This is a genomic window from Kitasatospora sp. NPDC004289 (assembly GCF_053602875.1).
The window spans coordinates 1-56,526 of record NZ_JBSGEL010000036.1 but is presented as its reverse complement, the minus strand read 5'-3'; the positions used below and the strand labels follow the sequence as shown (position 1 = coordinate 56,526).

Here is a 56,526-nt window from a genome sequence, read left to right as displayed (position 1 = left end):
CCGCGGTCGGCCACCTCGGTCCGGACCTGCTCGGCCCCGACTGGGACGCGGCCGAGGCCGCCCACCGGATCCTCGCCGACCCCGAACGCCCGCTCGGGGAAGCCCTGTTGGACCAGCGCAACCTCGCCGGGATCGGCAACATCTACGCCAACGAGCTCTGCTACCTGGCCTCCCTCACCCCCTGGGCCCCGGTCGCCGACGCCGCCCCCGTGCTGGACCGCCTGCTGGCCCGTGCCCAGCGGCTCCTGGACGCCAACAAGGCCCGCTCCGGTCACCCGACCGTCCCCGACGCCCGCCCCGGCCGGATGCACTGGGTCTACGGCCGCGACCGCAGGCCCTGCCTGCGCTGCGCCACCCCCGTCCGGGCCGCCGCCCACGACCGCGACCGGCCGGCCTACTGGTGCCCCCGCTGTCAGCGGGGTCCTACCCCTGAGGCCCCGTCACCAGGGCCGGGTGGCGCGGGTCGTCGCAGCGGACGGTGAGGTCGGCCAGCCCGGCCGGGTCGGTCTCCTCGGCGTAGCGGGCGAAGGCCGGCAGGGTCCAGTGCTGCCCGGGTGCGGTGCGGCGGGCCAGGGCGGCGGGGGTGAGCGCCAGGTGGACCGTCAGGTCGAAGGGCAGCCAGCGGCCGAGCAGCAGCGGCCCGTCCAGCAGCAGCACCGCGTCCGGCGGCAGGGTGACGTACGCGGCCCGGGTGGAGCGGTCGGTGGTGGGATCGCGGAAGGTCGGCAGCACCCGGCCGCTGCCGCCGGGCTCCAGCGGGTCGAGCACCTCGCGCAGCAGGGTGCGCTCGTCCAGCCAGAGGTCGTGGAACGCGTCGGCGTCCTGGTGCCCGTACTCCAGCCGGATCGAGGCGGCCTGCAGGAAGTCCACCGCCGAGACCCGCTGCACCGGGCGGCCGCGCAGCCGCAGCGGCTCCACCAGCGCGTCGGCCAGCTCGCCGGGCCGGGCGGCGTCCGCGCCGTCCAGCGCGACCCGGATGCGGCGGCCGTCGTCGACGGGCAGTGCGGCGATCCGGTCGGCGAGCAGCTCGGCCAGCCGCTCGGGCGAGATGGGCTGCACCGGCACGGGTGCTCTCCTCTCCGTAGGGGATGTCCTCCGCTCTCAAGGCGCGGCGGTGCCGGTGTATGCCCGTGCGGCCGGTGGTGCCACCTGGTGCAGTGGTGGTGCCATGTGGTGCCACCGTGGCGCCGGTCGAGGTGCCGATAGGTCGGCGGCGCCACCGTGGATCGGCTCGGATTCGGGCATTCGAGCAGGTCGGGGCGGTGTGGCGCCATGCGGAGCCATTATGGCGCCAAGAGGGCTTGCGGGTGGTGCCATCGTGGTGCCATGATGGCGTCATGGACCTCACCCCGTATGTCGACAACCTCCGCCGCGAACTCGCGGTGGCCGCCGAGGCGGGGGGCGAGGACGCCCGCGAGCTCGCGGAGCGCCTCACCGCCCCCCTGGAGTCGGCGACCAGGCTGACCATGCTCAACGTGCTCTCGGCCGCGATGGACGAGATCACCCGCGAGCTGGCCCCGGGCTCGGTCGACGTGCGGCTGCGCGGGCTCGACCCGGACTTCGTGGTGACGCTGCCGCCCGCCGACCGCGGTGCGCCGGCGGAGCCGTACGCGCCCGCCGAGCCGTACCCGGCAGGGAGCGAGCTCGACGAGGGCGGCGCGACCGCCCGGGTCAACCTGCGGCTGCCCGCCCCGCTCAAGGCGCGGGCCGAGGAGGCCGCGAGCCGCGAGGGCCTGTCGGTCAACGCCTGGCTGGTGCGCGCCGTGTCCTCCGCCGTGGACGGCGGCTCCGCCGCCCGGCCGGGCCGCCCGGGCGGGCTGCACTCCGTCGGGCAGAGCATCACCGGCTGGGTCCGCTGACCGGGGCCCCGCCGCCCAGCACCTCCTGACGGCGCGTCATCCGCGCGCCGAAATCCACCGGACGTCTCCCGCCTGCGGAGATGCCATCGAGAGCCAAGAGGACGCCACCGCCATGCCTTCTTTCGACACCCCCGCGCCGATCTCCGTCACCGCCCACGTGGAGGCCGGCTCCATCCGCATCGCCGCCGCGGACCGCGCGGACACCGTGGTCGAGGTGCTGCCCCGCAACCCCAAGAAGGACGCCGACCGCCGGGCCGTCGAGCAGACCGAGGTGAGCTTCGCGAACGGCACGCTCAGCGTGAAGACCCCCAAGTTCCGCAACACGCTCCGCAAGCCCGGCACCGTGGACATCACGGTCGAGCTGCCCACCGGCTCGGCGGTCGACGTGACCGCTGCCTGGGCCCAGGTGCTCGGCGAGGGCCGGCTCGGCGAGGTCCGGGTGAAGACCTCGAGCGGTGACACCCGGCTGGACACCACCGGTCCGCTCCGGCTGACCGCCTCGCACGGCTCGATCACCGTCGAGCGGGTGGACGGCACGGCCGAGATCACCACCAGCACCGGCAGCCTCCGGGTCGGCAGCGTCAGCGGCTCCGCCGTCCTGAAGAACTCGCACGGCACCACCTCGGTGGACCTGGTCGGCGGCGACCTGCGGGTGAGCGGCGCCAACGGCGACATCGACGTGCGCCGGGCCGAGGGCTCGGTGACCGCCACCACCGCCCACGGCACCATTCGGGTCGGCGAAGTGACGCGCGGCACCACCCAGTTGGAGACCAGCTACGGCGCCATCGAGGTGGGCATCCGTCAGGGCACCGCGGCCTGGCTGGACGTCAACTCCGGTGCCGGCCAGGTGCGCAACATGCTCACCGGCTCGGACGCCCCGGCGGAGAACGAGGAGACCGTCAAGGTCCACGCCCGCACCCGCTACGGGAACATCGACGTCCTGCGCGCCCGGGGCTGACCCCTCCGGCGGAACCAACTCACCGACCAGGCAAGTCCGTTCACCGAAAGGGGAGGGCTCCGTGCCTTCATCTGTCATGCCCACGCCCAGGCACAACGGCGGGCCCTCGCAGGCACCCGCCGCCGTCACCGCCGTCGGCCTGCGCAAGTCCTACGGCGACAGGACCGTCCTCGACGGGGTCGACCTGCGCATCCCGGCCGGATCCGTCTTCGCCCTGCTGGGGCCGAACGGCGCCGGCAAGACCACCGCCGTCAAGATCCTCTCCACCCTGATCGGGGCCGACGGCGGCCAGGCCCAGGTGGCCGGCCACGACCTGGCCGCCCAGCCGCAGCAGGTCCGCGCCGCGATCGGCGTCACCGGCCAGTTCTCCGCCGTCGACGGGCTGATCACCGGCGAGGAGAACATGCTCCTGATGGCGGACCTGCACCACCTCCCGAAGGCCGAGGGCCGCCGCGTCGCCGCCGAACTCCTGCGCCGCTTCGACCTGGTGGAGGCCGCGAAGAAGCCCGCCTCCACCTACTCCGGCGGCATGAAGCGCCGCCTGGACATCGCGATGACCCTGGTCGGCAACCCGCGGATCATCTTCCTCGACGAGCCCACCACCGGCCTCGACCCCCGCTCCCGCCACGCCATGTGGCAGATCGTCCGCGAGCTGGTCGCCGACGGCACCACCGTCTTCCTCACCACCCAGTACCTCGAGGAGGCCGACGAACTCGCCGACCGCATCGCGGTGCTGAACGGCGGCCGGATCGTCGCCGAGGGCACCGCCGGCGAGCTCAAGCGCCTCGTTCCCGGCGGCCACGTCCGCCTGCGCTTCACCGACCCGTCCGCCTACCAGGCCGCCGCTGCCGCCCTCACCGACGCCGCCCGCGACGAGGAGGCGCTCGCCCTGCAACTCCCCAGTGACGGCAGCCAGCGCCAACTCCGGCGCATCCTCGACCACTTGGACAACCACGGGATCGAGGCCGACGAGCTCACCGTGCACACCCCCGACCTGGACGACGTCTTCTTCGCCCTCACCACCCACCCCGCGGAGGCCTCCCGATGAGCTCCCTGTCCCTGGCCGTGCGCGACTCCTCCACCATGCTGCGGCGCAACCTCCTGCACGCCCGCCGCTACCCGTCGCTGACCCTCAACCTCCTCCTCACGCCGATCGTCCTGCTGCTGCTCTTCGTCTACGTCTTCGGCGACGTGATGAGCGCGGGCATCGGCGGCGGCGGGGCCGACCGCTCCGAGTACATCGCCTACCTGGTCCCCGGCATCCTGCTGATGACCATCGGCGGCACCACCGTCGGCACCGCCGTCTCGGTCTCCAACGACATGACCGAGGGCATCATCGCCCGCTTCCGCACCATGGCCATCCACCGCGGCTCCGTCCTGATCGGCCACGTGATCGGCAGCGTGGTGCAGTCCGTCGCCGCCGTCGTCCTGGTCGGGGCCGTCGGCGTCGCCATCGGCTTCCGCTCCACCGACGCCACCGTCCTGGAGTGGCTCGCCGCCCTCGGCCTGCTCACCCTCTTCGCCCTCGCCCTCACCTGGATCGCCGTCGGGATGGGCATGGTCAGCCCCAGCGCCGAGGCCGCCAGCAACAACGCCCTCCCGCTGATCTTCCTCCCGCTGATCTCCAGCGCCTTCGTCCCCGTGACCGCCATGCCCGGCTGGTTCCAGCCCGTCGCCCAGTACCAGCCATTCACCCCCGCCATCGAGACCCTGCGCGGCCTGCTGCTCGGCACCGGGATCGGCCACAACTGGTGGATCGCCCTGCTCTGGTGCCTCGGCCTCACCGTCCTCGGCTACCGCTGGTCCAAGTCCGTCTACGACCGCGACCCCAAGTGACGGACCACCATCCCCCCGGAGCGGCCTCCCCTGACACCACGTCAGGGGAGGCCGCCCCGCAGGCGTTTCCCGGCCGACCCTAGGGTGGAGCGGGTGACGACCTCCCGACTCCCCGCCGCCGACCCGGTGGCCCTGCTCACCGCCGACCCGTACGCCGGCTACGCCGCCCTCCGCGAGGCCGGCCCCGTGCACCGGGTCACCGGCCCCGACGGGCTCCCGGTCTGGCTGGTGACCCGCTACGCCGACGTCCGCCGGGCCCTGGCCGACCCGCGCCTGGCCCTCGACAAGCGCCACGCCGCCCCCGGCAACTACCGCGGCTTCTCGCTGCCGCCCGCGCTCGACGCCAACCTGCTCAACATGGACCCGCCCGACCACACCCGGATCCGCCGCCTGGTCTCCCAGGCCTTCACCCCGCGCCGGATCGCCGCCCTGCGCCCCGCCGTCGAGCGGACCGCCGAGGAGCTGCTCGACGCCATCGCCCCGCTCGGCCGGGCCGAACTGATCTCCGCCTACGCCGCCCCGCTGCCGATCACCGTGATCTGCGACCTGCTCGGCGTCCCCGCCGACCACCGCCACGACTTCCGGGCCTGGACGGACACCCTGGTCGCCCCCGACCCGGCCCGCCCGCAGGACGCCAAGGCCGCCGTCGGCGCGATGCTCGGCTTCTTCACCGAGCTGATCGCCCGCAAGCGCACCGAGCCCGGCGAGGACCTGCTCTCCGCGCTGATCGCCGTCCGCGACGACGAGGGCGGCGAGGGCGGAGCGGGCGCCCAGGACCGGCTCGGCGAGGACGAGTTGACCTCGCTCGCCTTCCTGATCCTGTTCGCCGGCTACGAGAACACCGTCCACCTGATCGGCAACGCCGTGCTCGCCCTGCTCACCCACCCCGAGCAGCTCGCCGCCCTGCGCCGCGATCCGGCCCTGGCCGCCGGGGCCGTCGAGGAGTTCGCCCGCTACGACGGCCCCGCCCCGCTGGCCATCCGCCGCTTCGCCACCGAGGACCTCACCGTCGGCGGCGTCACCGTCCCGGCCGGGGAGACCGTCCTGCTCGCCCTGGCCTCCGCCAACCGCGACCCCCAGCAGTTCCCCGAGCCGGACCGCCTCGACCTGGCCCGCCCGGAGAACCAGCACCTGGCCCTCGGCCACGGCATCCACTACTGCCTCGGCGCCCCGCTGGCCCGGCTGGAGACCGAGGTCGCCCTCACCGCCCTGCTGCGCCGCCTCCCGTCCCTGACCCTCGGTCAGCCCGCCGGGGAGCTGCGCCACCGCCCCTCGCTGCGCGCCCGTGGCCTGCTGGAGCTGCCCGTACAGTGGGCCTCCACGACGACGGTGGAGGAGGGGGACGGATGCTGACCCTGGCAGAGGTGGACGCCCTGGCGGAGCAGGCGCACGCGGGGCAGGTGGACAAGCTCGGGGTGCCGTACATCGGCCACGTCCGGGCGGTGGCGGCCGGGCTGGCGCCGTTCGGCGACGGGCTGCGGATGGCCGGGCTGCTGCACGACGTCCTGGAGGACACCCCGCTGACGGCCGAGGACCTGCTCGCGGCCGGGGTGCCGTCCGCGGTGGTGGCGACGGTGCGGCGGGTCACCCGGGTGGCGGGGGTCGGGTACGAGGAGATGGTCCGTCAGGTGGCGGGGGACCAGGCCGCCGCCCTCGTGAAGATCGCCGACAACGCCCACAACTCCCACCCCGACCGGGTGGCCGCGCTGGACACGGCCTCCCGGGAGCGGCTGGCCCTCCGGTACCGGGGAGCACGTGCGGTGCTCTGGCGGGCGGTGCCCGAGGCCGACGTCCGCGCGGTGCTGGAGCTGGTCAACCCGGCGCTCCTGGCGGAGCTGGCCGCGGTCGGCGGATGAGCGCAGGCTGGGAGGTGGCCCCGCAGCAGTGGGCCCACGACCCAGGGAGCACCACCATGTCGGACATGCAGCAGCGGCTCGGCGAGAAGGACGCCACCGACCGGGAGGACGTCCGGTCGGCCGACCCGGAGGAGGGCATCACCTCGTACCAGATCATGCACGCCTGGGAGGAGTCGCAGGCCGAGGGCGACCGCGACGACGAGGACCGGGACGACCGCTAGGAACCGCCCTCGGAGCGCAGGTCGGCGATCCGCTGGATCTTCCCGACCGAGCGCTCCAGCGTGTAGGGGTCGACCACCTCCACCTCGGCGCTGACGCCGATGCCGTCCTTGACGTCCCGGACGATCGCCGCCCCGGCGTCGGCCCGCTGCCGCGGGTCGGCGTCGGGGCGGGCCTCCACCCGGACGGTGAGGTGGTCGAGGCGGCCGCGGCGGGTCAGGCGGAGCTGGAAGTGCGGGGCGACCGCGGGGGTGCGCAGCAGGATCTCCTCGATCTGGGTGGGGAAGAGGTTGACCCCGCGCAGGATGATCAGGTCGTCGCTGCGGCCGGTGACCTTCTCCATCCGGCGGAACGCGGGGCGGGCGGTGCCCGGCAGCAGCCGGGTCAGGTCCCGGGTGCGGTAGCGGATGACCGGCAGGGCCTCCTTGGTGAGCGAGGTGAAGACCAGCTCGCCGTGCCCGCCGTCGGGGAGCGGTTCGTCGGTGAAGGGGTCGACGACCTCGGGGAGGAAGTGGTCCTCCCAGATGTGCAGGCCGTCCTTGGTCTCGACGCACTCCTGCGCCACCCCCGGCCCCATCACCTCGGAGAGGCCGTAGATGTCGACCGCGTGGACGCCGGTGCGCTCCTCGATCTCGCGGCGCATCTCCTCCGTCCAGGGCTCGGCCCCGAGGATCGCGACCCGCAGTGCGGTGGAGCGCGGGTCGACCCCCTGCTTCTCGAACTCGTCCAGCAGGGTGAGCAGGTAGGAGGGGGTCACCATGACGATCTCCGGCTCCAGGTCCCGGATCAGCTGGACCTGACGGGCGGTCATGCCGCCGGAGGCCGGGATGACGGTGCAGCCGGCCCGGGTGGCGCCGTCGTGCGCGCCGAGGCCTCCGGTGAACAGCCCGTACCCGTAGGCCACGTGCACCCTGTGTCCGGCCCGGCCGCCGGCCGCCCGGATCGAGCGGGCCACCAGGTCGGCCCAGACGGAGAGGTCGCCCTCGGTGTAGCCGACCACGGTCGGGCGGCCGGTGGTGCCGCTGGAGGCGTGGATGCGGCGGACCCGCTCCATCGGCACGGCGAACATCCCGTAGGGGTAGGTCTCGCGCAGGTCCGCCTTGGTGGTGAAGGGGAAGCGGGCCAGGTCGGCGAGGGTGCGGCAGTCCTCGGGGCGCACCCCGGCGGCGTCGAACTTGCGCCGGTAGAGCTCGACGTTGTCGTAGGCGTGGCGCAGGGTGCCCTGGAGCAGGGTGAGCTGTCGCTCCCTCAGTTCCTCGGGCGTCAGTCGCTCGCCGGCGTCCAGCAGTTCCGCCGGAAGGGGCTCTCCGAGGCGCTTGCCCATCGCATCTCCTCCGCCACCCGGCCGTCCGACCGGTCATTCGGTTGGTGCGCGAAAACGGTGCCCAGTAATCCACCACCCGCCCCGGCTGTCAAGGCCGGGGCGGGTGGTGGGGGGAGGTCAGTTGGCGAGGCTGAAGTCACCTCCGACCGGGGCCGCCAGCTTGTCCACGCCGGTCAGCGCGGTGAGCGTGGTGACGGGGGTGGAGCTGTCGGTGGTGGTGCCGTTGCCCAGCTGGCCGGAGCCGTTGTTGCCCCAGGAGCGGACGGTGTTGTCGCCGAGCAGCACCACGGTGTGCTCGCGTCCTCCGGCCACCAGTTGGATGCCGGTCAGGGAGGGGACGGGCACGGGGGTGATCCGGTAGTCGGTGGTGCCGTCGCCGATCTGGCCGGAGGTGTTCTGACCCCAGGCCTTGAGGCGGTTGTCCGAGTCGGTCACGGCCATGCTGTGCTTGCAGCCCGCCGCGATCTGGGAGACGCCGCCGAGCCAGATGCCCTGGGTGTCCACCGGGCTGTAGCGGTTGATGGTGGAGTTGTCGCCGAGCTGGCCGGTGGCGTTGTAGCCCCAGGCCTTGATGGTGTTGCCGCTGGTGGGCTTGGTGGTGCTGCTCGGCGGGCCGACCAGGGCCAGGTTGTGGTCGCAGCCGGCCGCGATCTTGGTGACCCCGGTCAGCCCGGAGACCTGGTTGGGGACGGCGCGACTGGCCGAAGTGCCGTCCCCCAGTTGCCCGTTGATGTTGTAGCCCCAGGCCCAGACGGTGCCGTCCTCGCGCAGCGCGATGCTGTGGTTGAGCCCGGCGGCGATGGCCACCACCTTGTTGAGGCCCTCGACCCGGACCGGGACCGAGCTGTCGTTGTTGGTGCCGTTGCCGAGCTGCCCGTAGTTGTTGTGGCCCCAGGAGACCACCGTCCGGTCGGCCAGCAGGGCCAGGCTGTGCGTGCCGCCGGCCGCGATGTCGGTGGCGTTGGAGAGGTTGACCACCTGCCCGGGCGCGTTGTGGCTGAAGACCGAACCGTCGCCCAGCTGGCCGGAGTTGTTGGAACCCCAGGACTGCACGGTGCGGTCGGTGAGCAGTGCCAGACCGTGCCCGTTGTGGGCGCCCGAGCCGCCGGCCGCGATCTTCACCACCTCGGCGCTGGTGAGGCCGAGCACGGTGGTGGCGGTGGTGCGGAAGTCCGTCCAGGTGCCGTCGCCGAGCTGGCCCGAGCGGTTGTTGCCCCAGGACTTCAACCGCTTCTCCTGGGCGTGCGCGCTGCCGGCGGGCAGTGCCAGCGGGGCGGCTATGGCGACGGCGGCGAGGGTGGCGGCCAGCGTCCGGCGGGCCGTGCGCGAGTGGGTCATCTGCTGCCTTCCGAAAGGGAGTCGGGGAGGGTCAGCGCGCCAGGCTGAAGCTGCCGCTGGACGGCGCCGCGACCATGGACACGCTGCCGGACTTGGCCAGCACCTGCACCGGGGTGAGGCGCTGGGTGGTGGTGCCGTCGCCGAGCTGGCCCTTGTCGTTCAGGCCCCAGGCCTTGACGGTGCCGTCGGCCAGCACCGCCAGGTTGTGGGCCGAGCCGGCCGCGATGGCCAGCACGCCGGTCAGGTCGGAGACGGGGACGGAGGTGTTGCGCTGGGTCTGGGTGCTGTCGCCCACCTGGCCGTTGGTGTTCAGGCCCCAGGCCCGGACGGTGCGGTCCTCCAGCAGGGCCAGGCTGTGCGAGCCGCCGGCGGCCAGCGCGGAGACGCCCTTGAGCTCCAACACCGGTACGGGGTAGGGCTTGTTGGCCACGGTGTCGTCGCCGAGCTGCCCCTTGTCGTTCAGGCCCCAGGCGACGGCGGTGCCGTCGGCGAGCAGCGCCATGGCGTGCGAGGACCCGGTGGCGATGCTCTTGACGGTGGTCAGCTCCGGAATGACGGCGGCCGTGGTCCGGGTGGCCGGGGCCGGGGCGGGCACGGCGGCGCCGGTCGCGGGCACGGCGGCGCCGGTCGCGGGCTTGGCGGTGATGCCGAGCTGGCCCTTGTCGTTGTTCCCCCAGCTCTTCACCGTTCCGTCCTTGAGCAGGGCCAGGCTGAAGTTGTCACCGGCGGCGACGGCCTGCACGTCGTTGAGGCCGGCGACGGTGACCGGGAGCTTGGCGTCGGTGGTGGTGCCGTCGCCCAACTGCCCCTTGTCGTTGAGACCCCAGGCCCGTACGGTGCCGTCCTTGAGCAGGGCGAGCGCGTGCGAGCCGCCCGCCGCCACGGCCTCCACCTCGGTCAGCCCCGGCACCAGGCCGGGCACCGACCACTCGTCGGTGGTGCCGTTGGCCCCGTTGCCGAGCTGGCCCTTGTCGTTGCGGCCCCAGGCCTCCACGGTGCCGTTGCCCATCAGGGCGAGGGCGAAGCCGGCGGCGGCCGCCCCGGTGCCGCTGCCACCGGCGGCGATCCCGTTCACCTCCGCGCCGGACAGGCCGACCACCGAGATCGGGCTCAGCCGCTGGGTCTTGGCGGTGCCGTCGCCGAGCTGGCCGTTGGTGTTCTGGCCCCAGGCCCGCAGCCGCAGGTCGTAGGCGGAGGCGGCCGAGGTCGGCAGGGCGGTGGCGCCCAGCAGGGTCAGGCCGGCGATCACGGCGGGGACGGCGGTGGCGGGCATTCGGCGGAGCGTGCGGTGCGGGCGCATTTCTTCCTCTACGTCGGGGGTCACTGGAGCGGGGCGGAGCGGCGGACGGGGGCACCGTGGAGCGCGGCGTGGCCGGGCAGAGGTGCGAGTCTGTCCTGGGCGGTGGTGGTGCTGGCGGTCCTGGGCGCGGCGGGCTCGGTGAGCTGAGCGGCCGTCAGGGACGGGACGGCGGCCAGGGCGAGCAGGACGGCACCCGCCCGCAGGCAGCGGGCAGGGCGGAGCAAGGGGGTCATGGGGGATTCCTCGACGATCCGGGCCGCTCGGCGCGATGGGCGCGCGGCCACTGGGGGACAGGGGATCGGGATCGTTCGAACACCTACCCGGCTCGGCGGGCCGTCCTCACGGGCCGCGACGGCCTTCCACGCCAATGGCCCAGCGAGATAGTTCGTCTTCGCTCTATCGGCCCGTTCTGATTGCGGTGAGTAACCACGGCTTGAAGGATGGCGGGAGATCGTGGGCGTCCGTCAGCTGACCGGCGCTCAAAAGTCCGGCAAGACTGCCAAGTTCAGCGGAGCGAACCGTGCTGCGGAATCAACGCGCCAGACTCCTCGTCATCACCCTCAGTAGCGCACTCGCCCTGGCGGGCCCGGCCTCGGCGGAGGACACCGAGCCGGCCACGGTGGTGAACGGGACCTTCTCCTCGCCCACCGTGCCCGCCGGTCAGGACTGGGCCGGCGGCATCGACGCCTGGAAGGGCAGCGGCGTCGCCTCGGCCGGACGGGCGGATCACCCACGCGGCCTGCAGGCGGCCACCCTGACGTGGAGCAAGGTGGTGCCGGTCAGCAACCGGCTCCGCGGCATCCGGGCAGGGGCGACGGTCACGGTCAGCTGGGACGAGAGCCCCGGCAACTGCGCGAGCCAGGGCACTCGGCTGGGCTACACCGTGGCGGTGGCGGGCGGGATGAACAGCCAGGGGAGCTTCACCACCAACCCGGTCAACGGCAAGTCCAACTGGTACACCGGCCGGACGTACTCCTTCTCCGCGGCCGAGGACGCCCCCGAGATCACTTTCACGGCCACTGCCGACGCCAGCTGCGGACCGCTCGTCACCAACGTGGTGGCCAAGCAGACCTCGCCGCCGCTCACCGCGCCGTCCAGGCCCGAGGAGAACGACCCCTGTGCCGGCGAGAACGCGAGCAGCCCGGCGTGCAGGGACGTGGCCGGGAGCAAGGAGAAGATCGACGCGTGCCCGCCCACCAGCCGGGACTGCCTGGGCGGCGTGGCCGGGGACGGCAAGGCCGAGAAGGACGGGATCGCCCAACAGACCCAGGCCGTCGCCGACTTCGGGAAGGTGTCCAGGGACGAGCGACCGAACGCCGCCGCGAACGAGCTCTGCGCCCTGCCGAACGCGCTGACCGCCTCGGCCGGGCCCGGGGACGCGGTGGTCCCGCCGAGCGAGTGGTGGTTCTGCTGATGCGCCGTCAGCTCCTCGTCCGGCTGGGCTGCCCGGCGGCCGCGCTGGCCCTGGCCGTCACCGCGCCGCCGCCGGCCCACGCCGCCACCCCCGTCCCGGTCGCCGTGCCCAACGGCACCTTCGCAAGCCCGGCCGCCCCGGACAACGGGACCCAGGCCGGGCACACCGGGTGGTATCCCGAGACCAACGCGGTGGTCTTCGGCAAGGCCCTGGCCCAGCACCCGCAGGGCTACCAGGCGACCTCGCTCAACTGGAACGGCCTGCCGCGCTCGATGCGCACCCGGCTCTGGGGCGTCAGGAACGGCTCCCAGGTCACCCTGCGCTGGGACGACAGTCCGAGCACCCATCCCGGCTGCAAGCTCGACCAGGTGAAGGACGGTCAGACCTACAACGTCTCGCTGGTCGTCCCGACCGGCATCCCGCCGGACCCGCAGGTCACCACCGGCGGCACCGACACGGTCGGGAAGGCGAACTGGACCACCGGCCGGGTCTTCGGGTTCACCGCGACCGAGGACAACCCGATGGTCTCCTTCGACTCCGAGGAGACCGGCTCGCTCTCCTGCGGGCCGCTGATCACCAACGTGACGGCCGAGCAGGTGCCGGCGCCGGTGGACCAGAAGGTCGCCAAGGAGCGGCTGCCGGGCCCCGCGGCGTACAACGGGGTCTCGACGCTGGAGCCCGGCGTGGCGGTGGACGACTGCGAAGGCTCCACCACCGCCTGCCGGTTCACCGTCGACCGGCGCTACTCCTACCAGTACTACGGGAGGACCCGGATCGTCGGCGAGGTGTACGTGAACTGCACCCGCAACACGGTGGTGGACGACCACCCGATGACCAACACCGAGCCCCCGTACGACAACCTCACCCAGTACTACGCACTCAAGGGCGCCCCGCTCACCCCGGACCGCGCCGACATCTCCGTCAGCCGCCCCAACCTGGCCGCCCAGGTGGCGGCCGGCTTCGCGGCGGGCGGCGGGAATCCGGCGGCGGTCTCCACCAGCAACCCGCTCACCTGGAGCCGTACCACCACCAAGTCGCTCAACCCCACGATCCAGCCCGGCGAGGTGAGCTGGATCGAGGTTCAGCCGGCCCGGGAGCGGGTGGTGGGCACCTTCACCAACTCCCGCAACGGCTACCGCCTGGACGCCGCCTTCGACGTCCCGGCCACGTCCCTGCCCGACCGCTACTTCCAGCGCACCGGCCCGCTCAACGAGGTGGAGCTCCAGCGCTGCGGCACCGCCCGCCCGAGCGGCGGCACCCCGGACAACGCCCCGGGGGCCGACCAGCGGCTGCTCACCCTGGAGGCCCCGCCGGCCGGACTGCGGGCCGGGTCCGTGCCGCTCAACCCGTAGTCGGCGCACACGACGTGGCCGCCTGCCGGAGCTCCGGCAGGCGGCCACGTCGTGCCGGGCTCAGTCCTGGGGCGCCCAAGCCCCGTCCGCCGTCAGCCGGTACCGGGCGTCCGGGCGGGTGCCGTCGGTGCGCGGTGCGAGGTCGAGGACCTGGTCGGGCAGGGCACGCCCCGGCGGACGGAGCGTCAGGCAGCGGTCCGGGCTGGTGAAGGTCTGCGCCACCAGGGTGCTGACGTTGACGCTGGAGGGGCTGTCCACGGTGACGTTCTTGATGAGCTTCCCGGTGCCGTCCACGCTGAGCTCGCCCACCGTGCGGGTCATCGCGTTCAGCACCCCGAACTGGAGCTCGTCGCCGGGCCGCACGGTGAACTTCACCTGCGTGGTCTCGGTGTTGGTGCGCCGCCACTCCTTGGAGTAGGTCGCCTTGAAGGCCATCGAGAAGGTGGCCTTGGCACTCAGTTTGACCTGTCCGGAGGCACCGACCGACCCGCCCGCCGCCAGCGTCGCGCCGCTGGTGATCTCCGAGTTCGGCCCCTTGTCCTTGGGAGCGGTGTGGTCGGTGTGGGTGATCTCGTTCTTGTTGCTCACGCCCACGCTGCCGGCCACCGTCGTGGTGTTGTCGACGGTGCCCTCCAGCGTGGCGGTGCCGGAGATCTCGCCCGAGACGTTGTCGGTGGTGGTGGACTCCAGGATCACCGTGCGGTGCACGTCGATCGGCTTGTTGGTGCAGTTGATCGCCGCGTTGCCGAGCGACATCACCGCGGTGGTGAACTCACGGGAACCGGCGGGGAGGATCCGGAAGGAGCAGCCGTACTCCCCGCCGCAGCCGCGGGCCACCGCGGCGGCGTCGGGAAGCGGCGTGGCGCCCTCGAAGGCCTCGGCGGCCGCCATCTCCTCGATGCCGGCGCCCTCCGCGGCGGCGGGCCAGGGGGCGGCGGTCAGCACCGCCAGGGCGGTCAGCACTCCGGCCGCCCGCATCCGACGCGTCCTCATCGCTGCCTCCACTCACCCTGCGCGGTCCGCACGTACACGGCGCCCGGACGGCGGCCGTCCTGCTCCGGGGCCAGTTCGACCAGCCCCGCCGACCGGCCCTTCGGACGGAGCGTCAGGCACTTGTCCGGGCTGCTGAAGCTCTGCGCCACGATCGCGCTGACGTTGGCGGTGGAGGGGCTGTCCACCGCGATGTTCTTGATGAGCTTCCCGGTGCCGTCCACCGTCAGCGCACCGGCCGTGCGCACCATGGCGTTCAGCACCCCGAACTGGATCTCGTCCCCCGGGGCGACGGTGAACACCACCCTGGTCGACTCGGTGTTGACGGACTGCCAGCGGTGGGAGTACGTCGCCTTGAAGGCCGTCGCGAAGCTCGCCTTGGCGCCCACGTGCAGGCTGTTCGATCCGGAGACGGTGACCGGGACGTCCACCGAGGTCTTGGCCTGGTCCTGGGTGGTCGGGCCCTTGTCCTTGCTCGGTCCCCACTGGGTGGTGCCGCCCACGACGCCCGGCGCCACGCTGGCCGCCGCCGAGGCGCTCACGGTGCCGTCGATCGCGCCCTCGACCGCCGCGCTGCCGGAGATCTCGCCGCCGATGTTGTCGGTGCTGCTGGTCACGAAGGTGACGGTGCGGTCGATCTGCATCTCCCCGTCCGAGCAGTTGATCGCCGCGTTGCCCAGGGACATCACCGCGCTCAGGTACTCGCGGGAGATCGCCCGGTCCACCCGGAAGGTGCACGGGGCCCCCTGAGCGCAGAGGTCGGTCACCTCCTTCGTGGTGGCCAGGCGCTGCTCGCCGTCGAACGCCGTGGCCACCAGGGGCGGTGGCGGTCCGCTCTCGTCCTCGGCGCTGCTCGGCAGGGCGAAGGGGACGAGGACGGCGAGCGCGGCCACGGGGGCCAGCACGGCGGTCCGGGCACCGTGCCGCCTCCTCCCGGTCGGCGGGCATGCGGCATCAACCACGGGAACTCTCCTGAGTCGTGGGTCGGGTCGGTGCCTTCATCCTCCGGTCGGCCCCGGCGGCGGGCGACCGGTCGCCGGGACGCCTGCGCCATTCGATGGCGCGTCAACCTCCGTGTGGAGCAGCCGCCTTGAGGACGCCGGCCACGACCGGAGTAGTCCGCCGGGCGGTGCGCGGCCGCGGCGCGTTGAATGGGACTCAGCGCGGTGCGAGGCCGTCCAGCAGGGTGGTGAGCACGCCCCGCAGCCGGAGCGTCAGCAGGCCCTCCTCGGCCGGGGCCGGGTCCTGCACCCAGCGGAGCAGGGTGCCCAGGTAGAGGTCGTGGAGCAGGTCGCCGACCTGATGGGCGGGCAGCAGGGTGGCCAACTCGCCCCGGGCGGTGCCGGTTTCGACGATCCGGGTGAAGATCTCGGCCAGGTAGGGCCGCTCGGTGAGCGGCCGGCCCGCCCGGACCCAGGCGGTGAGCATGGCCACCGTGATCGCGCGCTCGCCCTCGTTGATCCGCCCGAGCACCGTCATGCAGTGCGTCAACCGGCCCACCGCGCCCGGCTGTTCCTCATCGGGCAGCTCCTCCAGCGAGGCGGCGAGCTCGGCCTGCCGGTGGCGGCCCCACTCGCTGATCAGGTCCTCCTTGCGCTGGAAGTGGTTGAAGAAGGTGGCCCTCGCCACGTCCGCGTCCTCGGCGATGTCGTCGATCGAGGTGCCGTCGTACCCCTGCTCGGCGAAGAGTCTCAGCGCGGAGTTGTAGAGGCCCTCCTTGACCCGCAGCTTGTTGCGCTCCCGGCGCCCGAGTGACGTTCCCGCTGCCCTGGTCATGCCCCATGCCCCCCGCTGCCGATCCCCCAGGCCAGCTTTATACCATGGTCGAAAGTTGACCGTGGGTAACGTTTTGACAGTCCGTCAGGTGGGTAGCCGGGGCCGTCCGACCGCCCCGGCGAGATCTTCGGTCGCTGTCCGCGACGGCCGGGCGGGCCGCAATTCGTCAATTCGACGGCGATGCGCCGCACGGAAATGCTCCGTGGGGAATCCGCCTACCTGACAAAGGGCCCCGGCAATTCATCGGTACGTCGTCAATTCGTTTCGCCGGGCGGCCGGGAGGCCTGACATAGGCCCGGCCGGAAAGTGCCGACAAACCGGGACGAACTCATCGACTCCCGAGGTCAGTTCGTCAGATCGCCGCTCACACCACGGACGTCGGTGATCTGCGTCACAGTCAAAACTGTACTTGCGTCCACCTTTGGACGCCCATTTACTTCAGTCATCGAACCGCAGACAGGGAAGGCACTCAGATGCAGGACTCCGCCCTGAACATCGCGATCATAGGAATGGGACCTCGGGGCCTTTCGGTCCTGGAGAGAATGGTCTCCCGGCTCTCCGCCGAGCCGCTTTCCCGGCCGGTCCGGATCTACACCGTCGATCCGGGCGAAATGGGCGCGGGCCGGGTCTGGCGCACCGACCAGTCCGAGTGGCTGCTGATGAACACCGCCGCCGGCGAGGTCAGCCTCTACTCCGGCGAGCCCGACGAAGGGCCGTGGCGCGCCGGGGCCGGCCCCTCGCTGCACGAGTGGCTCGCCGCCGACCCCGCGACGTACCCCGAGCTCGGATCGTCCAACACCTACGCCCCGCGCCGGGTCTACGGCCGCTACCTGCACGACGTGTACCGGCGGATCACCGCCCGGCTCCCCGAGGGCGTCGCCGTGGTCCCCGTCACCGCCCGGGCCCGCTGGGCCAAGCGCGGCGAGACCCGCGACTACCGCCTGACCACCAGCGACGGCCAGCAACTCGACGTCGACAAGGTGGTGCTGACCACCGGTCACCCGCACAACTTCGCCGGCGGCGCCGACCGCGACCTGCTGGACTTCGCCTCCCGCCACCGCGGCACCAGCTACCTGCGCGGCGACTCCGCCGCCGACATGGACCTGGAGGACATCCGCCCCGGCCGCCCCGTCGCGGTGATCGGCCTCGGCCTCACCTTCTACGACGTCACCACCGTGCTCACCTCCGGCCGCGGCGGCCGCTTCGTCGAGCGGGTCGACGGGCGCCTCAAGTACGAGCCCTCCGGCCACGAGCCGCACATCTACGCCGGATCCCGCAGCGGCCTGCCGCTGCTCGCCCGCGGCCGCAACCAGAAGGGCTCCGACTACCGCTACACCCCGGCGATCTTCACCCTGCAGGCGCTGGCCGAGGTCCGCCGCCGCGCGCTGGACGAGAGCGGCTCGGTCAAGCTCCGCTTCCGCGAGCACGTCCTGCCGCTGATCCTGCGCGAGGTGGACCACACCTACTACCGCACCACCGTGCTGCACCGCGACGGCGAGCAGGCCGCCGCCGAGTTCTCCGACGCCTACAAGCTCGCGGTCGGCTGCGACCAGGAGCAGGTCGCCAAGCTGCTGGCCGACACCGGCCTGGCCGGGCTGCCGCAGATCGACCTGGAGCGGATGGCCCGCCCCTTCGCCGGGGAGGCCTTCGCCTCGCCCGCCGCCTTCCACGCCCGGCTCACCGAGGTGCTCTGCTCCGACGCCGCCGAGGCCGAACGCGGCAACATCGACGGCCCGTTGAAGGCCGCGCTGGACACCCTGCGGGACATCCGCGGCTCCGTCCGGGAGGCGGTGGAGTTCGCCAGCCTGCACCCCGACTCCCAGCGCGACGAGTTCCTCACCTGGTTCAACCCGATCAACACCATGGTCTCGGCCGGCCCGCCGTCGCTGCGCATCCGCCAGGCCGTCGCCCTGATCGAGGCCGGCGTGCTCACCGTGGTCGGCCCCGACCTGGAGATCGGCCGCTGCGAGGACACCGGGCAGTTCTCGCTCGAATCCCGCTCCGTGCAGGGCTCGTTCGTCAACGCCACCACCCTGATCGACGCCCGCATCCCGCGCTCCGACATCCGGGTCGACGCCTCCCCGCTGATGCGCCAGCTGCTCGGCGACGGCTGCGCCTCCGCCCACACCAACGTCAGCGAGCAGGACGGCGCCAGCTTCACCACCGGCGCGCTCGCCGTCACCGAACGCCCCTACCGGGTGATCGACCGCGCCGGGACCCCGACCAAGGGCCTGTACGCGCTCGGCATTCCCACCGAGGAGCTCCGCTGGTTCACCCAGATCGGCAACGGCCGCCCCGGCCCGATGGTCGGCTTCCACGCCGACGCCGACGCCATCGCCCAGGACGTCCTCGCCAGCGCCTGAACGTCGTTCCCCCTACCAGGAGTTGACGCACCGTGACCGAACACCCCGACGCCTACCAGGAGTTCAGGGCAGCCCGGGACCTCCTGCTGGAGCTGCGCGAGGACCACGACGCCGCCGTCGCCAAGTTCAGCTGGCCCCGGCTGGAGAAGTTCAACTGGGCGCTCGACTGGTTCGACCGGATCGCCGAGGGCAACGAGCGCACCGCGATCCGGATCACCGACGGCACCGAGGCCGTCCAGCTCAGCTACGCCGAGCTCTCCGCCCGCTCCAACCAGGTCGCCAACTGGCTGCGCGCCCAGGGCGTCCGGCGCGGCGACCGGGTGCTGCTGATGCTCGACAACCAGCTCGCCGTCTGGGAGTCCATGCTCGCCGCCATCAAGCTCGGCGTCGTGGTCCTCCCCACCTACACCACCATCTCCGGCGACGACCTCGCCGACCGGATGGAGCGCGGCGAGGTGGCCCACGTCCTGACCGCCAGTCACCTCACCGGGCTGTTCGACCCGTTCACCGAGGTCACCCGGATCGCCGTCGGCGAGCCCGTCCCCGGCTGGCGGCCCTACGCCGAGGCGTACCGCGAGAGCACCTCCTACTGCCCGCAGCGCGAGACCCGCGCCGACGAGCTGCTCTTCCTCTACTTCACCTCCGGCACCACCTCCCGCCCCAAGATGGTCGCCCACACCCACGTCAGCTACCCCGTGGGCCACCTGACCGGCATGTACTGGAACGGCCTGCGCCCCGGAGACGTGCACTGCAACGTCTCCGCCCCCGGCTGGGCCAAGCACGCCTGGTCCTCCTTCTTCGGCCCGCTCAACGCCGAGGCCACCGTGCTCTCCGTCAACCTGCCGCCCGGCGCCTCGCCCCGGCTGCTGCTGGAGATCGCCGACCGCGAGCAGGCCACCAGCCTGTGCGCCCCGCCGACCGCCTGGCGCACCCTGCTGCAGACCGACCTCGGCCACAAGCCCGCCGCCCTGCGCGAGGCCTCCTCGGTCGGCGAGCCGCTCAACCCCGAGGTGATCGAGCAGGTCCGCACCGCCTGGGGCCTCACCGTCCGGGACGGCTTCGGCCAGACCGAGACCACCGCCCAGATCGGCAACACGGCCGGCCTGGCCGTCCGCCCCGGCTCCATGGGCAAGCCGCTGCCCGGCTACCCGATCCTGCTGGTCGACCCCAAGACCGGCCGGGCCGGCGACGAGGGCGAGATCTGCGTCGACCTGACGGACCGTCCGGTCGGCGTGATGACGGAGTACCTCGGCGACCCCGAGAAGACCGCCAAGACCCTCGCCGACGGGCTCTACCACACCGGCGACATCGCCCGGCGCGACGCCGACGGCTACCTGGTCTACATCGGCCGCAACGACGACGTCTTCAAGTCCTACGACCACCGCATCTCCCCGTTCGAGCTGGAGAGCGTGCTGCTGCGCCACGAGGCGGTGGCCGAGGCCGCCGTCGTCCCGGTGCCGCACCCGGTCGGCTACCGCGTCCCCAAGGCCTACGTCGCGCTCGCCGACGGGTACGCCGCCGACGCCGAGACCGCCCGCGCCGTCCTCGCCTTCTCGGCCGGGCAGCTGGCCCCGCACCAGCAGATCAGCGCGCTGGAGTTCGCCCACCTGCCGAAGACCACCTCCGGCAAGATCCGCCGCGCCGAACTGCGGGCCGGCGCCGCCGGGGTGGAGCACCGGGCCGAGGACCTGCTCGAGGAGCAGACCGTCCACGCCGCCCCGGGCCTCTGACCCCTCCTCACCTCCCGTCCCCTTCCTAGGAGTTCCACCATGTCCGAGTACATCGCCCAGCAGCGCAAGGTCGAGGTCTTCCCGGACCTGCTCGGCGCCGGTTCCAGCGGCGACAACCTCAACTGGCAGGCCTACGTCCAGCCCGGCCGCCAGGCGGTGGACGTGCACTGGCTCTACACCGGCGAGGAGACCGGCCCCGACGGCGCCGAGGCCTACATCGCGCACTTCGGCCCCGGCGCCCACGGCGACCTGCACCGCCACCTCGGCTTCGAGCTGCTCTTCATCCTGGAGGGCGAACTGGAGAACGACAACGGTGACCGCTACCTCCCCGGCACCCTGGTGGTCGAGGTGCCGAACAGCATCCACCGGGTCTCCAGCACCAAGGGTTGCAAGATGATGGTCATCCGGGAGAAGCGCACCCTCCCGATCCAGCCCGGCGAGATGCCCGACACCGGCCTCGCCCTGGACGGCGCCCCGCTGTCGTCGGACGCGCAGGGCTGACCCACCTGGTACCTGGCACACCCGGTACCTGACACACCTGGTACCTGGCACACCTGACATACCCGCTTGCCGTGCACCGGAGATCCCTTCCCGCTCCGGTGCACGGCTGCCACCGTTGCTGTACGCCCTTTCTGCGGTCCGCCCCGAACCACGACCAGGAGACCTCCCCATGGTCCAGTTAACGACCCCGCCCACACCGTCCACCCCGCCCACCCCGGCGGAGCCCACCGTCGGCCGGTCCGGCAAGGTCCACGGCACCCGCTACAAGTGGGGCATCCTCTGGATCGGCATCTTCGCCCAGGCCGCCTTCAGCGCCACCTTCCAGGGCATCCCCACCTCCGGCTCCATCCTGCAGACCGCCTACTCCCTGAGCACCGGTCAACTCGGCTTCGTGCTCGCCGCGGTGACCGCCGGCATCTTCGTCACCGACGTCTTCTGGGGCATCCTCTCCGACCGGATCGGCGAGCGGGTGGTGCTGATCACCGGCCTCTCCGGCACCACCGTGGCGCTCGCCCTGGTGACCGCCTTCCTGGTGCCCTCCGGCGGGGCCGTGCCCTCTTACGTCGCGCTGGCGGTGGTGCTCTTCTTCGCGGGCGCCCTCGGCGGCTGCGTCAACGGCGCCTCCGGCCGCGCGGTGATGGGCTGGTTCCCGCCCGCCAAGCGCGGATTCGCCATCTCCCTGCGGGTCGCGGCCGTCCCGGCCGGCGGAGCGATCGGCGCCGCGGTCCTCCCGCCGCTGGCCCTCGGCGCGGGCTTCCGCTGGGTGTTCGCCTTCCTCACCCTCTTCTGCCTGCTGGCCACCCTCGCGGTGGTGATCTGGCTGGACGAGCCCCCGCTGGCCCGCACCAAGCGCGACGGCTCCACCGCTGCCACCGAGGTCCCCGACCCGCTCAAGCGCTGGGACATCTGGCGGGTCGCCATCACCGCCTTCCTGCTCGACCTGCCCCAGTTCCTCGTCCTGACCTTCGGCTCGGTCTTCCTGCACACCGTCAAGGGCATGTCGATCGGCTCGATCGCCGTCCTGCTGGTGGTCGTCCAGATCCTCGGCGCCATCTCCCGGGTCTGGGGCGGCCGTTGGACCGACCGCCACGGCGGCCGCTACCGCCGCACCCTGGTCACCCTCTACTCCTGGGTCATCGCGGTCGCCTACACCGGCATCGCCGTCTTCGAGTCCTCCCCGACCTGGATCGTCGCCGGCCTCCTCATCCTGGCCGGCTTCCTCTCCTGCGGCTGGCACGGCGTCCACTACGCCGAGATCGCCACGATGGCCGGCGCCGAACGCTCCGGCACCGCCCTCGGCCTCGAGAACACCATGGTCTTCGCCGGCGCCTTCGCCACCCCCCTCCTCATCCCCCTCCTCCTCGACGTCTCCGACTGGTGGGCCGTCATGATCCTCATCGGCGCCGCCCCCGCCGTCCTCTCCGCCCTCCTCATGCCCCGCGAACTCCCGCGCACCGCATGACCTCATGACGAAGGGCGGCACGCCGTCGTGGCGTACCGCCCCAGAAGGTCGAACGTGCGGCCCGCCAATTCATTCGAATCGGCGGGCCGTGCTCACTCGGCTCGCGTCAGGGGTATGCAGATCCGGGCCTGGGCCGGAGCAGGGGAGAGCGCCAGGACAAAACCCATGGCCAGAGCCATGCCGAGGGCGAGACGAATCAAGGTCGTGCATCCATTTCGGTCTGAGGTTGCGCCGAGGGAACCTAATCCATTAGATTTGGTTCCGGGGAGTACTGATGATCGAAATTTATCCCACCAGCCCCACGCACCACAAATCCGAGTGGCACCCCCTTTTCGAAAACTCATTCCCCCTGGAGGCGGGTGCGGAGGTATTCGGAGGCGCTCAAATCAAGAGAGGCACCGAGTGCCACCGCCCGGTGCCAGACTTTCCGGGCCTCGTTGCTCTTGTCGAGGCGGACGAGAACTGCGGCGAGGGCGTCCGATGCCTCGGCCTCGTCGGCGGCGTGCGGGATGGACCGGGCGGTCAGGACCGCCTTCCGGAGGTGTTCCTCGGCGAGTGGGAGCAGGTCGAGCCGTGCGGCGGCCCGGCCTGCGCCCAGGAGAGCGGTGGCCCGTTCGTGCAGTGCTCCGATGTCGCGGGCGATTTCCTGGGCTTCGGTGAAACTGGCGAGGGCCGAGTGGGGGTGGCCGCTCCTGAGGTGGATGTCCCCGAGGGCGGTGAGGGCGTTGGCCTGGTTGCGACGGTCGCCGAGCTGTCGGTAGGTCTCCAGGCCCGTTTCGCAGAGGATCAGCGCGTGCGGAAGTTCTTCGGGACTGTCGATGGCGTCGGCGAGATTGATCCGGAGTGCGGCGCGGTCGACCTCCGAACCGATGATGGCATTAAGTGCCAGTGCCTCCTCGAAGCTTCTGCGTGCGGAGAGCCGGTCGTCCATGGCCAGGTGGACTTCTCCGATGTTGTTGAGGATGCCGATCTCCCTCTGGAGGTCGCCGATCTGGCGCACCTCCGTGAGGGAGTCGAAGAATGCCGCCAAGGCGGACGGATAATCGGACGAATAGAGCAGGATGATGCCCAAATTGTTCGAATACCGAACACGGTTGTGCCTGGTCACCGGGAGTGCCAGCCCCCGTCGCTGCAGCGTCAGTGCCACGTCGTACTCACTGACGTGCCAGTGCAGCAGCGCGAGCTGGGCGAGCGCCTCCGCCTCGCCCTCGAGGTCCTGGACGCCCCTGGTCAATCCCAGCGCGAGCTCCCCGGCCTCGGCGGCCTGGACGTAACGGGAGGAGCGGGCATGACTGGCACTCAGGTCGATCAGGGCCCGCGCCTCGGCCGTCCGGTCGTTGACTGACCGCCAGTGGTCGACGGCGGCGCCATGCATCTCCACGGCGTCCTGCCAGTGCCCCTCCTGGTTGAGGTGTTCGGCCAGTACGTGCGCCATCCGGGCCGCCTCGGACCTCAGGCCGTTCCGGCGCGCGTGCCGTTCGACGGAGAGCAGGGAGGCGCGGGTCTCGCTGAGCCACTTCCTGGCGTCCGCCTCGTCCTTCCAGTGCGGCTCCGGCGCGGGGCTGATGCCGGCGGGCAGCGGAAGACGGGGGCGGCCGGGATGGACGAGGCGGTCCGCCCGGTCGGCGAGCCGGATCTGGCAGTGGGCCAGGCGACGGTGGGCCGCCGCGCGTTCGTCGGGCGTCTCCTCGGTGTCGGCGAGCGTTCTGGAGTACTCCGCGAGCAGGTCGTGGAAGCGGTAGCGGTCGGGAGAGAGTTCGGTGATCAGGTGGTAGTCGAGGAGGTTCTCCAGGATGCGCTCCGCGGTGTCGAGCGACCTCCCCATCAGGGCGGAGCCCTCGTACAGGTCGAACTCGCCGGCGGGATGGAGCCCGAGCCGCCGGAACGCACTCTGCTGGTCCGGTGTCAGCAGCATGTAGGAGAGTTCGAAGACCCGCGCCACGTCCCGGAACTCGTCCCGGATCTCGCCCAACCGCCCCGGCATCCGGGAGAGGCGTCGGGAGAGGTGCTCGAGGGTCCAGGTGGGATGGTCCTTGAGCCGGCTCGCGGCGATCTCGATGGCCAGCGGCAGGTGCCCGAGCTGGGCGACCAACCTGGCGAGCACCTCGGTGTCGTCCACCCGCTCCGGGCCGACCAGGTGCTGGAACAGCGCCGCTGCCTCCTCCGGGGCGAGCAGGTCGACGAAGTAGGTGTGTACGCCGGGAAGCCCGCTCAGCCGGTGACGGCTGGTCAACAGGACGACGGAGGAGGCCGATTCGGGTAACAGCGCCCGGACCTGCTCGGGGTTCGCGACGTCGTCGAGCAGGACGAGCACCCTGCGCCGCGAGAGCTCGGAGCGCCACAGCGCGCTCAGTTCCGCGGTCTCGTGCGGCAGCGCGGCGGTCGGCGTGCCCAGTCTGCGGAGAAGGGTGACCAGAGCGCTGTGGACCGAGACGGGGGGCTGGCCGGGAGAGTGCGCCCGCATGTTCTGGTAGATCTGGGCGTCGGGGAAGCGGGGTCGGAGGCGGTCGGCGAGGTGGAGGGCGAGTTCGGTCTTCCCCACACCGGCCATGCCGGAGAGCGTCTGGAGCGCGAGATTTCCCCGGAGCCGTTCGGACAGCCGGTCCAGGTCACCGTCACGACCGATCAAGTGGCTCCGGCTGGGCAGGTTGGACGGGCCGGTGGCGGTCGGCGGCTGGGTGACCGGAGCGCCCTGTCCCCGGTCCGGCAGCAGGTCGCCGACCGGGACCTGCTGGAGGATGCGCTCGTGCACGAGGGTCAGGCGCGGGCCGGGGTCCACCCCGAGGTCCTCGCGCAGCCGTTGGCGCATCCGGTGGAAGAGGGTCAGCGCATCGGACTGGCGCCCGGAGCCGTAGAGGGCGACGAGCAGCTGTTCGGCGATGGTCTCGTGGGTCGGGTGCTGGTCGAGCTCGGCGGAGAGGTCGGGCACGAGGTCGGCGAACCGGCCGAGCGCGAGCTCCAGGGAGAAACGGCCGAGCCGGACCGAGAGCCGGCGGCGGAGCATGGTCGTGCGGGCGTTCTCCGCCCAGGCTCCGGGCAGGCCGGTCAGCGGCTCCCCGTGCCAGAGCTCCTCGGCGTCCTGGAAGGCCCGCAGGGCGCGGTCGCCGTCACCCGCCTCACTGAAGGTGCGGGCCCGTCCCGCCAGCCGGAGGTACTGCTGCCAGTCGACCTCGGCAGGGTCGGACTGCAGGGCGTAGGTCTGCGCGCCGGAGACGAGCGTCGCGCCGGTGGTGGGGCTCGCCAGTTCGGCGGCACGCCTGAGGGTGGAGCGGAGGCGGGAGGCGCAGCTGTAGAGGTTCGACGGAGTGGCTGTGGCGGGGTCGTCCCACATCCGGTCGGTGAGGGTCGTGTGGGAGAGCGGTCTGCCGAGTTCGTACGCGAGTGCGGCGAGGAGGGTCTTCTCCCGTGCCGAGCGGAGCGGAAGTACCTGACCAGCCGCTTTCACCTGCACCGGTCCGAGCAGACGGATCGTCAACACAGCCCCCCCCAGCGGACAGTTTGCGTGTTTTCGATTATGGGAGCATGGCAGGGGGGAGCATGGCCATAGCACCTCGGAGTGGAGAGCAACTGATTTACGTAGGGTTCAGTATCGGACCGCGACAGACCTGCTATGGGAGTTCGCCGCGGGCAACGGGGGTGCTGTGGAACTACTGACCAGCGTGGAGCTGAAGGCCGCCCTCCGGCGGGCGACCGGTCGGCAGTGGGAGCAACTGATGCTCCTGGTCGGCCCGTTGGCCATGCCGGAGAGCGAGGAGGAGTACGAGTCCCTGGTGGCCTCCCTGCTGGCCCACCCCGAACTGGTGCCGGGGCTGAGACTGTGGGTCGCGATCTCGGGGAGCGAGGCGGGCAACACGATTTCGGGGTCGGCGCAGTTCACCGGGACGACGGTGCAGGCCCGCGAGATCCACGGAGGTATTCACCTGGCTTCAAACCGCCCTGCGCACCCCGCACCCCGCCAGTTCCCGCGTTCCAGCGGCGAGTTGGTCGGACGGGCCGGAGCCGTTGCCCGCCTGGAGGAATTGCGGCGGGAGAGTGGCCGGGACGACCCGCTGCTCGTGGTCACCGGGCCTGCGGGGGTCGGCAAGACCACGCTCGTCCTGCACTGGCTGCGCGGTCTGGCGGACGAGTATCCGGACGGCCAGCTCTACGTGGACCTGCGCGGGCACGAGATGGAGTCCGCAGCCGGCGCCGGGGAAGTGCTCGGCGGCTTCCTGCGGGCACTGGGCATCACCGCGGTGCCGCCGGACCAGGCCGAACAGGCATCGCTCTGGCGCTCGTTGAGTGACGGAAAGCGCTTGATGGTGCTCTTCGACAACGCCCTGAGCGCGGCCCAGGTCCGGCCGCTGCTGCCGGCTTCGGGTCGCTCCTTGGTGGCGGTGACCAGCCGACTGCGGCTGTCCGGGCTCCAGCTGGACGGCGCCGGCCTGCTGCGCCTCGGCCTGCTCGGCCCGTCGGCCTCCGCCGCCCTGCTCCGCGACCGGATCGGGCCGGACCGGGTGGCGGCCGAACCGGGGCCCGCCCGCCAGGTGGTGGACCTGTGCGCGGGGCTGCCGCTCGCGCTGTGCGTCGCTGCGGCCCGGGTGGTCACCAGCCCGTCCCAGGCCATCGCCGACACGGCAGCAGCGCTGGACCGCGAGGCGGACCGGCTGACCGAGCTCCGGGTGGAGGGCGAGCGGGCGGTCCAGGGAGCGCTGGACGCCTCCTACCGGGTGCTCGCGGAGAGGGCGGCCGACCTCTACGGGCGACTGGGGCAGCTGCCCTTCGCCGATTTCCCCGCGGAGCTGGTCGCGGCGGTCGCGGGCGAGCCGTGGCGACGGACCGCGGAACTGGTCGAGATGCTGACGGGCATTCACCTCCTGGAGGAGTCGGGCACCGGTCGGTACCGCTTCCACGACCTGGTGCGCCTGCACGCCCGGAGCGTCGGGGCCGGCGGGCCCGAGGTACTGCGCCGCGCGGTCGAGTGGTACCTGGCGAGCGCGACGGAGACGGAGGCCCTGATCACACCGAGCCACCGGACGCTGGAGCGGACCTACCGGGAGCCGCCGGTCGAGCCGCGGCGCTTCGCCACCGAGTCGGAGGCCCTCCGGTGGCTCGGTGCGGAGCAGTACCAGCTGATGGCCGCACTGCGGGGCGCCGAGGAACGGGGCTGGCCCGAGTACGTCTGGCAGCTCGCCGACGCGATGTGGCCCTTGTTCCTCAGGCTGCGCCCGTACGGAATCTGGTTCGAGGCCTTCGAGCGGGGGCTCGCGGCGTCCCGGGCGGTGGGCGACCGCGCGGCGGAGGCCCGGATGCTCACCTCCGGCGGCGGGGCGCTGCGGGCGCTCGGGCGGCACACCGAGGCGGCGGAGTGGTACCGGGAGGCGTTGGTGCTGGCGTTGGCGGACGGGAACCGCCGGGACGAGGCGCAGGCGCGGCACGGGGCGGGGCAGTCCGAGTTCCTGGCGGGGCGTCACGAGGAGGCGGTGGCGGAGCTGGCGGTCGCGCTGGCCATCCGGGAGGAGATCGGGTACCCGCGCGGGGCGGCGCTGACCAGGGTGGTGCTGGGGGAGGTGCGGCAGGCCCTGGGGGAGCCGGAGGCGGCGGTGGACCTGTTCGGGTCGGCCAGGGCAGGGCTGTTGGCCGTCGGGGACCGCTACGACGCCGCGCGGGCGCTGGCGCTGCTGGGGCGTGCCAACGGAGCGGCCGGGGCCGAGGCGCTGGCGGGGGAGCAACTCTCGTCGGCGCTGGCGGAGTTCGAGGAGGCCGGATCCGTGCAGTGGCAGGCCAGGTGCCGGGAGTTCCTCGGTGAGCTGGCGGAGACGGCGGGCCGGCCGGGGACGGCCCGCCGCTGGTACGAGGAGGCGCTGGAGCTCTACCGGTCGCTGCACGCCCCGGACGTGTCGAGGCTGACCGAGAAGCTGGAGCAGCCGTCCGACTGAAGGCGCATCGGAGGGTGCCCGGGGAAGGTGAAGCCCATCGCCCTGGGCTTCCCGGCGAGCAGCCAGGAGTGCACCAAGGAGCCGGTGAGGGTGAGGGCCACCGGACCGGGCGCGATCACCACGGGCCCGGTCCGGGTGGCTGCCCGGACGGTGCCGTCGAGGGCTGCGAAGGCGGCCACCGTGCAGCCGGGGAGGAGGTCGAGGAGCCAGGCGGCGAGCCGGGCGGCCTCGACGGCGGACATCAGCTGGCGGCTGGTCAGGACGTCGGCCTGGCAGAGTTCGGCGGCGGGCGCGTCCGGATCGAGACCGACGGCGAGGTGCTCGTCCTGGCCGACCGGGTCCGAGAGGTGCAGGCGGACGAGGTTCACCGGAGCCTCCCCGGGTCGTGGCTGCCGAGTGCGGACGGCAGCGGCAGCGGGTCGTCGGAGGGTGCGTGGGCGGGTTCGCCGAGTCCGAGCAGGCGGTAGATCAGCGCCCGGACGTTGTGGTTGAAGCGGCCGGGTTCGGAGGAGATCCGTTCCGCGATGGCGGTGGACTCCTCGGGCCGCAGGCGCTGTTCGGCGTAGTCGAGCTGTTCGGCCAGCGAGTGGGTGAGGGAGAGCGCGGGGGCGGTCCGGGCCAGCAGGGCGCCGGGGGAGTGCGGGTTGAGGTCCTTGGCGGCCGGGAAGCGGGCGAGCAGGGTGGGGGTGCCGGTGAGGGCGCCGTAGAGCGAGACCGAGCCGTGGTCACCGATCAGGTAGTCGGCGGCGATCAGCAGCTGGCGCCAGTCGGTCTCCGGCGGCAGCAGGTGGACGCTCTCCCTGGCGCGTTCCGGGAGCCAGCCGTTGACCTGCCACCGGCCGTGCCCGGCCCAGACGTTGGGGTGTACCAGCAGTGCGGTGCGGTAGCGGTCGGCGGGCAGTTCGGCGAGCAGCCTCGGGAGCAGGGCGTCGATCCGGTTGAACGAGGAGGCCCGCCCCCAGGTCGAGGTCGTCAGGACCAGCCGCTCGCCCTCGCGCAGGCCGAGCGCCCGGCGGTACTGCTGACGCAGTGGCAGGCTGGCGGCGATCCGGTCGTAGCAGCCGTCGCCGATCACCTCGGCGATCGGCAGTGCCTCCGGGCACCAGCGGGCCAGCTCGTCCAGGTCGGCCCGGTGGGCGAGGGCGACGGCGGCCGGGACCACCCGGCCCTCCCAGGTGAGGTACGAGCGGCCGATGCCGCCGATGGTGCGGTCCGGGCCGAGGGCCGGGCGGTGGTTGAGCTTGACGTGCCCGGCGCCGTGCGGGAGCCGGAGCAGCGGTCCGCGGAGCTGCTCGACGCCCTTGGACCCGGCGGCGAGGGCGAGGTCGAATTCCGTGCGCAGTGCCTCCCGCCAGGGCATGACGGTGGCGCCGAGCGAGCGGAGGAAGTCGGCGGCCCCGGCGTTGAACTGGTGCGGAGCGACGGTGAAGACCACGTTGACCCGGAGGTCGGCGCGCAGCAGCGGGAACACGTCCTGGAGACGGAGTCCGTAGACGAGCGTGTGGACGACGACGAGGACGCGCTTGCAGTCGGGCAGCGTGAGCCACTGCCGGTGCTCGTCGGGGGCGGTGGCCCCGGGTGTCGTGATGGGCTCGGTCGAGGCGAGTGGCATGGTTGCGGTCCCCCTGGATCCGGTACGGCGGCCGCGGGTGTGCGGCCGCCGTTGGGAGGGTTGCCCGGCGGGTTTGGCGGAAGCCCTGCCACCTGCTTGCGGAAACCTTGCGAAGGAGGTGACCGGCTAGATGCGGTCGCCGAAGTCGGCTTGGAGGCGGTGGAGTTGGCGGGGGCCGGGGATGCCGTCGGCTTCGGGGCCGGTGTCGCCGATGTGGAGTTGGTAGGCGCGCATGGAGGCGGTGTCGGCGGGGCCCCAGTCGGGGCCGGGGCCGACGGTGTAGTGGGAGCAGCCGGCGGCGGTGAGGAGGCGGCCCATGGTGGTGATGTGGGGGCCGTGGGAGCCGGGGCCGTAGGGGTGGCCGTCGATGACGACCTGACGGGGGATCAGGGGGGTGGGGAGGTCGGACTCGTCGGCCTGCTGGCCGAACCAGGTGATGCCGGGGCGGCCGCGCCAGGCCGGGTCGGCGCAGACCAGGCCCTCGGGGAAGTCGGGGTAGCCGTAGGAGTCGACGTAGGCGGAGCGCCGCCGGTAGGTGCGCTGGTAGACGCCGTCGCCGTTGGCCGAGCCGTCGTCGTTGGTGTTGCCGGCGATGACGGTGATGGTGTCGGCGGTGTAGGCGGTGACCAGGCCGGTGTGTTCGCCGCCGGGGCCGTAGGGGCCGTCGGGGGCGCCGAAGAGGACCTGGGCGCCGACGGCGGGATAGACGGAGAGGCGGCTGCGGCGGGCGAACCAGTCGCGGGCGGTGGAGCAGGAGGCGGTGTCGGGGTAGAGCCCGGAGTTGCCGCTCTCGGCGGCGACGGCGGAGACGAAGTCGGCGCACCAGCTCTCGGCCGGACGGCCCATCGCGGTGGAGAAGCGGTTGCGGTTGCCCGCGCCCTCGCGGTAGCCGAGGTGGCTCCGGGCGGTGTGCAGTATGGCCCGTGCACCGGACATGGTCTGTCTCCTGACGAATAGGCGAGCGGGCCCTGCCAAACGAGGTTCGGCAGGGCCCGGTTACGGAGCGTCAGGCCCGGTCAGGGGCGCGGGTGGAGGCGCGACGGAGGCGCGGGAGGGGGTGCGGGGAGCGCTCAGCAGCGGCCGAGGGTCTCGCACTCCTCCCAACGGGTGGCCGGCACCAGGGCCGCCTCGGGCGAGGCGGAGGACGGCGCCTGGAAGGAGCGGGCGGCCGGGGCGTTCTGGCCGCTCTTGGCGGGGGCGTTCGAGCCGGCGGACGGGGCGGCGGGCGCCGGGCCGGTGGCCAGGCGGACGGCGATGGCGTCCAGGACGAAGCGCGGGCGGGCGCCCGGGAAGTTGTTCATCATCGCGCTGAAGGCCAGGCGGCGGCCGTCGGGGGCGGTGGCGTAGCCGATCAGGTTGTCGACGCCGCTCATCGAGCCGCTCTTGGCGTGCACGTTGTTCTCGGCGGCGGTGCCGCGCATCCGGGCGGCCAGGGTGCCGCCGACCATGCGCTCCGGGTTGCCGGCCACCGGGAGGGCGTCGTACCAGGTCTTGAACCACGGCTTGCGGGTGGCCAGGTCGAGCAGCGAGGCGAGCTTGCCCGGGGTGACCAGGTCGTAGCGGGAGAGGCCGGAGCCGTCCACCTGACGGCCCGTCGGGAGCTCCAGGCCGTTGGCCTTGAGGAAGCCGTTGACCTGGGCGGAGCCGGTGCCCCAGGTGCCCTGGCCGCCCTTGACCTTGCCGATCTCCTTGATCAGGTGCTCGGCGATGCCGTTGTTGCTGATCTTGAGCATCGGGACGATCAGCTTGCCGAGCGGCTCGGAGTCGTGCGAGGCCAGCGGCTGGGTGGTCTCGGTCCCGGTGGCGGCCTTGGCCGGACGGACCACGTCGACGCCGGCCCGCTCCAGGGCGCCGTTGAAGACCTCGCCGGTGTAGGCGGCCGGGCCCTCGACGGTGACCAGGGAGTCGACCGGGGCGGCGCCCGCGGCCAGGCTGCCGGTCAGGGCGATCTCGTTGACGCCGCGCTTGCGCTCGACGCCGCTGGAGTTGCCGGAGCCGGCCGCGCCGGTGGTGATCTGGCCGGTGAACTTCACCGGGGCCTCGGCCGGGAAGGTGGTGACCTTGGCGGGCTGGCCGGCCGTGGTCGGGGTGACGGTCACCTTGACGGTGTCCATCGAGTACTCGGAGTCCGGCGCGACGGTCAGCGCGGAGATCTGCGGGCTGTAGGAGTACGGCTCGTCGTCCCAGGCCCAGCCCGGGCCGAGCGGCACCGAGTCGTAGCGGGTGGCGTCGGTCAGCACCCGGCCGGTGACGGTGGTGATGCCGGCCGCGGACACCTGCTTGGCCAGCGCGTCCAGGTCCGCCGGGCGCAGGCTCGGGTCGCCGCCGCCGCGCAGCACGATGTCACCGACCAGGACGGATCCGTAGCGGGTGCCGGAGGTGAGGACCTGGGTGGTGAAGACGTGGTTCTCGCCCAGCAGGTCGAGGGCGGCCGCGGTGGTGACGGTCTTGAGGACCGAGGCCGGGGTGAGCAGCGCGTTCTGCCCGCGCTGGTAGACCACCTGGCCGGTGGTGGTGTCGATGACCTGGACGCCGGCCTGGGCGTTGGCCAGGGCCGGGGTGGACAGGATCGCGTCGATGTCGGCGATCAGCTTGGGGTCGGCCGGCGTGGAGGTGTCGGCCTGGGCGACGCCCGCCAGGAGCGAGGCGGCGACCGCGACGGCGGCGAAGGGCAGGACGTGGCGGCGGCTGGTGCGCAGCGACAAGGGAGCTCCCGAGCTCTCGGACGTGACGGGGGCGCGCGCAAGCGCGTCCGCGCCCGACAGATCGGTGCGGAACAGGCCAAAGCCCCCCGTTGGCGTGCACAGACTAGCAGTTGACGAACGATCTGATGATCGCCGGTGGGGGGCCTCGGCAGAAGGGTGGACGGGTGTGGTTCAGACCTGCGGGGCGCGGGCGTTGCCCGCCTTGGTGGCCTCGACCATGGCCTGGTGCAGATTGCGGGCGGTGGTCTCGTCGGCGGCGGGGAGCGGGCTGCCGAGCACGGTGAACCAGTCCTGCGCGCCGGTGTACTGGACGGTGATCTTCACCTGCCCCTCGACCCAGGTGGTGTGAAGCGTCAGATTGCCGGTGATCGCGCCGAGCTCCTCGGTGAGCACGCCGCCGTGCCCGGCATGGATGCCCTGAGTGGTCCAGGTGGCCCACGTCTCCACGGTTCCTCCTGCTGCTGTCCGGGGGGTGATCATGCGTCAAGAGTTACCCGGCCACGGTACCCCGGCTCGGCGGCCATCACCCCCTGTCACCTGTCAGGGGCGCGGCGCACACTGGGAGCATGTGCCGATCGATCAAGACCCTGCGCGCCCCGGTCACCCCCGAGGTCACCGAGGACGACATCCACGCCGCCGCCCTGCAGTACATCCGGAAGGTGTCCGGCTTCCGGGCGCCCGCCGCGCACAACCAGGAGGTGTTCGAGCGGGCGGTGGAGGCGGTCACCGAAGCCACCCGGGAGCTGCTCGACCATCTGGTGGTCAGGGGGCAGCAGCACCAGGCGGCCCACGAGCACTGAGGCGGCGTCCCGGGGAGGCGGCCGGGATCAGCCGAGGAAGCCCCGGAGCAGGGCCGCGGTGGCCTCCAGGTGCTCCTCGGTGGTGCGGCGGGCGGCGGCCACGTCCCCGTCGAGGATGGCCCGGACCATGGCGCGGTGCTGCTCCGAGGCGTGCTCGATGTTGCGGCCGAGCACCGGGATGGCGTTGAGCAGGTCGTTGAGCCGCATCCGGCCGACCGCCACCCCGGCGGCCAGCGAGGGCGAGCCGGTGAGCTCGGCGATGGCCAGGTGGAAGCGCGAGTCGAGCTGGCGGTAGTCGGCCGGGTCGCAGTCCTCCAGCTCGGCCAGCCGCTGCTCCAGGTGTTCGCGCTGGGCCGGGGTGAGGGTGCGGCGGGCGGCCTGTTCGGAGGCGCCGGTCTCCAGGACCAGACGGTACGTCAGGGCGTCCTCCAGCTCGGCCCCCATGTCCTGGACGGCGCGCCGGAGTTGACCGAGGTCGGGCGGGGGCAGGCGGTAGGTCACGAAGGTGCCGCCGTAGCGGCCGCGGCGCGGCTCCACGCAGCCGGCCTGCTGGAGCGAGCGGAGCGCCTCGCGCAGGGTCTCGCGGCTGACGTTCAGCCGGGCGGCGAGCTCGCGCTCCGGCGGGAGGCGGTCGCCGTGGGCGAAGACGCCGAGCTTGAGGGCGGCGAGGATGCGTTCGACGGTCTCCTCGAAGGCGTTCCCGGTCCGCACCGGACGCAGGACCGATGCGCCGCGCCAGTCCACGCCCTCGTCAGCCACGGCCGCATCGTACCCAGGGCGGGGGTGGGGGCGAAGGGGGTGACCGGTGGGTGAGAGGGGTGGTGGGGCGGGGATGGGAGCGGCATCGTACCCAGGGCGGGGGTGGGGGCGAAGGGGGTGACCGGTGGGTGAGAGGGGTGGTGGGGCGGGGATGGGAGCGGCACCGTGCCCAGGGTGGAGGTGGGAGCGAAGGGGGTGACCGGAGGGTGAGCGCGGTCGTGAGGCGGGGCGGGGGAGGGCGGGGCGTCCGGGTGGCGAAAAGGCGGGGCGGGGACAGGGGTGGTGCTGGCATGCTGCTCCCGTGGACAAGCCCGAGATCTCGATCGAATTCGCCCCCGAGCTGCACGTCTTCGTGAGCACCCCCCGTCGAGGCGGCTGGTCCGGGGTGAGGACCGACGGGACCTCGACCCTCGGGCACGTGGTGGAGTCGCTCGGCGTGCCGCTGACCGAGGTGGGCGCCTTCGAGACGGCGGCCGGCGAGGCGCTGGCCTCCTCGCACGTGCCGGTGGACGGCGAGCGGATCGCCGTGCGGGCGGTGGTCAGGCCGCAGGCGCTGCCGGGCGCGCCGCGCTTCCTGCTGGACGTGCACCTGGGCACGCTGGCCCGGCGGCTGCGGCTGCTCGGGGTGGACGCGGCGTACGAGAGCCTGGACATCGGGGACCCGGCGCTGGCGGCCCGTTCGGCGGCCGAGCAGCGGGTGATGCTCTCGCGGGACCGGGGGCTGCTGCACCGGCGCGAGCTCTGGGCGGGGGCGTACGTCTACAGCCACCGCCCCGCGGAGCAACTGCGCGACGTGCTCTCCCGGTTCGCGCCCCCGCTCGCGCCGTGGACGCGGTGCACCAACTGCAACGGGGTGCTCCGGCCGGCCGACAAGGCCGAGGTCCGCGAGCAGCTGCGGGACGGCACCGAGCGCTCCTACGACGTCTACGCCCAGTGCGGGGACTGCGAGCAGGTGTACTGGCGCGGCGCGCACCACGCGCAGCTGAGCGGGATCGTGGACGCGGCGGTGGCCGAGTTCGGCGGGGCGGTCGTCAACGGCTGAGGCCCGGCCGGCTGCCCGCCGAGGAACCACTGGGGCGCGTGGTCTTGACGGGGAATCAGGGGTAACGGGAACATGCTGCCCACGCCAAAGGTCTGAAACCGGTCCTTTGGCCGCCACGATGACGTGGGCGCACGTTTCGGCTCTCTCCCGAACCCCTCAACCCCCAAGGGGTGCGCATGCCTTCCGAGCAGCACACGAGCGACGACGAGCACCGGCTACGGCAGCTCGGCTACACCCAGGAGCTGGCCCGCTCGATGTCGGGCTTCGCCAACTTCGCCGTCTCCTTCTCGATCGTCTCCATCCTCTCCGGCTGCCTGACCCTCTACGGCTTCGGGCTGAACACCGGCGGCCCGGCCCTGATCACCTGGGGCTGGCCACTGGTCGGCCTGATGACGCTCTGCGTGGCGCTGTCGATGGCCGAGATCTGCTCCAGCTACCCGACCGCGGGCGGCCTGTACTACTGGGCCGCCAAGCTGGCCCGCCGCAACGGTGCGGCGGCCTCCTGGTTCACCGGGTACTTCAACTTCATGGGCCAGGTGGCCGTCACCGCCGGGGTCGACTTCGGCGCGGCGTTCTTCACCAACGCCTTCCTGGACCTCCAGTGGGGCTACGCCGCCACCACCGAGCACACCATGGTGCTGTTCGCGGTCATCCTGCTGCTGCACGGCCTGCTCAACACCCGGGGCGTGAAGCTGGTCGCGCTGCTCAACACGGTGAGCGTCTGGTGGCACGTGGCCGGAGTGACGGTGATCGTCGGCGCGCTGGTGCTGCTGCCGTCCGAACACGCCTCCGCCTCCTTCGTGTTCACGAAGTTCGTCAACAACACCGGCTTCTCCAGCGGTTTCTACGTCGCGATGCTCGGCCTGCTGCTGGCCCAGTACACCCTGACCGGCTACGACGCCTCCGCACACATGACCGAGGAGACCAGGGACGCCGCCCGCTCCGGGCCCAAGGGCATCGTCAACTCGGTGCTGGTCTCCCTGGTGGCCGGCTGGGTGCTGCTGCTCGGGCTGACCTTCGCGATCACGAACTACGAGGGCGTGACCGGCACGAGCACCGGGGTGCCGCCCGCGCAGATCTTCCTGGACGCGCTCGGCCCGACCGGCGCGAAGCTGCTGCTGCTGATCGTGATCGGCGCCCAGTTCTTCTGCGGGATGGCCTCGGTGACCGCCAACTCCCGCATGATCTACGCCTTCTCGCGCGACGGCGCGCTGCCCGGCTCGCGGATCTGGCACCGGATCAACCCACGCACCCAGACCCCGACCGCCGCCGTCTGGCTGGCCACCGGAGGGGCCTTCCTGCTGGGCGCGCAGAACCTCTGGAACGCCACCGCCTACGCGGCCGTCACCTCGATCTCCGTCATCGGGCTGTACATCGCCTACGTCGTCCCGGTGTTCCTGAGACTCCGTCAGGGTGACGCCTTCGAGCGCGGCCCGTGGCACCTGGGCCGGTGGAGCAAGCTGATCGGTAGCGTGGCGGTCGGCTGGACGGCGCTGATCTCGGTGCTGTTCATGCTGCCCACCGTCAGCCCGGTCACCGCCGCGAACTTCAACTACACCCCCGTCGCGGTGGCGGTCGTGCTCGGCTTCGCCGGGATCTGGTGGCTGGTGTCGGCCCGGCACTGGTTCACCGGCCCCAAGGTGACCGCCGAGGACGAACCGGCCGACCGCGCAAGCACCTTGGAGAAGCGATGAGCAGCCCCCGCCTCACCCTCGACCGCCTGCGCGCGCTGGTCGCCGACGGCTCCGTGGACACCGTGGTGCTCGCCCTCACCGACATGCAGGGCCGCCTCCAGGGCAAGCGGATCGCCGCCGGTCACTTCCTGGACGAGGTCGTCGGCCACGCCGCCGAGGGCTGCGGCTACCTGCTCGCGGTGGACGTCGACATGAACACCGTGGACGGCTACGAGGTCTCCTCCTGGGAGACCGGCTACGGCGACTTCGTGATGCGGCCCGACTTCGACACCCTGCGGATGGTGCCCTGGCACCCGGCCACCGCGATGGTCCAGTGCGACGTGCTCCAGCAGGACGGCACCCCCGTCCCGGTCTCCCCGCGCCAGGTGCTGCGGCGCCAGCTGGAGCGGCTGGCCGGCTACGGCTGGCAGGCCTACGCGGGCACCGAGCTGGAGTTCATCGTCTTCAAGGACAGTTACGAACAGGCCTGGGACAAGGGCTACTCCGGCCTCACCCCGGTCAACCAGTACAACGTCGACTACTCCATCCTCGGCACCTCCCGGATCGAGCCGCTGCTGCGCCGGCTGCGCAACGAGATGGCCGGGGCCGGGCTCACCGTGGAGTCCGCCAAGGGCGAGTGCAACCTCGGCCAGCACGAGATCGCCTTCAAGTACGGCCCCGCGCTGACCACCTGCGACGACCACGCGGTCTACAAGACCGGTGCCAAGGAGATCGCGGACCAGGCCGGCTACAGCCTCACCTTCATGGCCAAGTACGACCAGCGGGAGGGCAACTCCTGCCACGTCCACCTGAGCCTGCGCGACGAGCACGGCGCCCCGGTCTTCGCGGGCGACGGACCGTACGGCTTCTCCCGGACCATGGAGCACTTCCTGGCCGGACAGCTGGCCTGCCTGGGCGAGTTCGCCCTGCTGCTGGCGCCGACGGTCAACTCCTACAAGCGCTACGTCCCCGGCAGCTTCGCCCCCACCGCCATCGCCTGGGGCCGGGACAACCGGACCTGCGCGCTGCGGGTGGTCGGCCACGGCCCCTCGCTGCGGTTCGAGAACCGGGTGCCGGGCGGGGACGTCAACCCCTACCTGGCGCTGGCCGCGCTGATCGCCGCCGGCCTGCACGGGGTCGAGCACCAGCTGCCCCTGGAGGCGGAGTTCACCGGCAACGCGTACGCCTCCGACGCGCCCAGGGTGCCGTCCACACTGCGGGACGCGGTGGCCGCCTTCGAGGGCAGCGAGGCGGCGGCGCTGGCCTTCGGCAAGGACGTCGTGCGGCACTACGCCCACGCCGGGCGGGTCGAACTCACCGCCTACGACGCCGCGGTGACGGACTGGGAGCGCCGCCGGGGGTTCGAACGCCTGTGACCACCGCTTCGCCGACCGAGGAGAGTACGCAGTGACCGACAGCCCCGACCTCTACGAGGTGGTCAACCCCGCCACCGAGGAGGTGATCACCACCGTCCCGATGGCCACCCTGGCCGAGACCGACGCCGCCGTCGCGCGGGCCAAGGCCGCCTTCGAGGGCTGGCGCAAGGTCGCCCCCGCCGACCGGGCCCGGCTGCTGCGCGCCTTCGCCGCCGCCGTGGACGCCGACCGGGAGGAACTGGCCCGGCTGGAGGTGGCCAACGCCGGTCACACGGTGGGCAACGCCCGCTGGGAGGCGGGCAACGCCCGGGACGTGATCGAGTACTACGCGGCCGCCCCCGAGCGCCTGTTCGGCCGTCAGATCCCGGTGGCCGGCGGAGTGGACCTGACCTTCCAGGAGCCGCTCGGCGTGGTCGGGATCATCGTGCCGTGGAACTTCCCGATGCCGATCGCCGCCTGGGGCTTCGCCCCGGCCCTGGCGGCCGGCAACACGGTGGTCCTCAAGCCCGCCGAGCTCACCCCGCTCACCGCCCTGCGACTGGCCGAACTGGCGCTGCGGGCCGGGATCCCGGAGGGCGTGTTCCAGGTGCTGCCCGGGCGCGGTCCGGTGGTCGGCGAGCGGTTCGTCACCCATCCCGACGTGCGGAAGGTGGTCTTCACGGGTTCGACCGCGGTCGGCAAGCGGGTGGCCGCCGGGTGCGCCGAGCAGGTCAAGGCCGTGACCCTGGAGCTCGGCGGCAAGAGCGCGAACATCGTGTTCGCCGACGCCGACCTGGCGAAGGCGGCGGCCACCGCCCCGTACGCGGTCTTCGACAACGCCGGGCAGGACTGCTGCGCGCGGTCGCGGATCCTGGTGCAGGCCACCGTGCTGGACGAGTTCATGGCCGGCTTCGAGCGGGCCGTGCGCGCGGTGCGGGTCGGCGACCCGGCCGACGAGAAGAGCGAGATGGGCCCGCTGATCTCGGCCGCCCAGCGGGAGCGGGTCGCCTCCTACGTCAAGGACCCGGCCTTCACCGGGAGTTGCCCCGAGGGGCCGGGCTTCTGGTACCCGCCGACGGTGCTCGCGCCGGTGCGGCACGACGACCCGGCGTTCACCGAGGAGATCTTCGGGCCGGTGGTGACCGTGGTCCCGTTCCGCGACGAGGAGGACGCGGTGCGGATCGCCAACGCCACCGAGTACGGCCTCTCCGGCTCCATCTGGACCAGGGACGTCGGCCGCGCCCTGCGGGTCGCCCGCGCCGTCGAGGCCGGCAACCTCTCGGTCAACTCGCACTCCTCGGTGCGGTACTCGACCCCCTTCGGCGGCTTCAAGCAGTCCGGCCTCGGCCGGGAGCTCGGGCCGGACGCCCTGCACGCCTTCACCGAGACCAAGAACGTCTTCATCGCAACGGATCAGGAGTAGTCGGATGAGCAACCGTCTGGACGGCCGGGTGGCCGTCATCACCGGAGCCGGCAGCGGCATCGGCCTCGCCACCGCCCGGCGCTTCGCCGCCGAGGGAGCGAAGGTCGTCTGCGTGGACCTGGACGAGGAGAGCGGGGAGAAGGCGGCCAACGAGGTCGGCGGCCTGTTCATCCGCGCGGACGTGACGGACGAGGACGCCGTCCGCCAGATGTACCAGACCGCCGTCGACACCTACGGCAGCCTGGACATCGCCTTCAACAACGCCGGCATCTCGCCGCCGGACGACGACTCCATCCTGACCACCGGCCTGGAGGCCTGGCAGCGGGTGCAGGACGTCAACCTGAAGAGCGTCTACCTGTGCTGCAAGTACGCCATCCCGCACATGCAGCGGCAGGGCAAGGGCTCGATCATCAACACCGCCTCGTTCGTCGCGGTGATGGGCGCGGCCACCTCGCAGATCTCCTACAGCGCCTCCAAGGGCGGCGTGCTGGCGATGTCCCGCGAGCTGGGCGTGCAGTTCGCCCGCGAGGGCATCCGGATCAACGCGCTCTGCCCGGGCCCGGTCAACACGCCGCTGCTCCAGGAGCTCTTCGCCAAGGACCCGGAGCGGGCCGCCCGCCGCCTGGTGCACATCCCGCTGGGACGCTTCGCCGAGCCCTCCGAGATCGCGGCGGCGGTGGCCTTCCTGGCGAGCGACGACTCGTCGTTCATGACGGCGAACACGTTCCTGGTGGACGGCGGCATCTCCGGTGCGTACGTGACGCCTCAGTAGGGGGACGCCCCGCGGGTGGCTGACGACGGCTCAGCCGCCCGCAGGGGGTTCCAGTTCGTACCAGACGACCTTGCCGGTGTCGGTGACGCGGGTGCCCCAGCGGTGGGCGAGTTCGTTGACGAGGTACATGCCGCGGCCGCCCTCGTCGGCCTCCTCGGCGACCCGCAGGCGGGGCGGGCGGGCGTCGACGTCGGTGACCTCGACGGTCAGCAGCCGGTCGCGGAAGATCCGCATCTCGACCGGTCGGCCGGCGTGCACCAGGGCGTTGGTGATCAGTTCGCTGGTGAGCAGTTCCGCGTGGTCGGCCAGGACGTCGAGGCCCCAGGCGGCGAGCACCTCGCGGGTGAAGTGCCGGGCCCGGCCGACCACGGCGCGGTCCTCGGCCAGTGGCAGGACGGCGTAGCGGTCCGGGCCGACCGGGCGGGCCCGGGCCAGCAGGACGGCGACGTCGTCCTGGCCGGCGGGGGCCTCCAGTGCGGCGAGCAGCGCGTCGCAGGTGCGCTCCAGGCTGCCGCGGCGGCCGGTCACGGCGCGGCGCAGCAGCTCGATGCCGTGGTCGATGTCGTGGCCGCGCCGCTCCACCAGGCCGTCGGTGTAGAGCAGCAGCAGGCCGTCCTCGGGCAGGGTGAAGCTGCGGTTCTGGAACGGCACCCCGCCCACCCCCAGCGGCGCGCCGGCGGGCAGTTCGACGAGCTCGGCCTCGCCCGAGGGCGGCGCCAGCAGCGGGGGCAGGTGTCCGGCCGAGGCCGCGGTGCAGCTGCGGTCCAGCGGGTCGAACACCACGCAGACGCAGGTGGCGAACTGGCCCTCGCCGAGTGCCGAGGCGGCCTCGTCCAGGCGGCGCAGCAGCCGGGCCGGATCGAGGTTGAGGGTGGCCAGGGTCCTTGCCACGGTGCGGAGTTGTCCCATGGTGGCGGCGGCCCGGATGCCGTGGCCCATCACGTCGCCGACGATCAGCGCGACCCGGCCGCTGCCGATCGGCACCACGTCGAACCAGTCGCCGCCCACCTCGCTGACCACGCTGCTCGGTAGGTAGCGGTGGGCCAGGTCCAGCCCCAGCGAGTGGTGCACCTCCTGCGGCAGCAGGCTGCGCTGCAGCGTCAGCGCGGTCTCGCGCTCCCGCCGGTAGAGCCGGGCGTTGTCGATGCACACGGCGGCCCGGGCCGCCAACTCCTCGGCCAGCGCCACGTCGTCGGCGGTGAACGGCTCGGGGTTGACGGTCCGGATGAACTCGGCCCCGCCGAGCACCGTCCCGCGCGCGAGCAGCGGCACCATCACGTACGAGTGCACGCCCGCGGCCAGACCGGGCTCCACCCGGTCGGGTGCCGCGACGATCCGGTGCAGGGCCGCCTCGTCCACCTCGGCCACCAGGATCGAGCGGCGCGAACGCAGGCTCTCCGCATAGAGGTTGGCCGACCGGCTGGGTTCGCCGACGTCGTCGGCCGCTCCCATCAGCACCTCGGAGCCCTTCACCTCGCCGACCGCCACCGCCCGCAGCAGCGCCGGGCCCTCGTCCGGCGGGGCGGCCGGCTCCTCGCCCTCCAGGACCGACTCCAGCAGGTCCACGGTGACGAAGTCGGCGAAGCGCGGCAGCACCACCTCCACGAGCTCCTGGGCGGTGCGGGAGAGGTCGAGGGTGGTGCCGATCCGAGTGCTGGCCTCGTTGAGCAGGGCCAGCCGCTGCTGGGCGGTGTGCGCCTCCTCGAGGGCGAACTGCCGGGCCCGGGCGGCGTCCCGCTCCCGGGTGTAGAGCAGCGCGTTGTCCACCGCCACGGCCGCCCGGGCGGCCAGCTCGGCGGCCAGCGCCGCGTCCTGCGCGTCGTAGTGACGCTCCGTCACGTTCCGGTAGAAGACCGCGATCCCGACCGCCGCCCCGCGCGCGATCAACGGCACCACCATCGCCGTGTGCACCCCGTCGCCGCGCATCGCCGCGGCCTCGGCGGGCGCGTCCGCGAACCAGTGCGAGGCCCCGCCGTCCAGGGTCGGCAGCAGGACGGGACGGCGGTGCGCCAGCGCCCAGGCGTACGGCGTCGACGGGTGGTAGTGGTGCACCGCGCCGACCGGAGCCAGCGGCACCATGCCGGAGCCCGGCGCGGAGTGGAAGGCCATCCGGCGCAGCACCGCCGAGCGGTCGGCGGGGCTGGGCAGCTCGGCGGGCTGGCCCGCGGCGAGGGTGTCCAGCACCTCCACCGCCACCGTGTCGGCCAGCTCAGGGGTCGCCACCTCCGCCAACTCCTGGGCGGTGCGGGCGAGATCGAGGGTGGTGCCGATCCGGGTGCTGGCCTCGTTGAGCAGGGCCAGGCGCTGCTGGGCCCGGGCCGCCTGGGCCTCGGCCCGGAACCGCTCGGTGACGTCCACGATGGTGGAGCTCACCCCGAGCACCCCGCCCTCGGGCCGGTCCAGCCGGAAGTAGGAGGCGGACCAGGCGCGGTCGTGGCCCGGGTCGCCAGGGGTCCGGCCGTAGGAGCGGGCGTCCAGCACCGGCTCGCCGGTCGCCATCACGTGGCGCATCACCGCCTCGATCTCCTCGCCGTTGATCCCCGGCAGCACCTCGGTGACCCGGCGGCCGATCTGCTGCTCGGCGGGCAGGCCGTTGGCGCGGGCCAGCGCGTCGTTCAGCCGGACGAAGCGCAGGTCGGTGTCGTAGACCGCCATGCCGACCGGGGACTGGCTGAAGAAGCTGTCCAGCACCGCCAGGTCCGCGTGCAGCCGGTGCACCGTCGTCACGTCCGAGGCCACCGCGAGCACCAGCGGGCGGCCGTCCGGGCCGAGCACGGGGTGGGTGCGGAACTCCAGGTTCACGTGGTGGCCGTTGCGGTGCAGCACCGGGAAGACGCCGGACCAGCCCCGGCCGGTGAGGATGTGCCGGAACAGTTCGAGCACCTCGGGCCGCTGGTCCTCGGTGACCAGCAGCTGGGCCGCCCGGGCGCCGATGGCCTGCCGGGCGGGGTAGCCGAGCAGGGCCTCGGCGTCGGTGCTCCAGTGCAGGATGCGGCCGTCCTCGGCGATCAGCGCGGTCGCGATCGGGACCGTCAGGAGGCCGTCCTGCTCATCACTACGCATGTGTCGACCACCGCCCGGGGCTGGGGCTGCCGTCCTGTCATCCTCGCACGGGGTGCTGCGGGTGGCACGGCTCTGCGAGGGGCGGCGGTGGAGGGTTCCCGGCGGGCGGAGGGCCATACGGCGGGGCTCCGGGCGCGGGGGAGCGGATGGTCACGTTCCCGTAACGGCGGCGAAGCGAGGGCGACAAGCGAGGCTCCTAGGCTCGGCCGCAGCCGTCCGGTCAGGTCGAACGAGGAGGACCCTGGTGCACCGCCCGCCCGTCTGGCTCGCCCATCCGCTCCGGTGGCCCCGCGGCGGGCCGGTGCCCTGGCCGGCGGTGCTGCGCGGGGCGCTGGGCACCGGCCCCGCACTGGCGCTGGGCCTGGCGGCGGGCCGCCCGGCGGAGGCCATCGCCGCCGGGCTGGGTGCGTTCTTCGGCACGCTCAACGACCGGCCGGGCACGCGGCGGGTGGCGGCGGTACGGATCGCGCTGCCCGCGGCGGCCGGGGCGGCGGGGTTCTTCGGGGCGCTCGCCCCCGGGTGGTGGGCGCTCCCGCTGCTGACGGTGGTCGGGCTGGTCTCGGGTGCGGTCAGCGTGGCCGGGCCGGTGTGGTCCGCCGCCGCCGTGCAGCTGCTGGTCTTCACGGCGGTCGGCGCCGGGATGCCGGTCGCGGCCCCGCCGTGGGCGATGGCGGCGGCCTTCCTGGCGGGCGCGCTCTGGCAGCTGCTGCTGCGGCTGGTGGTCAGCCCCTCGGGCGCGGACGGCGAGCGCCACGCGGTGGCGGCCGTCTTCGACGCCCTGGCCGACGCCCTGGCCGCCGTCGGCACCCCGGGAGCGGAGGCCGCCCGGAGGCGGCTGACCGGCGCGCTGAACGAGGCGGACCTGGCGCTGCGCCTGCGGTGGCCCCGGGCGGGACGGGCGGACGGTCCGTCAGGGGACGACGGGCGGACGCGCACGTTCGGGGCGTCGGCGGTCGGGGCGTCGGCGTTCGGGGCGTCGGAGCCGGCCGGGGGCGGGGCGGGCGGCGGACCGTCGGGGCGTGGCATCGGTGGACCCTCGGCGGGGTCCGCTCGTCGGGCCGTGGGCGGCCACGGTGGGGAGGCGGGGCGCGGGGGCGGTGGGGCGGTGCGCCGCCTGTTCGGGCCCGCGCTGCCGCACGGCGGTGCTCCGAGGGCCGTGAGCGCAGAGGCCCGGCGGCTGTGGGAGCGGTTCGGGGCGGCGGCCGCGCTGTGCGAGGCGGGCGTGGCGCTGCTGTGGGAGGGGGAGCGGCTGCCGGAGCGGATCGTCGAGGGGCCGCGGCGGCTGGCGGAGGCGGTACGGGCGGGGGCGGAGCCCGGTGCGGTGCCGGCTCCGGTGTCGGACAGTCCGGCGAGGGCGGCGTTCGACCGGGCGGTGCTGGAGGTGACGCTGGCGTTCTCGGGGGCGGGTGACGAGCCGGTGGCCGCGCCTCCGCGGGTGCGCCCCGGAGCACTGCCGACCGGCCCGGCCGGGCGCGAGTACGGGCTGCGGGTGGCGGCCTGCGTGGCCGTCTCGACCACGCTCGCGCTGCTGCTCGGGGCCGCCTACTGGTACTGGCTGCCCGTCACCGCCGCGTTCCTGGTGAAGCCGGACATCGGGCCGCTGTTCTCGCGGGTGGTCAGCCGCTGCGCCGGGACGGCCGTCGGGGTGCTGTTCGCCGCCGTCCTGCTGCCGCACGGCACGGAGGTGGCCGCCGCGACCCTGGGCGGGGCACTGGTCCCGCTGGCGGCCCGTCACTTCGCCGCCCAGACGGCGGTGGTGACCGTCACCGTGCTCGCCTTCGTCTCGCTCGGCGGGGACACCAGCGCGGCCGGCACCCGGCTGGCGGACACGGTGCTGGCCTGCCTCGCCGTCCTGCTGGTCGGCCACCTGCCCCGGCTCAGCTCCACCCGGACCCGGGTCGGTCACCGGTACGCCGTCGCGCTGCGGCACGCCCAGTGCTACCTGGACCACGTGCTCGCCCCCGAGCGGTCCGTCCGCGCGGAGCGGGACGCCCTGCGCCGCACCGCCTACCGGGCGCTGGCAGAGGCGCGGGCCGCCGCCGAGACCGCCGCCGCCGAGCTGCGGGCGGACCGCGACTGGCTGCCGGTCGGTGCCGGGGCGGAGCGGATCGTCGACGCGACCACCGCCTGCGCCGTCCGGCTCGACCACGGCCGCCCGTACCCGCCGGAGCCGGCCGCCCGGCGGATCGTCGCTGAACTGGCCTCCCTGGCCGGGGAGTTGGACGGCGGAAGGGTGTCGGTCGGCCCGGCGGAGGGTATCGCTCCGGCCGACTGCCGCACGCTGGCCGAGATCCACGGCGAGCTCCGCCGGATCCGGACGCTGACCTCCGCTCGGTAAACTGCCCCGAACCCTCGCGCAGGTGGTCAGTGGCGACCGCCCCACGTCACCCCACCCCTGGAGTTGGTCCCGTCATGCCGCTGGCGCTCGTCGCCCTCGCCCTCACCGCCTTCGCGATCGGCACCACCGAGTTCGCCGCGATGGGCCTGCTCCCGCAGGTCGCCGACGACCTCGGCGTCCCGGTGCCGCAGGCCGGCTGGTTGATCTCGATGTACGCGATCGGGGTGGTCATCGGGGCCCCGCTGCTCACCGCGCTCTGCGCGAAGCTGCCCCGCAAGGCCGTGCTGATCGGCCTGTCCGCGCTGTTCACGGTCGGGAACCTGCTCTGCGCGCTGGCGCCGAACTTCGCCCTACTGGCCGGGGCCCGGCTGATCACCGGGCTGCCGCACGGCGCCTTCTTCGGGGCCGGTGCGGTGGCCGCCGCCGAGCTGGCGGCGCCGCACCTGCGGGCCCGGGCGGTCTCGGTGATGTTCTCCGGGCTGACCGTGGCCACCATCCTCGGCGTGCCGGCCGCCACCCTGCTGGGCCAGCACCTCGGATGGCGCTCGGCGATGCTCGTGGTGGTCGGCGCCGGCGCGGTCGGCACGCTCGCCCTGGCCCGGCTGCTGCCCGAACTGCCCAGCCGCCCCGGCGCCGGCCTGCGCACTGAGCTGGCCACCTTCCGCAGCGGCCAGCTCTGGCTGGCCCTCGGCACGGTGGTGACCGGCTGCGCCGGGCTTTTCGCCTGCTACACCTACATCACCCCGGTGCTCACCGAGGTGGCCGGCTTCTCCGGACAGGGCGTCACGGTCGTGCTCGCCCTGTTCGGCGTCGGGATGACGCTCGGGAACCTGATCGGCGGCTACGCGGCGGACCGCGCGCTGCGGCCCTCGATCAGCGCCGCCTTCCTGCTGATGGCCCTGGCGCTGGCCCTGTTCGCGGTGACCGCGGGCACCCCGTGGGCGGCGGCGCTCACCGTGGTGCTGATCGGCCTGTTCGGCTTCGCCACGGTGCCCACGGTGCAGACCCTGGTGATGCAGAAGGCGCGGACCGCGCCGACCCTGGCCTTGGCCACCGTGCAGGGCGCCTTCAACCTCGCCAACGCGCAGGGCGCCTACCTCGGCAGCCTGGCCCTGTCGGCCGGGCTCGGCTGGACCTCGCCCACCCTGGTCGGCTCCGGGCTGGCCCTCACCGGCTGCCTGGTGGCGACCGTGGCCTGGGCCCTGGACCGCCCCTCCCGGCGGCCCGCTCCGGTCGAGCCCGCCGCGAGCCCGGCCGTGGAGCCGGTCGGCTGACCCACCGTCAGGAGGGCCGGTCGGGCGCGGCGGGCATCCTTCCCCGGTGGCGCGGGCCCGCAGGGCGCGGACCTCGTGGGGGTTGCCGCAGTGCTCGATGGAGCACCAACGGCGGGCCGGGCGGCGGCGCTGCGCGAGCGCAGCGTCAGGCCTCTGGTTGCGGACGGATCCATCTCACCCATACAAGTGGTCACATGGCTCTGAACTGGAAACTCGTCATCGACTGCGCAGACCCCTCGGCCCTGGCGGACTTCTGGGCCGCCGCCCTGGAGTACGAGGTGGAGGACCCGAGCCCGCTGATCGACCAGCTGCTCGCCGCGGGCCACCTGCCCGAGGCGGCCGTCACCGAGCACCGCGGCCGCAAGGTCTTCCGCGGCTACGGCGCCGTCCGCCACCCCGAGGACCCCTACGACCCGGCGAGCGGGGTCGGCAAGGGCCGCCGCCTGCTCTTCCAGCAGGTCCCCGAGCCCAAGACCGTCAAGAACCGCCTGCACATCGACCTGCACGCCGGGCCGGAGGGCCTGGCCGGACTGGTCGCCCGGCTGGAGGGGCTCGGCGCGGTCAAGGTCCAGGAGGTGGACAAGGGCCCGGCCGGGCACTGGTGGGTGATGCGCGATCCCGAGGGCAACGAGTTCTGCGCGGCCTGACCGGCGGACCGGTGCGCCCACAACCCTTTCGCCTGACGGAACGTCTACAGTGTTGGCGGTCAGGGCGGCTTGAGGGGTGGGCGTGGCGGAGCGACCGGAGTCCGACGAGGTGGCACAGCGGGCGGCGGCCGGGGTGAACCGGGTGGACGGCGGCCGGGTGGACGGTCACCTCATCCAGGCCCAGGTGATCGAGCACCTGACGGTCAGCGGCCCGCAGCGGCCGGTGCCCGGCCAACTCCCGCTCACCAAGGGCAGGTTCTTCGACCGTCAGGCCGAACAGGCCGGTTGCACCGCGGAGCTCGGCCGCCCCCGCACCGGGCGCCCGGCGGTGCTGGTGCTCAGCGGCGTCGGCGGCGTGGGCAAGAGCGAGCTCGGGGCCCACTGGGGCCACCGGATGCGCGAGCGCTTCCCCGACGGCCAGCTCTACGCCGACCTCGGCCGGCTGCGCCAGGACGGCGCGGTGGACTTCGCCGCCGTGCTCGGCGGCTGGCTGGAGTCGCTCGGCGTGGACGCCGGCTGGCTGCCGCCCACCCTGGCGGAGCGTCAGGCGCTGTTCCGCTCCCGGACCACCGGCAGCCGGGTGCTGGTGCTGCTGGACGACGTGCACGACGAGGCCGAACTCGCCCTGCTGCTCCCGGCCGGGGAGCAGAGCGCGGCCGTGGTCACCAGCCAGGCCCGGCTGCCGGAGGCCGAGCAGAACGGCGCCCTCGCCGTCCCGCTCGGCATGCTCCCGCCGGGAGACGCCCGCCGCATGCTGGCCGAGCTGATCGGCCCCGAGCGGGCGGCCGCCGAAGAGGCGGCGGTGGCCGAACTCGCCGAGCTGTGCGGCGGGTTGCCGATCGCGCTGCGGGCGGCCGGCGGGCAGCTGCGCCGGATGCGGCGGGCCCGGGTGGCCGACCTGGTCGACCGGCTGAGAGCGGCCGAGGCGGCGGCGCGGACCGACGGTGGGGCGGGTACGGGTGGCGGGGTGATCGGAGGCACGGGCGTGGAGGCACTCTGGGACGCGAGCTACCAGGCCCTGCCCGAGGACGCCGCCCTGCTCTACCGCTCGCTCGCCGACCACCCGGGCGGCGGGTTCGCCTCCGGGGCGGCCGCGGCCGCCGCCGACCTGGACGCCTGGGCCGCCGAGGCCGGGCTCGCCGAGCTGGTGGACGCCGGGCTGCTCGAGGAGGACGCCGCCACCGGGCGGTTCGGCTACCACCGCCTGCTGCGCGAGCACGCCGCCCGCCGGGCCCGGGCCGCCGACCCGAGCGGCATCGGCCGCTCGGCGATCTGGCAGCGCACCGTCCACTGGTACGCCCGCCAGGCTGAACGCGCCGACCGTGCGATCGGCGAACGGCTGCGCTACCTCGCACCGCTGCCCCAAGGCCCCGGGCCCGACGTGGAGTTCGCCGACGACACGGCCGCCCTCCGGTGGTTCCGCGCCCAGCGGCACAACCTGCTGGCCTGCCTCCACACGGCCGCAGCCCTGGGCGACGACCCGATGGTCTGCCGGCTGGCCGAACCGCTCTGGAAGCTGGTCGAGGACCAGCGGCCGTACGACTACTGGATCGAGGCCTACACCCTCGCCGTCGCCTCCGCCGAACGCGAGGAGGAGCTGCTGCTCCTGGCCCGCTACCGGGCCCAACTCGCCCGGGCCCACTGGGAGCTGCGCGACTTCGACGCCGCCCACGCCCAGTTGCGCCCGGCCCTGGCCGCCACCCGGCTGGCCGGGGACCGGCGGGCCACCGCCATGGTGCTGGAGTTCTCCGGCAAGGCCTGGTTGGCCGAGGGGCGGCTGAACGAGGCCCAGGCCGCCTTCGAGGAGTCGCTCCAGATCAACGAGAACCTCCGTCAGGTCCGCGGCACCCGGCTCCAACTCCACCACCTCGGGCAGGTGTTGGACCGGCGCGGGCAGTGGGACGCGGCCGCGGAGGTGCTGCTGCGCGCGTACCGGCTCGGGGACGGCGCGGACCGCCGCACCACCGCCCGGATCGCCACCAGCCTCGGCGGGGTGCAGCTGCGGCTGGGGCGGCTCCAGCAGGCCACCGAACTGCTGGAGCAGGCCCTGCACGTCTTCACCGAACGGGACACCCCGGTCGACCGGGCGCCCGTGCTGGAACTGCTCGCCGAGACCGCACTGGCGGCCGGTGACCGGGCGGCCGCCCACCGGCACCTGGACGCCGCCTGGCGGATCCACCAGGCCACCGGCAGCCCCCGGGCCGCCGAACTCGGCGCCAAGGTCGAGGAGTTGGAGGCTTCCTCGGAGCCGGAGTGCTCCGAGGGCTGAACCCCTGACCCGCCACGCGCGCCGAGCCGCGGGTTCAGCGGAAGGCGGCGGCGTGGCGCCGGGCCCAGTCGGCGAAGGAGTGCGGGGCCCGGCCGAGCACCGTCTCCACGTCGGGGCTCAACCGCAGCTCCTCGGCGTTCGGCTCGCCGAGGATGTCGAGGGTGCCCTCCGCCACCACCTCCGGGAGGAAGCGGGTGAGGTGCCCGCGGGCCTCGGCCCGGCTCAGCTCCACGAACCGGACCGGCTCGCCGACCGCCGCGCCGAGCGCCTCGGCCTGCTCACGGGGCGAAACCCGCGCGGGGCCGGTCAGTTGGTAGGTCCGTCCGGCGTGGGCGCCCGTCCGGTCGCGGAGCGCCGCGGCCGCCACGGCGGCGATGTCCGCCGGGTCCACCAGCGGCAGGCCCACCTCGCCGAAGGGCGCCGCCACCGTCCGGTGGGCCTTCACCGACTCCAGCCAGAGGTAGGCGTTGGAGGCGAATCCGCCGGGGCGCAGCACGGTCCACTCCAGGCCCGAACCGCGCAACGCCGCCTCGAAGGCCCGCAGGCCGTCGTGCGAAGCCAGCCCGGGACGGGTACCCGCCGCCTGCGAGGACTGGAGTACCACCCGCCGCACCCCCGCCGCCTTCACCACCCCGAGCACCGCCTCCGGATCGAGCTCGGCGCCCGATCCCGCGATCAGCAGGTACAGCGCCTCCGCCCCCGCCAACACCGTCTCCAGGGACGCCGGTTCGGCCAGATCGGCCACCCGGTGCAACACCCCCACCGGGAGCCCCTCCGCCGCGTTCCGGGACACCGCCGTCACCCGCTCCCCGGCCTCGGCCAGGGCCTGCACCAGCGGCCGGCCGACGTTCCCGGTGGCTCCGGTCACCACGATCATCTTCTGCTCCACTCTCTTCACGGCCCGGTGCTTCCGGGGGCGATGAGCTCAGCCTTCCGCTCAAAGTGGCCACCTTCTGGCCAGTTTGACGAGCCGCCGGAAAACCGGTCGGAGTGGGGCGCGCGGAGCCAGCAGAATGGCGGTCCATGAGAGCCGATCGACTGGTCGCCACCCTGCTGCTGCTCCAGCGGCGGGGCCGCGTCACCGTGGCCGAGGTGGCCGCCGAGCTGGAGACCTCCGAACGGACCGCACGGCGTGACCTGGAGGCGCTGGCCGCCTCCGGCGTGCCGCTGTACTCCCAGCGCGGCCGGGGCGGCGGTTGGAACCTGGTCGGCGGGGCCCGCACCACGCTCAACGGCCTGACCACGGACGAGATCCGCTCGCTCTTCCTCACGGCCGGGCCCGCCGCCTCCTCGCCCGAGGCCCGCACCCTGCTGCGCAAGCTGGTCCAGGCCCTGCCCGCGCCCCAGCGGGCCGGGGCCGAGGCGGCCGCCCGCGGCGGTGTGGCCGACCCGACCGACTGGTCCCGGGCGCCCGTCACCGCCGCCGAACCGCACCTGGAGGTGCTCCAGCGGGCCGTGGTGGAGGGCGAACAGGTCCGGCTCGGCTACGCCACCCCAGGGCGGCCCGAGCGGGAGCGCACCGTCCACCCGCTCGGCCTGGCCACCAAGGCGGGTGTCGGCTACCTCGTCGCGGCCACCGAGGCGGGCCTGCGCTCCTACCGCCTCAGCCGCGTCACCGGGGCCACTCCGACCGGCCTGCCCGTCGACCGTCCGGAGGGCTTCGATCTGGCCGCCGTCTGGCGGGAGTTGGCCGCGGGGATGGAGGAGCGCCTGCACGCCGCCACCGTGCTGGTGCGGGTCGAGCCCGGCACCGAGGCCCTGCTGCACCGCCTGAGCTCCGGCCGGGTCCGGCCGCTGCGCGAACTCCCGGACGGGCGGCGGGAGCTGGAGGTCGACGGCCCGGCGCCCGAGGTCATCGCGGCCCGGCTCGCCGGGCTCGGGGCGCGGATCGAGATCCTGGAACCGCCGGAGGCCAGGGCCGAACTGGCCCGGATCGGGGCGGAGCTGACCGCCCGATACGGTGAGGACGCATGAGGACGAGTGGTGGGGGAGTGCAGTGGTCGAGGTGGACCGGCGCGGGGCGTTCGGCGTGAACTCCGTGGGCCTGGCGGGGGCGGCGTTCCCGCTGGCCTTCAGCGTCCGGGAGGACGAGGGGATCCGGACGGTCTCGGCCGCCGCCGCGCAGGGCAGCGAGCTCCTGGACCTGCTGCTGGGGTCCGCGCGGGAGGAGGTGGTGGTGGCCGGCCTGGCGACCAACAGCTTCCTGGACGAGGACTACCGGTCCTGGAGCCCCGGGGAGATCGCTGCGGACCAGGGCGCCGCCTGCCGGGTCCACCCGATCGGTGACTGGGCCGGTGGCTCGCTCGACCTGAGCGAGGAGCTGCTGGTGCTGGAGCGGGACGTCATGCCCCGTTTCCTGGACGGCAGTTGGTCACCCTACGAGCTGACCCTGGTGGACGTGGAGCCGGGCCGGACCGCGGAGCAGCTGGACGAGCTCGCGCTGGTGATCGGCACGGCCCGGGCCGGTGAGCTGGTGCTCACGCGCCTGCCGGGCTCGCGCTTCTACTTCTCCGGGCACGACGACTGCTACGTGCACCTGGAGACCAGGGACGCGGAGCTCCCGGTCCGGCTGTTCGCTCGGCTGCTGGCGCTGATGGCCGGCTCGGCCCTGCACGGCGTGCGGGGGACGCCGCCCGGCGCCGACGGACAGACCCTGGCGGTTCCGGAGCCCGACGGGGCGCTGGTGGAGCGGCTGATCGCCCGGAGCCCGCACTGGATCGGCGTCGTGGCGGAGACGTCCGAGGCCGGGGTGGGCATCGCGCTGGGCGTGCTGGAGCGGCCCTGGCGGCTGGGGGAGTGGCCGGAGCGGACCGACCGCACGGCCGTGCTCGACCTGGGCACGGGGACCTGGCGGATGGCCGACGGGGAGTCAGCCGGCCGAGGGTGACGCCGGTTCGACGGTGGCGGTGTGGCGGTGTCCGCCGATCTCGATGCGGACGGCGCCGGGCACGGGCTCGCCCAGGGACAGCAGGTGGTGCAGGGCGGAGGCGGCGAGCAGCGGGTCGGCGTCGGCGGGCAGGGTGGTGGTGAGCAGCTCGCCGGTGCGTAGCCGCAGCAGGCAGCGGTGCCGGTCCAGGACGACGGCCGCGATCCGGCAGGCGGGGTGGCGGGCGAGGGTGCGGTCGAGCCAGTCGGTGCCGAGGGTGGGCTCGTGGGTGGAGAGGACGGTCGCGCTCTGGGCCAGACGCCCGGCCTCGGGCGAGAGCTCGGCCAGCCGGTGGCGGTGGGCCGACTCGTCGTGGGGGTGGAGCTCGGACAGCCGGGAGGGGCAGCGCTCCAACCGGACCAGGGCGGGCTTGCCCTCCGTCGCGGGCTCCACCAGGGCGGTGTGAACGGTGAGTTGGCGGACGGGCGCGGTGTCGAGCCGGGGGAGCGGGACCGGCTCCGCGATCGGGGCGGTGGCGGGCGGGGTGAGGCCGAGGTGGCGGTGCACCAGCTCGGCGAGCAGGGCGAGCGAGGAGCCTTCGGCGGCGAACGCGCCCGGCGGCAGCACGGCCGGGGCGAGGTCACCGGAGAGCTGCGGGAGGAGTGGCGCGGTGAGGTCCAACCGGGGTGCGGTGGCCATGAGTTCGGCCATCGGTGAGTCCGGGTCGAGCTCGTCGTGGCCGGTGCCGTCCGTGCCGCCTGTGCCCTCCGTGCCCTCCGTGCTGGCGGTGCCGACCGAGCCGTCGGTGGCGAACAGGACCGGCAGCCCGGCTGCCGCCGCGTAGAGCGCCACCGAACCGTGGTCCCCGATCAGCACCCCGGCGGCAGCCAGCGCCGCTCGCCACCCCTCCTGCGGCGGCACGCAGATCAGCCCGGCGGCGCGGGCGCTCGTCTGCCGCAGGCGGAGGGCGAAGGCGCCGTGCTCGGCCCACTCGTTCGGGTGCAGCACCAGGGCAACCCGGTACTCGTCCACCGGCAGCTCGGCCAGCAGACGGGTGAGCAGCTCGGGGTGACGGTGGCTCAGCGAGGCGCGGCCCCAGGTGGAGGAGACCACGACCAGCTGCTGTCCCGCCCGCAGCCCGAAGGCGCGGCGGTACTCGTCCCGCCACTCCAGACTGGCCCGGAGACGGTCGTGGCAAGGGTCCCCGACCACGGTGGCCCGTTCGGCGGCGGGTGGGCAGGCCCGGGTCAGCCTGGTCAGCTGGGCGGGGTGGGCGAGGCCGATGGCGGCCGGGACCACCTCGCCGTCGTGGAGCAGCTGTTCGGGGGAGAGGCCGGAGGGTGCGGCGTCGCCGGCGCCGCCGAGGCGCTTGTTGAAGCCGGCGCCGTGCGGGACGAGGAGGAGCGGGGAGCGGAGACGGTACAGCTCACCGTTGGCGCTGGCGCCGATCGCCAGGCCGTAGCGGCGGTCGACGGCGTCCCGCCAGGGGGTGACCCGGATGTGGTGACGCTCCAGCAGTTCGGGGAGGCCGTCGTCGTAGGCGGAGCCGGGTGCGATCGTCCAGTGGAGGCGGACGCGGTGGTCGTCGGCGAAGAGCGGGACGACGTCGAGCAGGCGGTTCAGGGTCGTCGCGGTGCGGATGACCAGGAGCACGCTCGGCCCGCCGGCCGACTCCGCCACCGCATCCCCCGTAGCCCGTGCTTCACCCCGTGCCGCGCCCCCGTTCACGCCGCCACCCGCGAGACGCGCCGGCTCCCGGCTCCCGGCTCCCGGCTCCCGGCTCCCGGCTCCCGGCTCCCGGCTCCCGGCTCCCGGCTCCCGGCTCCCGGCATGATACCGCTCCGATCGTCAAAACCGCAGGTCAAGGGCGTTGTGGGCGCCGACCGGCCGGCGGGGCCGGTCGGCAGGGCGTGACCCCGAGACGATACCCCGTGGTCAGCTCCCGTTCCGGCTCCACTGGTGGACGACCTCCGGATAGCGCCCCGACGGCGCATCGAGCAGACCGCCGCCCGGCCGCTGGAGCAGGAAGCGCTCGAAGAAGGCCGCGACGTACGCGCGGACCACCTCGGTGCCCCGCCGCGCCGCGACGGTGCCGAGGAAGGTGCCGTAGGTCGCGGGGTCCCAGACCTGGTCCAGCCGCCCCGGCCCGGCCAGGTGCGGGATGTCGGTGGCGGTCAGGTGTCCGGATCCGGTGATCCTCAGTTGGCGGCCCCAGGCGTGGTGGTGTTCCCGGAAGAGGCGCCAGGTGTCGTGGTCCTCCAGGGAGTTGAGGAGGAGGAAGGGCCGGTCGAGGCCGGTCCGGGGGACGGTCGAGCCGAAGAGTCCGCCGTCCAGGTCGAGTCCGGCCGCGAAGCGGCGGTCCTGCCGCATCGCCTCGGCGGCGGCCGCCCCGCCCAGGGAGTGGCCGAGCACGCCGACCGGCCGTCCGGCCGTCCCGGGCAGCAGCCGGGCCAGCCGCTCCGCGACGAAGCGCAGGTCGGCCGCCCGGGCCGCGACCTCCTTGCGGTCCTGGGCGTCCCAGTCCTCCGGTTCGGCCGGGAGGTTGCAGGCCACCAGCCGGCCGCCCGGGAACTCCACCGCCGCCGCGTCGTAGGTGTGGTCCACCGCGGCCACCACGAAGCCGCGCGAGGCCAGTTCCTCGGCCAGTGCGGTGGCCCCGGCCCGGATGCCGGTCCGCCCGGGGCTGAAGAGCACCAGCGGGCCGCCGCCCGGCACCCCGCCCGGTGCTCCGGTGACGGCGTGGCCGCGCAGGCGGCCGACCAGACCGGCGGGCAGTCCGAGCCCGGCCTCGACCGCCGCCGCCACCCGGGGCGAGGTGTACACGGCCGCCGGGCCGCCGTCCACCGGCCGTGCCGGGTACCAGAGTTGGACCATCAGCTCGCGCGGCGCGGGCACCGGCGCGAACGGGTCCTGACGCTGACGGTCGATCAGATGGACCGCGCGGGTGGCGACTTGCCGGTGCCCGGTCGGCGCGGGGAGCCGCACGGTGCTCGGGGCGGCCGCGTGCGCGGCGGGGGCGGCGAGCAGCGCGGCCGCGCCGCCTCCCGCGATGGTCAGGACGGTGCGACGGGCTATCACGACTGCCTCCGTGGGGGTGGGAGTTCAGCGAACGGCACGGCGCGCACGAGGAATTGGTCTGTACCTCTGCGCCGATGCCCGCACTGTAGCGAACCGCCGCCGCACGTGCCGAGGGCCCGGGCGGTGGTGGCACCGCGCCGGGCCCTCCGGAGGCTGGGGCTCTGGGGATCAGTCCAGGTAGTCGCGCAGGACCTGCGAACGCGACGGGTGGCGCAGCTTGGACATGGTCTTGGACTCGATCTGGCGGATGCGCTCGCGCGTCACGCCGTAGACCTTGCCGATCTCGTCCAGGGTCTTCGGCTGGCCGTCGGTGAGGCCGAAGCGCATCGAGACCACACCCGCCTCGCGCTCCGCCAGGGTGTCGAGCACCGAGTGCAGCTGCTCCTGGAGGAGGGTGAAGGAGACCGCGTCGGCCGGGACGACCGCCTCGGAGTCCTCGATCAGGTCACCGAACTCGCTGTCGCCCTCGTCGCCGAGCGGGGTGTGCAGGGAGATCGGTTCGCGGCCGTACTTCTGGACCTCGACCACCTTCTCCGGGGTCATGTCCAGCTCCCGGCCGAGCTCCTCCGGGGTGGGCTCGCGGCCCAGGTCCTGGAGCATCTGGCGCTGGACGCGGGCCAGCTTGTTGATGACCTCGACCATGTGCACCGGGAT

The 56,526-nt window shown here is 73.5% G+C and carries 47 protein-coding genes and 1 pseudogene (1 of these 48 only partly in view); 27 read left to right on the top strand and 21 right to left on the bottom strand.

Translation table 11 applies throughout. The features are described 5' to 3' along the window. A protein-coding gene (locus tag ACWEPF_RS23900) for a DNA-formamidopyrimidine glycosylase family protein (protein WP_452174076.1) crosses the window boundary here: on the top strand, window positions 1-482 show its 3' portion. It extends 355 nt beyond the left edge of the window; only the last 482 of its 837 coding nucleotides appear in the window; its start codon lies beyond the left edge, outside the window; it ends in the stop codon at window positions 480-482. On the opposite strand, the gene ACWEPF_RS23895 is transcribed toward ACWEPF_RS23900, so the two are convergent. Continuing rightward, a complete protein-coding gene (locus ACWEPF_RS23895; protein ID WP_452174075.1) occupies window positions 424-1,065 on the bottom strand; it encodes a uridine kinase in 642 nt (213 codons plus the stop codon). The genes ACWEPF_RS23900 and ACWEPF_RS23895 overlap by 59 nt on opposite strands. Before the next feature lie 272 nt (window positions 1,066-1,337). On the opposite strand from ACWEPF_RS23895, the gene ACWEPF_RS23890 reads away from it, so the two are divergent. The 7 genes from ACWEPF_RS23890 to ACWEPF_RS23860 all read left to right on the top strand — a co-directional run bounded on the left by ACWEPF_RS23890 (window position 1,338) and on the right by ACWEPF_RS23860 (window position 6,730). Further along, window positions 1,338-1,859, top strand: a complete 522-nt coding sequence (locus ACWEPF_RS23890; protein ID WP_345283578.1) for a hypothetical protein — start codon at window positions 1,338-1,340, stop codon at window positions 1,857-1,859. Between the two features lie 112 nt (window positions 1,860-1,971). After that, entirely contained in the window at window positions 1,972-2,817 is an 846-nt protein-coding gene (locus ACWEPF_RS23885; protein WP_452174074.1) for a DUF4097 family beta strand repeat-containing protein, read from the top strand. A gap of 76 nt (window positions 2,818-2,893) precedes the next feature. Next, on the top strand, window positions 2,894-3,865 hold the full coding sequence (locus ACWEPF_RS23880; RefSeq protein ID WP_452174073.1) for an ATP-binding cassette domain-containing protein: 972 nt from the start codon (window positions 2,894-2,896) through the stop codon (window positions 3,863-3,865). Then, on the top strand, window positions 3,862-4,653 hold the full coding sequence (locus ACWEPF_RS23875; protein WP_345283572.1) for an ABC transporter permease: 792 nt from the start codon (window positions 3,862-3,864) through the stop codon (window positions 4,651-4,653). The genes ACWEPF_RS23880 and ACWEPF_RS23875 overlap by 4 nt, the downstream gene beginning before the upstream one ends. A gap of 93 nt (window positions 4,654-4,746) precedes the next feature. Beyond that, window positions 4,747-6,006, top strand: a complete 1,260-nt coding sequence (locus ACWEPF_RS23870; RefSeq protein ID WP_452174072.1) for a cytochrome P450 family protein — start codon at window positions 4,747-4,749, stop codon at window positions 6,004-6,006. Continuing rightward, the gene (locus ACWEPF_RS23865; RefSeq protein WP_449795245.1) at window positions 6,000-6,509 is read left to right on the top strand and encodes an HD domain-containing protein; all 510 of its coding nucleotides are present in this window, start codon (window positions 6,000-6,002) and stop codon (window positions 6,507-6,509) included. The genes ACWEPF_RS23870 and ACWEPF_RS23865 overlap by 7 nt, the downstream gene beginning before the upstream one ends. Further along, complete coding sequence (locus ACWEPF_RS23860; protein ID WP_345283566.1) at window positions 6,506-6,730, top strand: hypothetical protein; 225 nt, start codon at window positions 6,506-6,508, stop codon at window positions 6,728-6,730. The genes ACWEPF_RS23865 and ACWEPF_RS23860 overlap by 4 nt, the downstream gene beginning before the upstream one ends. Here the strand turns inward: ACWEPF_RS23860 and paaK are convergent. The 4 genes from paaK to ACWEPF_RS23840 form a co-directional block, all read right to left on the bottom strand. Beyond that, window positions 6,727-8,052: a phenylacetate--CoA ligase PaaK gene (gene paaK, locus ACWEPF_RS23855; RefSeq protein WP_452174071.1), complete on the bottom strand. Its 1,326-nt coding sequence runs from the start codon at window positions 8,050-8,052 to the stop codon at window positions 6,727-6,729. The two genes, ACWEPF_RS23860 and paaK, sit on opposite strands and share 4 nt — an antisense overlap. A gap of 117 nt (window positions 8,053-8,169) precedes the next feature. Beyond that, entirely contained in the window at window positions 8,170-9,390 is a 1,221-nt protein-coding gene (locus ACWEPF_RS23850) for an RCC1 domain-containing protein (protein WP_452174070.1), read from the bottom strand. 31 nt (window positions 9,391-9,421) lie between these two features. Further along, complete coding sequence (locus ACWEPF_RS23845; protein ID WP_452174069.1) at window positions 9,422-10,663, bottom strand: RCC1 domain-containing protein; 1,242 nt, start codon at window positions 10,661-10,663, stop codon at window positions 9,422-9,424. A gap of 47 nt (window positions 10,664-10,710) precedes the next feature. Then, window positions 10,711-10,923 carry a hypothetical protein gene (locus ACWEPF_RS23840; RefSeq protein WP_452174068.1) on the bottom strand — a complete coding sequence of 71 codons (213 nt, stop codon included), beginning with the start codon at window positions 10,921-10,923 and terminating at the stop codon, window positions 10,711-10,713. A gap of 287 nt (window positions 10,924-11,210) precedes the next feature. On the opposite strand from ACWEPF_RS23840, the gene ACWEPF_RS23835 reads away from it, so the two are divergent. Together ACWEPF_RS23835 and ACWEPF_RS23830 are read left to right on the top strand one after the other, a co-directional pair. Beyond that, window positions 11,211-12,104, top strand: coding sequence for a hypothetical protein (locus ACWEPF_RS23835; RefSeq protein ID WP_452174067.1), 894 nt, complete (start codon window positions 11,211-11,213; stop codon window positions 12,102-12,104). Next, entirely contained in the window at window positions 12,104-13,456 is a 1,353-nt protein-coding gene (locus tag ACWEPF_RS23830; RefSeq protein ID WP_452174066.1) for a hypothetical protein, read from the top strand. Before ACWEPF_RS23835 ends, ACWEPF_RS23830 begins: the two co-directional genes overlap by 1 nt. Window positions 13,457-13,516: 60 nt before the next feature. Here the strand turns inward: ACWEPF_RS23830 and ACWEPF_RS23825 are convergent, their stop codons facing one another. The 3 genes from ACWEPF_RS23825 to ACWEPF_RS23815 all read right to left on the bottom strand — a co-directional run bounded on the left by ACWEPF_RS23825 (window position 13,517) and on the right by ACWEPF_RS23815 (window position 16,222). Next, window positions 13,517-14,449 carry a hypothetical protein gene (locus ACWEPF_RS23825; protein WP_452174065.1) on the bottom strand — a complete coding sequence of 311 codons (933 nt, stop codon included), beginning with the start codon at window positions 14,447-14,449 and terminating at the stop codon, window positions 13,517-13,519. Then, window positions 14,446-15,408, bottom strand: a complete 963-nt coding sequence (locus tag ACWEPF_RS23820) for a hypothetical protein (protein WP_452174064.1) — start codon at window positions 15,406-15,408, stop codon at window positions 14,446-14,448. Before ACWEPF_RS23820 ends, ACWEPF_RS23825 begins: the two co-directional genes overlap by 4 nt. 196 nt (window positions 15,409-15,604) lie before the next feature. Beyond that, a complete protein-coding gene (locus ACWEPF_RS23815) occupies window positions 15,605-16,222 on the bottom strand; it encodes a TetR/AcrR family transcriptional regulator (protein WP_452174063.1) in 618 nt (205 codons plus the stop codon). A gap of 473 nt (window positions 16,223-16,695) precedes the next feature. Here ACWEPF_RS23815 and ACWEPF_RS23810 point away from each other — a divergent pair, with 473 nt between their 5' ends. The 4 genes from ACWEPF_RS23810 (at window position 16,696) to ACWEPF_RS23795 (ending at window position 22,278) form a co-directional block, all read left to right on the top strand. Next, entirely contained in the window at window positions 16,696-18,585 is a 1,890-nt protein-coding gene (locus tag ACWEPF_RS23810; RefSeq protein ID WP_452174062.1) for an FAD/NAD(P)-binding protein, read from the top strand. A gap of 32 nt (window positions 18,586-18,617) precedes the next feature. Beyond that, window positions 18,618-20,315, top strand: coding sequence for an AMP-binding protein (locus tag ACWEPF_RS23805; RefSeq protein WP_452174061.1), 1,698 nt, complete (start codon window positions 18,618-18,620; stop codon window positions 20,313-20,315). A gap of 39 nt (window positions 20,316-20,354) precedes the next feature. After that, window positions 20,355-20,816, top strand: coding sequence for a cupin domain-containing protein (locus ACWEPF_RS23800; protein WP_452174060.1), 462 nt, complete (start codon window positions 20,355-20,357; stop codon window positions 20,814-20,816). Between the two features lie 169 nt (window positions 20,817-20,985). Then, window positions 20,986-22,278, top strand: coding sequence for an MFS transporter (locus tag ACWEPF_RS23795; protein ID WP_449795253.1), 1,293 nt, complete (start codon window positions 20,986-20,988; stop codon window positions 22,276-22,278). A 340-nt stretch (window positions 22,279-22,618) separates the two neighbouring features. Here ACWEPF_RS23795 and ACWEPF_RS23790 read toward each other — a convergent pair whose 3' ends face one another. Further along, complete coding sequence (locus ACWEPF_RS23790; protein ID WP_452174059.1) at window positions 22,619-25,753, bottom strand: AfsR/SARP family transcriptional regulator; 3,135 nt, start codon at window positions 25,751-25,753, stop codon at window positions 22,619-22,621. Between the two features lie 166 nt (window positions 25,754-25,919). Between ACWEPF_RS23790 and ACWEPF_RS23785 the strand changes: the two genes are divergently transcribed. Further along, the gene (locus tag ACWEPF_RS23785) at window positions 25,920-28,196 is read left to right on the top strand and encodes an ATP-binding protein (protein WP_452174058.1); all 2,277 of its coding nucleotides are present in this window, start codon (window positions 25,920-25,922) and stop codon (window positions 28,194-28,196) included. Here the strand turns inward: ACWEPF_RS23785 and ACWEPF_RS23780 are convergent. The 5 genes from ACWEPF_RS23780 to ACWEPF_RS23760 form a co-directional block, all read right to left on the bottom strand. Then, a complete protein-coding gene (locus ACWEPF_RS23780) occupies window positions 28,130-28,564 on the bottom strand; it encodes a hypothetical protein (protein WP_452174057.1) in 435 nt (144 codons plus the stop codon). The genes ACWEPF_RS23785 and ACWEPF_RS23780 overlap by 67 nt on opposite strands. Then, on the bottom strand, window positions 28,561-29,808 hold the full coding sequence (locus tag ACWEPF_RS23775; RefSeq protein ID WP_452174056.1) for a hypothetical protein: 1,248 nt from the start codon (window positions 29,806-29,808) through the stop codon (window positions 28,561-28,563). Before ACWEPF_RS23775 ends, ACWEPF_RS23780 begins: the two co-directional genes overlap by 4 nt. A 126-nt stretch (window positions 29,809-29,934) precedes the next feature. Next, complete coding sequence (locus ACWEPF_RS23770) at window positions 29,935-30,744, bottom strand: peptidoglycan-binding protein (RefSeq protein ID WP_452174055.1); 810 nt, start codon at window positions 30,742-30,744, stop codon at window positions 29,935-29,937. 134 nt (window positions 30,745-30,878) lie between these two features. Beyond that, on the bottom strand, window positions 30,879-32,513 hold the full coding sequence (dacB, locus tag ACWEPF_RS23765) for a D-alanyl-D-alanine carboxypeptidase/D-alanyl-D-alanine endopeptidase (RefSeq protein ID WP_452174054.1): 1,635 nt from the start codon (window positions 32,511-32,513) through the stop codon (window positions 30,879-30,881). Between the two features lie 171 nt (window positions 32,514-32,684). Then, window positions 32,685-32,960, bottom strand: coding sequence for a hypothetical protein (locus tag ACWEPF_RS23760; RefSeq protein WP_396291589.1), 276 nt, complete (start codon window positions 32,958-32,960; stop codon window positions 32,685-32,687). Window positions 32,961-33,079: 119 nt separating this feature from the next. On the opposite strand from ACWEPF_RS23760, the gene ACWEPF_RS23755 reads away from it, so the two are divergent. Further along, window positions 33,080-33,313 carry a DUF2277 domain-containing protein gene (locus ACWEPF_RS23755; RefSeq protein WP_345283524.1) on the top strand — a complete coding sequence of 78 codons (234 nt, stop codon included), beginning with the start codon at window positions 33,080-33,082 and terminating at the stop codon, window positions 33,311-33,313. 27 nt (window positions 33,314-33,340) lie between these two features. On the opposite strand, the gene ACWEPF_RS23750 is transcribed toward ACWEPF_RS23755, so the two are convergent. Continuing rightward, window positions 33,341-34,072 carry a FadR/GntR family transcriptional regulator gene (locus ACWEPF_RS23750; protein ID WP_345283522.1) on the bottom strand — a complete coding sequence of 244 codons (732 nt, stop codon included), beginning with the start codon at window positions 34,070-34,072 and terminating at the stop codon, window positions 33,341-33,343. A 301-nt stretch (window positions 34,073-34,373) separates the two neighbouring features. On the opposite strand from ACWEPF_RS23750, the gene ACWEPF_RS23745 reads away from it, so the two are divergent. The 5 genes from ACWEPF_RS23745 (at window position 34,374) to ACWEPF_RS23725 (ending at window position 40,337) form a co-directional block, all read left to right on the top strand. Beyond that, the gene (locus tag ACWEPF_RS23745) at window positions 34,374-35,114 is read left to right on the top strand and encodes a Mut7-C RNAse domain-containing protein (protein ID WP_452174053.1); all 741 of its coding nucleotides are present in this window, start codon (window positions 34,374-34,376) and stop codon (window positions 35,112-35,114) included. A 176-nt stretch (window positions 35,115-35,290) separates the two neighbouring features. Next, on the top strand, window positions 35,291-36,808 hold the full coding sequence (locus ACWEPF_RS23740; protein ID WP_452174052.1) for an amino acid permease: 1,518 nt from the start codon (window positions 35,291-35,293) through the stop codon (window positions 36,806-36,808). Next, window positions 36,805-38,163, top strand: coding sequence for a glutamine synthetase family protein (locus tag ACWEPF_RS23735; RefSeq protein WP_452174051.1), 1,359 nt, complete (start codon window positions 36,805-36,807; stop codon window positions 38,161-38,163). Before ACWEPF_RS23740 ends, ACWEPF_RS23735 begins: the two co-directional genes overlap by 4 nt. A gap of 100 nt (window positions 38,164-38,263) precedes the next feature. Continuing rightward, a complete protein-coding gene (locus tag ACWEPF_RS23730) occupies window positions 38,264-39,565 on the top strand; it encodes an aldehyde dehydrogenase family protein (protein WP_345283599.1) in 1,302 nt (433 codons plus the stop codon). A gap of 4 nt (window positions 39,566-39,569) precedes the next feature. After that, window positions 39,570-40,337, top strand: a complete 768-nt coding sequence (locus tag ACWEPF_RS23725; RefSeq protein ID WP_449795261.1) for a 3-oxoacyl-ACP reductase — start codon at window positions 39,570-39,572, stop codon at window positions 40,335-40,337. Between the two features lie 30 nt (window positions 40,338-40,367). Here ACWEPF_RS23725 and ACWEPF_RS23720 read toward each other — a convergent pair whose 3' ends face one another. Next, window positions 40,368-43,400: a SpoIIE family protein phosphatase gene (locus tag ACWEPF_RS23720; protein ID WP_452174050.1), complete on the bottom strand. Its 3,033-nt coding sequence runs from the start codon at window positions 43,398-43,400 to the stop codon at window positions 40,368-40,370. Window positions 43,401-43,644: 244 nt separating this feature from the next. On the opposite strand from ACWEPF_RS23720, the gene ACWEPF_RS23715 reads away from it, so the two are divergent. Next, window positions 43,645-45,738 (top strand): FUSC family protein, encoded by a 2,094-nt coding sequence (locus ACWEPF_RS23715; protein ID WP_452174049.1) that lies wholly within the window; start codon window positions 43,645-43,647, stop codon window positions 45,736-45,738. 74 nt (window positions 45,739-45,812) lie between these two features. Beyond that, complete coding sequence (locus tag ACWEPF_RS23710; protein WP_452174048.1) at window positions 45,813-47,012, top strand: MFS transporter; 1,200 nt, start codon at window positions 45,813-45,815, stop codon at window positions 47,010-47,012. Between the two features lie 60 nt (window positions 47,013-47,072). Here ACWEPF_RS23710 and ACWEPF_RS23705 read toward each other — a convergent pair. Continuing rightward, a pseudogene (locus tag ACWEPF_RS23705) lies at window positions 47,073-47,129 on the bottom strand (CGNR zinc finger domain-containing protein); the annotation flags it as partial. Between the two features lie 77 nt (window positions 47,130-47,206). Here ACWEPF_RS23705 and ACWEPF_RS23700 point away from each other — a divergent pair. Continuing rightward, window positions 47,207-47,659: a VOC family protein gene (locus ACWEPF_RS23700; RefSeq protein WP_449795265.1), complete on the top strand. Its 453-nt coding sequence runs from the start codon at window positions 47,207-47,209 to the stop codon at window positions 47,657-47,659. 82 nt (window positions 47,660-47,741) lie between these two features. Continuing rightward, window positions 47,742-49,928: an NB-ARC domain-containing protein gene (locus ACWEPF_RS23695; protein ID WP_452174047.1), complete on the top strand. Its 2,187-nt coding sequence runs from the start codon at window positions 47,742-47,744 to the stop codon at window positions 49,926-49,928. Between the two features lie 34 nt (window positions 49,929-49,962). On the opposite strand, the gene ACWEPF_RS23690 is transcribed toward ACWEPF_RS23695, so the two are convergent. Next, on the bottom strand, window positions 49,963-50,805 hold the full coding sequence (locus ACWEPF_RS23690; protein WP_452174092.1) for an NAD(P)H-binding protein: 843 nt from the start codon (window positions 50,803-50,805) through the stop codon (window positions 49,963-49,965). A 146-nt stretch (window positions 50,806-50,951) separates the two neighbouring features. Between ACWEPF_RS23690 and ACWEPF_RS23685 the strand changes: the two genes are divergently transcribed. Both ACWEPF_RS23685 and ACWEPF_RS23680 read left to right on the top strand, forming a co-directional pair. Then, window positions 50,952-51,902, top strand: a complete 951-nt coding sequence (locus ACWEPF_RS23685; RefSeq protein ID WP_452174046.1) for a helix-turn-helix transcriptional regulator — start codon at window positions 50,952-50,954, stop codon at window positions 51,900-51,902. After that, window positions 51,889-52,815: a hypothetical protein gene (locus ACWEPF_RS23680; RefSeq protein ID WP_452174045.1), complete on the top strand. Its 927-nt coding sequence runs from the start codon at window positions 51,889-51,891 to the stop codon at window positions 52,813-52,815. Before ACWEPF_RS23685 ends, ACWEPF_RS23680 begins: the two co-directional genes overlap by 14 nt. Here ACWEPF_RS23680 and ACWEPF_RS23675 read toward each other — a convergent pair. The 3 genes from ACWEPF_RS23675 to ACWEPF_RS23665 form a co-directional block, all read right to left on the bottom strand. Next, on the bottom strand, window positions 52,798-54,474 hold the full coding sequence (locus tag ACWEPF_RS23675; protein WP_452174044.1) for a translation initiation factor 2: 1,677 nt from the start codon (window positions 54,472-54,474) through the stop codon (window positions 52,798-52,800). The two genes, ACWEPF_RS23680 and ACWEPF_RS23675, sit on opposite strands and share 18 nt — an antisense overlap. Window positions 54,475-54,729: 255 nt before the next feature. Then, window positions 54,730-55,872 (bottom strand): alpha/beta hydrolase, encoded by a 1,143-nt coding sequence (locus ACWEPF_RS23670; RefSeq protein ID WP_452174043.1) that lies wholly within the window; start codon window positions 55,870-55,872, stop codon window positions 54,730-54,732. A 168-nt stretch (window positions 55,873-56,040) separates the two neighbouring features. Then, window positions 56,041-56,526 (bottom strand): sigma-70 domain-containing protein (locus ACWEPF_RS23665; protein ID WP_452174042.1); only part of this gene is annotated, 486 nt, incomplete at its 5' end.

What these genes read in the sequence shown, in the direction of transcription:
- ACWEPF_RS23890 (WP_345283578.1), top strand. Translation starts at nt 1,338, where the DNA reads ATGGACCTCACCCCGTATGTCGACAACCTCCGCCGCGAACTCGCGGTG.
- ACWEPF_RS23885 (WP_452174074.1), top strand. Translation starts at nt 1,972, where the DNA reads ATGCCTTCTTTCGACACCCCCGCGCCGATCTCCGTCACCGCCCACGTG.
- ACWEPF_RS23880 (WP_452174073.1), top strand. Translation starts at nt 2,894, where the DNA reads ATGCCCACGCCCAGGCACAACGGCGGGCCCTCGCAGGCACCCGCCGCC.
- ACWEPF_RS23875 (WP_345283572.1), top strand. Translation starts at nt 3,862, where the DNA reads ATGAGCTCCCTGTCCCTGGCCGTGCGCGACTCCTCCACCATGCTGCGG.
- ACWEPF_RS23865 (WP_449795245.1), top strand. Translation starts at nt 6,000, where the DNA reads ATGCTGACCCTGGCAGAGGTGGACGCCCTGGCGGAGCAGGCGCACGCG.
- ACWEPF_RS23860 (WP_345283566.1), top strand. Translation starts at nt 6,506, where the DNA reads ATGAGCGCAGGCTGGGAGGTGGCCCCGCAGCAGTGGGCCCACGACCCA.
- paaK (WP_452174071.1), bottom strand. Translation starts at nt 8,052, where the DNA reads ATGGGCAAGCGCCTCGGAGAGCCCCTTCCGGCGGAACTGCTGGACGCC.
- ACWEPF_RS23850 (WP_452174070.1), bottom strand. Translation starts at nt 9,390, where the DNA reads ATGACCCACTCGCGCACGGCCCGCCGGACGCTGGCCGCCACCCTCGCC.
- ACWEPF_RS23845 (WP_452174069.1), bottom strand. Translation starts at nt 10,663, where the DNA reads ATGCCCGCCACCGCCGTCCCCGCCGTGATCGCCGGCCTGACCCTGCTG.
- ACWEPF_RS23840 (WP_452174068.1), bottom strand. Translation starts at nt 10,923, where the DNA reads ATGACCCCCTTGCTCCGCCCTGCCCGCTGCCTGCGGGCGGGTGCCGTC.
- ACWEPF_RS23830 (WP_452174066.1), top strand. Translation starts at nt 12,104, where the DNA reads ATGCGCCGTCAGCTCCTCGTCCGGCTGGGCTGCCCGGCGGCCGCGCTG.
- ACWEPF_RS23825 (WP_452174065.1), bottom strand. Translation starts at nt 14,449, where the DNA reads ATGAGGACGCGTCGGATGCGGGCGGCCGGAGTGCTGACCGCCCTGGCG.
- ACWEPF_RS23815 (WP_452174063.1), bottom strand. Translation starts at nt 16,222, where the DNA reads ATGACCAGGGCAGCGGGAACGTCACTCGGGCGCCGGGAGCGCAACAAG.
- ACWEPF_RS23810 (WP_452174062.1), top strand. Translation starts at nt 16,696, where the DNA reads ATGCAGGACTCCGCCCTGAACATCGCGATCATAGGAATGGGACCTCGG.
- ACWEPF_RS23800 (WP_452174060.1), top strand. Translation starts at nt 20,355, where the DNA reads ATGTCCGAGTACATCGCCCAGCAGCGCAAGGTCGAGGTCTTCCCGGAC.
- ACWEPF_RS23795 (WP_449795253.1), top strand. Translation starts at nt 20,986, where the DNA reads ATGGTCCAGTTAACGACCCCGCCCACACCGTCCACCCCGCCCACCCCG.
- ACWEPF_RS23775 (WP_452174056.1), bottom strand. Translation starts at nt 29,808, where the DNA reads ATGCCACTCGCCTCGACCGAGCCCATCACGACACCCGGGGCCACCGCC.
- ACWEPF_RS23770 (WP_452174055.1), bottom strand. Translation starts at nt 30,744, where the DNA reads ATGTCCGGTGCACGGGCCATACTGCACACCGCCCGGAGCCACCTCGGC.
- ACWEPF_RS23755 (WP_345283524.1), top strand. Translation starts at nt 33,080, where the DNA reads ATGTGCCGATCGATCAAGACCCTGCGCGCCCCGGTCACCCCCGAGGTC.
- ACWEPF_RS23740 (WP_452174052.1), top strand. Translation starts at nt 35,291, where the DNA reads ATGCCTTCCGAGCAGCACACGAGCGACGACGAGCACCGGCTACGGCAG.
- ACWEPF_RS23735 (WP_452174051.1), top strand. Translation starts at nt 36,805, where the DNA reads ATGAGCAGCCCCCGCCTCACCCTCGACCGCCTGCGCGCGCTGGTCGCC.
- ACWEPF_RS23730 (WP_345283599.1), top strand. Translation starts at nt 38,264, where the DNA reads ATGGCCACCCTGGCCGAGACCGACGCCGCCGTCGCGCGGGCCAAGGCC.
- ACWEPF_RS23725 (WP_449795261.1), top strand. Translation starts at nt 39,570, where the DNA reads ATGAGCAACCGTCTGGACGGCCGGGTGGCCGTCATCACCGGAGCCGGC.
- ACWEPF_RS23720 (WP_452174050.1), bottom strand. Translation starts at nt 43,400, where the DNA reads ATGCGTAGTGATGAGCAGGACGGCCTCCTGACGGTCCCGATCGCGACC.
- ACWEPF_RS23710 (WP_452174048.1), top strand. Translation starts at nt 45,813, where the DNA reads ATGCCGCTGGCGCTCGTCGCCCTCGCCCTCACCGCCTTCGCGATCGGC.
- ACWEPF_RS23700 (WP_449795265.1), top strand. Translation starts at nt 47,207, where the DNA reads ATGGCTCTGAACTGGAAACTCGTCATCGACTGCGCAGACCCCTCGGCC.
- ACWEPF_RS23690 (WP_452174092.1), bottom strand. Translation starts at nt 50,805, where the DNA reads ATGATCGTGGTGACCGGAGCCACCGGGAACGTCGGCCGGCCGCTGGTG.
- ACWEPF_RS23685 (WP_452174046.1), top strand. Translation starts at nt 50,952, where the DNA reads ATGAGAGCCGATCGACTGGTCGCCACCCTGCTGCTGCTCCAGCGGCGG.